This is a genomic window from Devosia sp. GW821-FHT12F11, from assembly GCF_058806655.1.
This window is the reverse complement of sequence record NZ_JBXAPX010000005.1, coordinates 385064-441706: the sequence shown is the minus strand read 5'-3', so window position 1 is coordinate 441706 and position 56643 is coordinate 385064. Positions and strand designations below refer to the sequence as shown.

Here is a 56643-nt window from a genome sequence, read left to right as displayed (position 1 = left end):
CGGCATCTTCTATGACCAGCACAATTCCGGGAACTGGGACGCCGACTTCGCCTTCACCCAGGATGTCGGCCGGGCCTTCGACCGCGTCTACCCAGCCCTGGTTCGCCGCAACTTCGAGACACCGTGGACGGAAGCCGACCGCAACGAGCAGCTGATCCGCCGCGGCCGCTATGTCGAGTTCAACCTGCTCTACGACCGCGGCACCACGTTCGGGCTGAAGACCGGCGGCAACGTCACCTCGATTCTCTCCTCCATGCCGCCGGAAGTGCGCTGGCCGTAGCCCGGAAGCAAGAGGGCTCTCCGCCTTACCAACCTTGCCGAAGCTTAGGCCGCCGGAAACTACCAAACGGCCCGCCGAGTAAGGTGGCGGGCCGCTTCTATCTGTCTGCCAGTCGGGCTAAACCTCTGCGACCTCTGAGGAGTAAAACCGGCCGATGACGCTGACCGATGTCGAGATCAAGGGTTTTCGCTCGGTCCGCAGGCTCCGCCTGCCATTGCGTCAGCTCACCGTCCTCACCGGCGGCAACGGCGTCGGCAAGACCAACCTCTATCGCTCGCTGGAGCTGCTGCACGCTGCCGCCAAGGGCACGCTGGCCGACGAAATCGCCCGCGAAGGCGGCCTTGGCTCGATCTTCTGGGCCGGCGGCAGGAACCTCTCCGCCGATGGCAGCTTCGATCCGATGTACCGCACGGACGGGTATCGCGCCCACGAGGGTGGTAACCGCCTGACGCTGGAGGCTCGGCTGGAGCTCGACGAGTTTCTTCCGACCTACCGGATCGAGCTTGGTTTCCCCACCCCCGATTCCGCCGCCTTTCCAACCGAAGCCCAGATCAAGCAAGAGACCGTCGAGCTCCGACAGGGCAAGCGCCCCGTCGCCCTGCTCGAGCGGAAGAACAACGCGATATTTGCCCGGGCGGCGGGCGGTCAGCGCGAGCTGATCGACGAGCGGGCGCTGGCCAGCGAGACGGCGCTGTCGACCGTACGCGGCGGCTACCCGGAGATCGCCGTGGTGCGACAGGAGTTGAGCAACTGGCGCTTCTTCCACGGCTTCCGCACCGATCCCGACTCGGCGCTGCGGCGGCCGTCGCGCGCCATCACTTCGCCGATGCTGGCGTCCAGCGGCGGGAACCTCGCATCAGTGCTGGCCACCCTGCGCCATGTCCGAGGCGAGACCATCGACCTCGATGCGACGATCGGCGCCGCCTTCCCCGGCGCGGAACTGGTCGTGCCACCGCCCGAAGAGTTCGCGCGCTTCGGCATGATCTTCCCCGAAACGCCCAAGCGCACCTTCTGGGCGCACGAACTCTCGGACGGCACGCTGCAGTTCCTCGCCCTGATGGGCGCCCTGCTCTCTTACCGGCTGCCGCCATTCATCGCGCTCAACGAGCCCGAAGCAAGCCTCCATCCGAGCCTCTTGCCGGCGCTGGCCCGCACCATCGTCAAGGCTGCCGAGCGCGCCCAGATCTGGGTGGTCACCCATTCGCAGCCGCTCGCCGACGCCATTGCCGAACAAAGCGGCATCGTACCGCGCGAAGTGATCCGCACCGAGGACGGCACCGCCATCCGTGGCCTCACCCCGCTCGGCGTGTTCGACGATGATTGATCAGCCGTATGGCCGGGTGACGGTGAAGCCGCGCACCACGTCGCCGAACTGCGTCGGCAGCGGTATCCCGAAACTGCCGCCGAGCATCCGCACCGCTGCATAGTCGACCTTACTGCTGATGCTCATGTCCACCAGCATACCGATCGCCTCTTGCGGCGTCCGCGTCTGCTTGTAGGGACGGGTCTCGATCAGCGCTGCGAAGATATCGCACACGGTGAGGATGCGCGTCAGCGGCCCGATCTCAGCCCCGCGCAATTGGTCCGGATAGCCGCTGCCGTCGAGCGCCTCGTGGTGGTGCCGCACCGCATCGAGCACCAGCGGCGACACGTCGCCCTGCTTGCTCAGATAGTCGAACCCGGCGCCGGGATGGAGTTTCACCGCCTCGAACTCTTCCGCGGTGAGCTTGCCCGGCTTGTCGAGGATATGGCGCGGGATCACCGCCTTGCCGACATCGTGCAGCAGCGCCGCATTCATCAGCGCCGACGCCTGCCCACCGCCGAGCTTTGCCCCCTTGGCGAACCCCGCGGCAACGCCGGTGACCAGCAGGCAATGCTGGAAGGTACCCTCGTGGTGCTTGCGCACCGAGGCGAGCCAGGCATCGGCGCCAACCGCCTTGACGCTGGCCAGGACGCCTGCCGCCGCCTGCGACACGCCTGCCATGGACATCGGCGCGTCGTTGAGCATCCCCTCGAACAGCACTTCGAGCGAACGTTCGGCCTCGGCGATCGACACGCCGCCGGGTTCGGCCCGCAATGCCGCGTCTGCCGCCGGGGTGCGGCCGGCCCGTCCGGTCACTGAATACTCGCGACGCAGTTCAGCCAGCGCGAACTTCCGCACCATGTGGCGGGTCGCCCCCAGCGCGTTGGCCTGCACCCGCAGCAGCCGCTCGCTGCCGCCGGCATCGATAAGGAAGGTCCGGGCCTTGATCGCCGGCACCCGGTCGAGCGCATGCTTCAGCCGGCCGACCGAGTTCATGTCGCGCAGGTCGACATCGACGACCACCTGCTCCGCATCCGCCAGATCACCAAGGGTCAGGTCCGCCAGCAGATGTACCGGCGCCCCAAGCTGTCCCGCCATGGCCTTGCCATGCCCTTCCCAATGGGGGTCGCACACGAACACGACCGTACCTCGGTCCCCGGGCTCTGATCTTTGCGGCACTTTGCCCATCGTCGGCGCTAATCATGGCTGGCTGCCATCATCTACGCCGCACATTCGTAGCTGTTTCATGAATCTTTGAATGCAATTGAGCGTGTATCCTCGCCGAAGCGGCGGCCCCGCCCTTGCCGCATTCCTGGCGCCTCATGTCCTGCCACCAACGATGGAGCAAGATCATGAAATCGTTCGAATGTGGCACCCTGGTTCCCGGCTGCACCTGGCACACCCAGGCCGAAGACACCGCGGAAATCGTCCGCCGCGCCGCCGAGCACCTGCGCAGCGCGCATGGCGAAGAGCTGATCCGTCCCAACATGGTCGACGAGATAAAGGCCCGCGTGCACGAAAAGGGTGAGGCGGTGCATTAAGCCTGTAGTCGGCGCCCCCCTCTCCCGCTTGCGGGGGAGGGATTCCCGACTGCCTACTAGCGCCCCACCATTGCCAGCAGCGCCGCACGGTCGAGCGCAAAACCGCTTGCAATCCAGGCCCGTTCGAGCCGCTCGAGCTCTACGCCCAGTTCTCGCCCGGGCGGCATGCCGAGGCTGATGAGGTCGTTGCCGCGGATCGGGAAATGCGGCACGTCGAGCCGCTGCAGCTGTTCGACCACGGCGAGCTTGCCGGCATCGCCCCAGTTCGACAGCGTTGCCGCAACGTCGATGCCGTCCGCCAGTGCGCCGGGATGCCGATAGGCTGCTTCGTTCAGCTTGAATTCGGCGATCAGCCGCGCCGCCGAAAGGATCGCTTCGGCAGTGCCGATGTCGTCGTTCGACAGCCGCCACATCGCCTGCAACCGCTCAGCGCCGATCTCCGACATCAGGATCGCCAGTCGCGCCGCATATTCCGGCTTCCGCGCCCGCCGCTCATAACCGTGCAGCAGCCTGGTCATCGCCTCGGGCAGCGGTAGGACCTCGGCCTCCCGCATCGCCCTCAGGGTATTGGCGATGCGCGGCAGCGCCAGCATCCGGCGCATCTCGGCGCCGACCCGCTCCGCCGCCAGCCGTCCCAACGTCCCCGCCGCCGCGGCACAGGCGGCAAGCCCCTCCTGGTCGAACTGCTCGCCGGCATGGCTCGCCGAGAAGCGGAAAAAGCGATAGACCCGCAACCGGTCCTCGGCGATCCGCTCGGCCGGCTTGCCGATGAACCGCACCTTGCGGGCGAGGCAATCCTCCACCCCGTGCAGCGGATCGAACAGCGTGCCGTCCATGCCGGCATAGAGCGCATTGAGGGTGAAATCGCGTCTCAGCGCATCCTGCCGCCAATCGGTGCCGAAGCGCACCACGGCGTGCCGTCCGTCGGTCTCGACATCTTCGCGCAGTGTCGTCACTTCGGCAGTGAGCCGATCGAGCCGCAGCGTCACCGTGCCGTGCTCGATGCCGGTCGGATAGGCTGAGAGCCGCGCCCGCTCGGCCCTGAGGATCACCTCCTCGGGCCTGAGCTCAGTGGCCATGTCGATGTCGGAATTCGCGCGCGGCAGCTCCAGCAGCGTATCGCGCACGATGCCGCCCACCACCCGGGTCCGGCCCTCGGCGCCATCGAGCAATGCCAGCATGCGCTGCGTTTCCGGCCGCATCAGCCAGTCGGCGCGCTTGAGGCGTTCGTCGATGTCCCCCAGCTTGTTCAACCGCCCTCCGGGCTCAGATCCTGCTCTGGGCTCCAATCCCCTTCAGGGCTCAGGGCCAGATCGTGGAAACGTCGCGTAAGGTTCGCTGTTATGCCCCAGATGACAAGCCCGCTATGCTCGATTTGCCAGGTCGAGTGCTCGCGGCCGCCCCGTTTGATGTGGAAGGTCGAATAGCTGCCGGGCGTCATCAGATAGTCGAGCGGCACCTCGAACACCGAGCGCACCTCGCCCGGGTTAGGAATGAAGGGCCGGGTCGGCTCCACCACCGCCACGACCGGGGTGATCAGGTAGTTGGTGCCGGTGTAGTAAAGCGGCATGAAGCCCAAGACCCTCGCTTCGCTGCGGTCGAGCTGCACCTCTTCCCAGGCCTCGCGCAGCGCCGCATCGGCCGCGTCCTTGTCGGTCGGATCCACCTTGCCGCCTGGAAAAGCGATCTGCCCCGAATGGGAGCGCAATTCGGGCGAGCGCTCGGTATAGAGGATCGACAGCCCCTCGGGGCGCCTGACCAGCGCGATCAGCACCGCCGCCGGCACCGGCGGGCGGCCGGGCGGTGTATCGGGCACCCAATCGGGCAGCATGTCGGCCGCTGCGTCGAACGCTTCCGGTTCGCGCAGCAGCCGACCGCTGATTCTGTCGATGATGTCGTCGTCCATAACCGCCTGCATGATCCGCCTGAAAGTGATGGCGGATCGGCCGGCAGGCAAGAGCTGCTAAGAGCGCTTGCCGGCGCCGAACGCCTTGATCGGGCCCGCGAGCCGCACGGCCATCGTGGGGTCGTTGGAGTAGACCAGCACCCGGCTCGGATCAACCGGCCCGGGGAACTCGATGGCGCCCAGTTGCGTCGGCACCCAGCCGAGCGGGCAATAATAGTCGCGGTCACCGACCAGCAGCACGAAGCTGCCCTTGCCACGCTCGAGCGCGATGCGGGTGACTTCCTTGGCGAGCAGCTTGCCGGCGCCGCGCTTCCTGAAATCCGGGTGCGTCGCCAGCGGGCCAAGCATATAGCCGTCAATGCCGCCGACGCTGATCGGGGTCATCCACACCGAACCGCAGGATTGCCCGTTCACCTCGGCGATGAGGCTGAGCGTCGTGTCGATCGGGAAGCGCTCGCGCACCCGGAACGCCGTACGGGCAAAGCGGCCCGGGCCGAACGCAAGCGCCTGCAGGTCCTCGACGAACTGGTCGTCGGCAGGAGTAGCGAAGCGAATGGTGGGCAGGCCAAGTTGCGGAGGCGCTGCTTCAGCAGCGACGGAGACGGAAGGCGCGATCATGTGACTGGTCCAGGAACAAACAAGACGAGGACAAACGTGCCGGCCCACTTAAGCCGGCTGCCGACCGATTACGGTCGTCGGGTCACCTGAAAAGCCTTCTCCATCCTGGACGCCTCCTGACGTCTGAAAAGCGCATTAGCATCGTGTCGGCCAACGCGTCCACGCAAAATTATGGACCTGCAGTCAAATTTCAAGACCGCCTCCTCCGATTTTGCCCGCCCGCGTCGCAACGCCTTGTAGGCGCTACCGGTTCAGCCGTTATTTAGGATCGGATTTGTGTCCCTGGTTTGGCGCTGAATGGACCATTCGAGGATCAGTTCAGGGCCCTGTGCTCACCACTTCACCAGCCAGGCGAAGGCCCGCTTGAGGAGGGCATGACCGCCCCTGGTGACTGGTGTGCCGTGCGCCATGATCACCTTGTCGGCGCGCCAGGCGAGGATGTGGCGCAGCGCCGCCCGGGCGGCGCGCTTGTCGGTGAAGGCAACGCGGAACTTCCGCGGCACCGAGGGCTCGTCCGCCAGCATCAGGTCGAGCCGCGCCACCAGCGCCCGCCAGCCCTTGAACCAGCCGGGCGGGAACTGTTGCAGGAGGTCAGTGAAGATCACGGTACCGCTCGGCCGGTGGAAGGCCACCGCCTCGGTGGTGATCCGGTTGCCGCGCACCAGCACGACCTCGATCTCGCCGGTCCAGCCAGGCACCGGCGCATTGCCGAGATCGGCGCCAAACTTGAGGTCTGCCCGTTTCTCCCTCAGCCCCGGCGCCGCCAGCACCTGGGCCACCGGAAAGGCGCGATGCCAGTCGGCAATGAAGCTGTCATGCAGCGAGTTGGGCGCGACGAGGTAACGGATATTGCCCAGCACCTCCACTTCACCGCGCAGTTGTGCCGTCAGCGCGACCGGCGACCAGATCACCAGGTCGCCGCCGCCGAGCCGGATGATGGTCATGCGGGTGGGATAGTGAAAGCCGGCCGCGGCGGTCACTACCGGCCCATCGACAATCCAGATTTCCGGACCGAAAGCTTCCCACATCTCATAGTCCCGCATCTTCACACCCGTATAAAATTACACTACTGTGTACTTATGACAACCCCGAAGCGAACCGACCGCTCCCGTGCCCTGATCCTCGAAGCCGCCGACCAGGCGTTTCGCGCGCTGGGCTTTGCCAACACCTCGATGGAGGAGATCGCCGTGCGGGCCGGCCTCACCCGCAAGACGCTCTACAACCTGTTCAGCTCCAAGGATGAGATCGCCCTGACGCTGATCGCCCGCGTCGAAGCGGCCGACGCCGGCTACCGGGCCCGCATCGCCGCCCATGAGGACGTGCTGCCGCTGCTGGTCGCCGTGTTCCTCGACAGCGCTGGCTGGTGCCTTGCCAACCCTTCGCTGGCGCGGCTGGCGCTGAGCCCCGCCGAGCGCCCGTCGGTGGCGCCGCCGCCCGATCGTCCCTCGTTCCAGCGCCTCGTCCGCGACATACTCGTGCTCGGCCAGCAGCAGGGCGTCATCCGCCCAGACGAGGATCCGGACTTCATGGCGCTCGTCCTGCTCGGCATTTACGGGCAGGCCATGCTCACTGCACTCGCCACCGGCAGGTTCAGCGAGGCGGATATCCGCCGCATCATCCGCCTCGTCGTCGAGGGCATCGGCAGCAACTAGCCTCAGACCTGCCCGCCCAGCCCGGCCCTCAGAGCATGCGACTGGCCGTCGACCGTGAGATCGCCGGTATAGCTCACGGAAACATCCAGCCCCTCGGCCAGGTCGAGGTCGAACCCCGCCTCGAGCAGTAACGAGTCCGCGGCGGCGGGGGGGCTGCGATAACGAATGGCGAGCCGCCGTTGAACCCAAGATGCGCGGTGGGCGCCTCACCAAAACCACGACGCCAGCCGATGCCACCGCTGAATGTCGCAAGACCACCCTGGCCCACCGCGAATTGATACGCGCCACGCAGACCCAGCGTGGCGAAGGATTGATTGGCCACGTCGGCCTCGCCCGACAGCGCTGCACGGGCGCCATTGCCGGTCTCTTCGAAGGCCTCGGTCGCCTCGATGGTGTGGCCAAGCCACGCAAACGAAGCGCGCGCCATTCCGGTGCTCACTGACTGATTGACCATGAATCGCCCCCTGCCCCTGTCGCGAGGCCGCGTCCCTTCATCTCATTGCGGGGCGGTCGAGTCCTGAAACCGCCCGCGTGGCATTCTGAAATTTTTCTGAAATTCATCTCTTTTGCCCACCGTGCTTGAAATCTCGAGACCGGCAAGGCATCGAGTGCGCCGGGAGTTTGGGGCATGGCGACGACCCGGTTTGCCGGATTTGAGCTGGATGACGAACGCGCTGAGCTGCGCGGTCCCGACGGTGCGCCCACAAGGCTGCGTCCCAAGACCTTCGAAATGCTTCGCCTGTTCGCCGCCAACCCCGGCCGGGTGCTGAGCAAGCAGGAACTGATGGAAGCGGTCTGGCCGAACGTCCATGTCGGCGAGGACGGACTGTTCCAGTGCATACGCGAGATCCGCGCCGCGCTCGGCGACGAGCAGCGCCAGATCATCAAGCTGGTCTCCGGTCGCGGCTACCTGTTCGTGCCCTCGGCAGAGCAAGGCTCAACGCCGACGCTTCAGCCCATCGCGCGCAGCCGGCTGTCGCGCGGCCGCCTTGCGCTGATCGCGGCCGTCGCTGCCGTCATCGGCATCGGGGGATTTGCCCTGGCGACCCTGATAGCGATGCAACCCCCGACCATTGCCGTGGTGCCGATCGTCGATGCCAGCGCCGCCGGCGACGGCGGCGCATTGGCGGCAGCGGTGACCGATGAGTTGGTCGACGGCCTCGCCCGCATCGACAACCTGCAGGTGCTGGCGCCCGGCGCCGGCACTCCCGCCCAGTTCGAGCTGCGCGGCGAACTGCTCAGGACTGCCAACTCCTGGACGCTGAAGCTCCGTGCCGTCCGCACTGCGACCGGCGTGGTCGAGTCCGTCGCCACTGCCAGCGTCGATGCTGCGCTCGAGCCCGAGTTGCAGGAGATCCGCCTGGCCGCCGGCGCTGGCGACCGCCTCGCCCGCTGGCTGAATGATCTGCTCGAGGGCGGCAGCGTCGGCGCAGCCGAGCCGCCGCCGGGCGTGCGAGTTGCCATCGAACAGGCCTCGGCCTCGATCAACCAGACTTCGCGCGAGCGCTTCGGTGTGGCGCAGCTGATGCTGAAGACCGCCCTCGCCGCGGCGCCCGATAATGTCGACCTGCAGGTGGCGCTGGCGGGGCTGCAGACCCGGGGCATCCAGATGGTCTGGTACGACGAAGCCGAAGCCGCCGCGGCGCGGGCGAACGGTGAGGCGATGCTCAAGCGCGCCGTAGCGCTGCGCCCGCGCTCCATTGCCGTACTCGAAGCGCAGTGCCGGTTCCTCGCGGCCACCAACGAGTTCGTCGAAAGCCTGATCGCCTGCGCCCGAGCCACCAGCTTCGACCCGTGGAATGGCTCGGCTCTCTATCAGGCCGGCCTCGCGCAGGTGTTTCTCGGACGCTTCGAGGATGCGCTCGCCAGCTTTGAAGAAGCGTATCGCTACGACACACCGACAGTATCGCGCTGGACCTGGCTGCTGGGCATCGGCTGGGTCAACGTGCTACTCGGCCGGGACGCCGAAGCGGTGGCTTGGCTTGAGCGCTCGATCGCCGTCACGCCCGCCTCCGGCCGCACGCACCTGATGCTCGCCGCCGCCTACCAGCGTCTCGGCCGCACCGCCGACGCCAGGGCAGCGTTCGCGGCAGGCATGCTGTTGCGGCCTGGCTCGACCGCAGCCAACGTCGAGCCGCCGGCGCGCAACGTCAGCCCGGCTTTCCTGGAGGCCTCCGCGGGGGTGATGTCCGTTCTGGTAGAGCTCGGACTGCCCGAGCGCTGAACACGTCCTACCCCTCTGTTCGGGGTGTGGCACCGCGGGTGGGTTGGCTTTGGGCGCCCTGCCCCGGTTCGTCTGGAACCGGCAGCCCCCTACCACAGCCCCGACAGATCCTCCGTTCCCGAGGCAATCTCGGCGATGCGCCGGGCGGTGCCGGGGTTTACCCCCTCGGGCAGAGCATCCATTTCGAACCAGCCGATCTCGGCGATCTCGCTGTTTGGCCGGAACGGCTTCACTTCGCGGAAGTTGCGCCCGACATAGACCGCCACGTGGTCGCGGTTGGTCGCCTCGTGTTTCTGCAGATAGAGCCCGAGCAGCCGCATCGAGCCCCCGACCCTGAGGCCGGTTTCCTCTTCGGCTTCCCGGCGCGCCGCCTGCTCGGCGGTTTCGCCCGGTTCGACGCCGCCGCCAGGAAAGTGCCAACCCGGCATGTAGGTGTGCCGGAGCAGCAGCACCCGGTCGCCATCGAGCAGCACCGCCCTGGTGCCCAGCACCATGCGCCGGCGCACCCCGACGATGAACAGGTGTGCCGAGGTTCTGACGCGCTGCCAGCGGCTCATGGTTCTGCTGGTGGTTGGGCTCATGGGGATGCTCTCGTTGACGTTCAATTGGCGCCGGAGCCATTTAGGGCATTTTCTTGCCACGCGCCGCATGGCATTACGCCGGGCAATGATCACGCTCGCCCATCTGTCCGACGTTCACCTGGCCCCGCTGCCGCCCGTCCGGGCGCGCGACCTGATGAACAAGCGGATCACTGGTTTCCTCAACTGGAAGATCAAGCGCGAGCACACCATGGCCGGCGACGGGCTGACCAAGCTGGTGCGCCACATGCGCGAGCAGAACCCGGATTTCACCGTCGTCACCGGCGACCTGGTGAACCTGGCGCTCGATGCCGAGATCAACACCGCCCATAACTGGCTCGAGACCCTCGGCCCGCCCGAGCAGGTCTGCATCTCGCCCGGCAATCACGATGCCTATCTCAAGGGCCAGTTGCAGAAGGCGATGGATCGCTGGGACGGCTACGTCATGGGCGAGACGGTCGACGACAATGCCTTTCCGTTCGTCCGCCGCGTCGGCGACGTCGCCGTGGTCTCGTGCAACAGCGCCGTGCCCACCGCCCCCTGGATCGCCGCCGGCCGCTTCGAACAAGACCAGGCGGCGCGCCTCGCCCGCTGCCTGAAGCTGCTCGGCGATGGCGGCTATTTCCGCGTCGTGCTGATCCACCATCCGCCGAACCAGGAACAGGCGCATCCGCGCCTCGGGCTCTACGGCGCCAAGTCCTTTCGCCGCGTCATTGCCGAGCACGGCGCCGAGCTGGTGCTGCACGGGCACACCCACCAATCCTCGATCTATGCCATCCCCGGCCCGCGCGGCGATGTGCCGGTGGTTGGCGTCGCGGCGGCCGGCGCCGCACAGGGCGATACCGGCGGGCACGATCCGGCCCGCTACAACCTGTTCTCGATCCAGCGCCTCGGCACCGCCTGGCAGTGCACCTTGCGCGAGTTTGGCTTTCAGCGCCTTTCGACCGATATTGTGCTGAGACTGAGCCTCAGGATCTATTGAGCGTGACCGAAGCCTTCACCATCGAGCAGCCCGCCTTCGACGCCGTGACGGGTGTGGCGGCCTTCCGCTATACGCTGGGCGAGCTGAGCTTTTCCGAAATCCTGACTTTTCCCTCTGGCAGCAATGCCAGTGTGGCGGCGACGCCGGCTTTCCTGAAACTGCTGCAGCTGACCGCGGTCGTCCTCGGCGTCAGCTACTTCAAGCTGCGCGCGCCCTATCGCATCGTCGTGCCGTTCCCGCTGACGGTGCGCGAGCACGATTTCGCCCTCGATGTCTACGAGAACGGCCTCGGCGAGTTCTACGCCCGCAACAACCTGAAGCGCTTCGGCGAGATCGAGATCGACGATCCCGAGGATCACGGCCCTGCCCCCGCCGCCCCCACGCTGCGCGACCGCGCCCTGCTGCCGATCGGCGGCGGCAAGGACTCGCTGGTCAGCGTGCAGCTGTTCGAGGCCGCGGAGCTGGATTTCACCCCCTTCGCCGTCAACCCCAAGGGTCCGATCATCGGCAGCGTCGACAAGGTCGGCCGCACCCCGCTCTATGTGGCGCGAAAACTCGACCCCGAGATGATCCGGCTCGGCAAGGAGCCCGGCTATTACAACGGCCACGTGCCCTCGACCGCCATCAACTCGATGATCGCGGCGCTTACCGCTCTGCTGTTTTCCTACAACCGGATCGTTCTCTCCAACGAGCGCTCGGCCAGCGAGGGCAATGTCGAGTTCGATGGCCGCGAGGCCAACCACCAGCATTCCAAGTCGATCGATTTCGAGAACCTGATCGCGAGAGTGCTCGAGCACGCCACTGGCGGCAGCCTCAGCTATTTCTCGCTGCTGCGCCCCTACTCCGAGGCGAAGATCGCCGCGCTGTTCGCCCGGGTGAGCCGCTTCGACCATGTGTTTTCGAGCTGCAACGAGAACTTCAAGCTCGCCGGCCACGACGGCCCGCTCTGGTGCGGCAAGTGCCCCAAGTGCCACTTCGTGTTCCTGATCTTCGCGCCGATCATGGACAAGCACCGGCTGGTCGGCATCTTCGGCCAGAACCTCCTGAGCCAGCCCAGCCACGAGCGCTCGTTCCGCGAGCTCACCGGCCTCGCCGGACAGAAGCCCTGGGAATGCGTTGGCGAAATCGAAGAGGCCGCCGCCTGCCTCTGGGCGCTGACCAAGCTGCCGGAATGGGCAGATGAGCCAATCGTTTCAATGCTCAAGCCCGACCTGTTGACTCAATATGGCAGCCAGCGCCTCGAAGACGCACTTGCCGAACTCATGATCGATAGCCCAGAACACCTCATCCCGAAGGACATCTTCGAGCGAGTCGCCCCGCATGCGCTTTGACGAACCCGTGCTGCTCTACGGCGCCGGCCGCGAGGCCCGCTCCACCCGCGCCTTCATCCGGGCCCGCTCGCCGCACACCAAGGTGTACGTCACCGTCGACAGCGGCGAAGCCGATATCGAGGACGCAACCTTCATCGCCCCCGCCGACCTGACACAGGCCATCGAAGCGCGGCTGTTTGCGACCATCGTCAAGAGCCCCGGCGTGTCGCGCTACCGCCCGGTGTTTGCCATGGCGCGCGAAGCCGGCATCGCCGTCACCTCCAACCTCAACCTCTGGGGCGAGGCCTATCGCGACGGGCGCAAGGTCATTGCCATCTCCGGCACCAAGGGCAAATCCACCACCGCCACCCTGGTGCACCTGATGCTGGTTGAATCCGGCCTCGATGCCGGGCTCGCCGGCAATGTCGGCCTCGCGCCACTGGAAATCGCCGACAAGCACCCGATCGTGGTGTTCGAGCTTTCGAGCTACCAGACCGCTGACATGGCGTTCACCCCCGATATCGCGGCGATCACCAACCTCTCGCCCGAGCACACCGACTGGCACCGCAGCGTCGAGCGCTACTACCAGGACAAGCTCAACCTGATCGACCGTGACGCGCCTTTCCCGGTGGCGCTGGGCGTCGGGGCGCTGGGCAATCCGCTGGTGATGGAAGCGCTGCGCGACCCGAAACGGCTGATCCCGCCGCTGGCGCCGTTCATCCACGACCGCATCGCCGGCGCCGCCACCCGCTCCCGCCTCAAGGGCGAGCACAACCTGAACAACGCCCTGCTCGCCACCGCCATTGCCATGAAGGCCGGCGCCGACCTCGAAGGCGTGGTCCGTGGCATCGCCAAATTCACCCCGCTGCCGCACCGGCTCGAAGAGCATCAGGTCGGCGACATCACCTTCGTCAACGATTCGATCTCGACCACGCCGGAAGCCACCAAGGCGGCACTCGCCGCCTATGAAGGCAGCCGCATCGCGCTGATCGCCGGCGGCCACGAGCGCCACCAGGATTACTCCGAGCTCTCGCAGCTCCTCGCGCCTCGGGGCGTCACCGTGCTGGTCTGCCTGCCGGTGACCGGCGACCGCCTCGCTACCCTCACCTATGCAGCCGCGCCCGAGATCGAGGTAATCGAAGCCGGGACGCTCGAGGATGCGGTCAAGGCGCTGGCCGGACGGCAGTCGAAGTTCGAGACGGTGATCCTCTCGCCCGGTGCTCCGAGCTATGGCCAGCTCGAAACCGCGGGCAAGGTGTTCAAGAATTTCGAGGAACGCGGCGCCGCCTTCGTGCGGCTCGCCGGTCAGTATTTTGGGGCCGGGGCGTGATCGCCTACGCCTATCTGGCGGTTGCCATCGTCGCCGAAGTCATTGCCACCACGGCGCTGCGCGCCGCTGACGGTTTCACCCAGCTCTGGCCGTCGCTGATCTCCATCGTCGGCTATGTCGTCGCCTTCTACTTCCTGTCGCTGACCTTGCGCAGCATGCCGGTCGGCATCGCCTACGCCATCTGGTCGGGCGTCGGCATCGTCCTGATCTCGCTCGCCGGCTGGCTGATCTACAAACAGCTGCTCGACCTGCCGGCGCTGCTCGGCATGGGCCTGATCATGGCCGGGGTGATCGTCATCAACCTGTTCTCGAAGACGGCTGTGCACTGAGCCCCTCTCCCCTCAGGGGAAAGGGTGGTGGACCTAGGACCGTCAGGTCCGTAGCGGAACTAGGGTGAGGGGTTCAGCTCCTCAGCGAGCGCTCGTTGCACCGCTTCACCCCTCAACCGGCGCTTCGCGCCACCTCCCGGCGAGGGCTATGCCCTCGTCCGGCTCCTCTCAGGAGGAGAAGGGACGAGCCGGCCTCCTCCGTGCATCCTGCACCAGCCTCAAGTCGGCGGATCGCGCGGATTCACCACCACCCGCCCGGCAATCTTCCCCTCCAGCATCAGGGCCGCCAGCCCGGGCAGATCTTCGAGCCGCGCCTCGGTCAGCATCGGCTCGAACGCCGCCGGCACGAACAGGGTCGTCAGCCGGTCCCACGCCGAACGCCGCGCTTCGAAGGGCTGCATCACCGTGTCGATGCCGCAGAGCGAAATGTTGCGCAGGATGAACGGTATGACGCTGGCATCCCAGCCGCGGCCGCCGGCATTGCCGATCGCCGCCACCGCCCCACCATAACGGATCTTCTTGAGCACTTCGCCGAGCATCGGCCCGCCGACCGAGTCGATGGCGCCCGACCATTGTTCCTTGTCGAGCACCTTGCCGGTCGGCTTCAGTACCTCATCGCGCGAGACGATCCGGCGGGCGCCGAGCTTGGTCAGGCGTTCGGCCAGTTCGGCTCGCCCGGTCACCGCGGCAACGTCATAGCCGAGCCGGCTCAATAGCAGCACGGCGACACTACCGACTCCGCCGCCGGCGCCGGTGACCAGCACCTCGCCCTCACCGGCCCTGACCCCCTCGGCCTGCAGCCGGTTGACCGCCAGCATCGCCGCGAGCCCGGCCGTGCCGATCATCATCGCGGTGCGGGTCGAAAATCGCTTCGGCAGCGGCACCAGCCAGTCGGCATTGACCCGCGCCCGCTGCGCGTAGCCGCCCCAGTAGAGTTCCCCCACCCGCCAGCCGGTGAGGATCACCGCCTGGCCGGGATGGTAGCGCGCGTCACCGCTTTCCACCACGCGACCGGCAAAATCGATGCCGGCAACATGCGGATAGGTCCGCACCAGCCCGCCCTGCCCGCTGAGGCACAGCGCATCCTTGTAGTTCAGCCCGGCCCACTCGATCGCCACAAGCACGTTTCCGGCCGGCAGCTGCTGATCGGTGATCTCCTTGAGACTGCTGCGCAATTCACCGTCAGCAAGGCGCTCGGTGACCAGGGCGCGAAAAGACATGGAAACTCCAGACTAGAGCGCCCTCAGGAAAAGCGGCAAGACCTTTCCGGCTCGAAGGCGCGACAACTCAATACTCTACCCACCACGATATCGATCAGTACGGCCCGTTGAGAGCCGCCTGATCAATGCCCGCCGCGGCCAGTTCGTTGCCGATCGCGGCACGCAGTTCCGGATCGCCCAGCCGCTGGCGAAGCACCGGCAGAATACCGAAGCGACGGAAGCGCGTCACGTCGAGCAACTGCGCAATCGACCGATTGAGCGCATCTTCCGACTTGAGCCGGTACGCCGCCGTGACGGCGATGGCCGAGGCCAGCTCCGCATCACCCACCGCCAGCGCCTCGGCCTGGATCAGCGCTTCGGCGTTGTCACCGTTGCGCAGCGCGTTGACCGCCGGCGCCTCGCGATACCAGTAGGGCGGCGTCGGCGCCCGGCGCAGGGCCTCGGCGGCCATCATCTCGCCCTTCTCCGACTTGCTCCTGAGCGACAATAGCCGCGCATATCCGGCAAAGGCATCGACGTTGGACGGGTTGAGCTGCAGCGCGGAGGTGAACGCCGCCTCGGCTTCACCGAGCCGCCCGACCTGCTCGAGGAAATAGGCATATTCCCGCCAAACCGGGCTCGAGGTCGGCGCCAACGCCAGCGCCTCTTCGATCTGTCGTTCGGCCTGGGCGATCGGCTCGGGGTCGCGCGCCGATGGCGGCTGCGTTCGGCGGGCGGCATCGAGCAGCAGCGTGCTGCTCATCGCCAGCCCGAACGGCGATTCCGACTGGATGCGCAGCAGCCCGTTTACGCAGGCCCGCGCCCGCTCGTTGTCATCCGGCCGGGCGCTCTCCCGATACCGCGCGAACAGCAGCCCGCACATATAGTCCGTCTCGTTGCCGCCAAGGTCCGCGTTGGTCGCCAGCCACTGCATCGCGTCGGTGTACAGCGGACCATCGGCGGCGCCGAGCTGGTCGGCAAAGGCCTGCGACAGCCGGTCGATGCTGTTCGGGAAATCCGCCGCCTCCACTTTCTCGGTCAGGCTCCAGACCGCAGTGTCGGTTCCCGAACGCTTCAGGCTGGCGGTGATCTGCATCTCGCCGCCCTCGGTCCTCGAAATTCCCGAAAGCTCGAAATTGGCCGCCGTGGCCGGGCGCGCCGCCTGCCCGTTGCGTTGCAGGTAGACCGCGTCGATGAACGGGAACAGCCCGAGGTCGGTGACCAGCTCCACCGCCAGCCCGGCGACGCTGGGGCTCGGCGTGGCGCCTGCCGCCACCGAGGTGAACTCACTGACCGAAACGACGGGAGGCTGCGGCACCGCAATGCGGACCTGACGCGGCGCCAGCACCTGGGTCATCACTATGGCAATGCCGAGCGCTACGAACACCAGGACGACCAGCAGCACGATGTCGTCGAGCCGCGCCAGCCACGAGCGCTCGGCGCCCATCGGGAGGTTCGGCGGACTGAAACCGGTTACAACCGATTCAGCCGTCGCCGGGGCCGGTTCGCCCTCCCGAGCGCGGAATTCGGGGATGTAACGTCCCACCGGCAGGTAAAATATGACAGGCTCGGAGGCCCCTTCTCCGGCATAGTATTCCTCGAGCACGGCGCGCAGCCGGCGGGCCTGTACGCGCACGATCGGATCGTTCTGCGGATCGAAGCTCTGGGGCCGCCCGAACACGTCGACGGCGATGGAGTAGGCCTTGATCCCTGCCTCGTTTCCATCGAGCCGCGCACTGACTATGTAGTTGAGAAACTTGGCAAGTTGCGGCGAACGCGCCAGCCCGGGCCACTCCTGGATCCGTGCCAGGGCAGCCTCGACTTCCGCTCGGGGCGGCATTGTCTGCGACAACGGTTCGCCCACGCGAGTACCTCCCCCTCCGTATCTGGGCGATTTACATGTTAATCGCAAGCCTCGTTACGGCGTTGTTACATGCCTTTGCCTATGCGCACGGTCATCGAACCATCATATCCGCCCTGTCACTGCACGACGCAGTCGCTGCGAGCATGTCTCGTGGCGGTGAGGGGACGCAACGAAGCTCCCCCGGCGCTCCGGCGCTACCGACGGGTTACCGACTACGTATAGAGTTTTCGGCCATTGCCGCGGCGACGCGGCAAGAAGGAACCATTATGGACGCGATTGGTACCGGCCAGCCCTTTATGGCACTGGTCGACGACGACTCACATTCCGCCCGGCTGATGATCCGGATGCTGCTCGCCCATGGCGCGCCTTCCGTGAGCTGGCTCAACGGCGAAGCCCTGGCGACTGCTGAGATTCAGCAACTGCTGGAGAACGAACTCGCGACCATTCCTGGTCTCGTGGTCGTCGATCTCAAAGCCTCGTCCAGTGCCACCCTGGACTTTATCGCGAAGCTCCGCGCCATGCGTGACGGCCATTCGCTGCTGATTGCCGCGATTGCCCCGACGCTCGACCGCGAGCCGCGAGAGGCGCTTCTGTCTGCCGGCGCCGACGCCGTGTTCGAGCGGCACGCCGACATCAATTCCTACCGCCGCGAAGCGGCGGCCATCGTCAGTTTCTGGGTGCGTAATCAGCACCTGGATGCGGTTGGCACGTAATCACTGCGTCCACAGGTTACGTGCCGGGCGGAGAGCGCGTTGCATTGAGGCAGGCCACTGCCGATTGCATTCCCAAATGCGCTCTCCGTCTCTTCTAACGCATGGGCCACAACTGTCCCATGACTGAGCTACCGCCCGACCGCCGATATCCCTGCGGCGACCCGGGCGGCTCTGGGCCGGAGACCCCAAGCTCCGACCCAACCCGGCGGCCCGTCGCGTTCCCTCACGCGGCGGCCGCCATACGACGACGGAAAGACGGGGCGCGACCCTCCTGACGCTGCCCCGCCTTCCCGTTCGTGGGTTGGACGCACCGCCCCTCGGTGCGTTCCGACCCTTCGGTGTGCACCCAGTTGCGGCGGGCCACTGGGGCCAGCAGGCGAAGGCGCGGTTGCGGATACTTCTCCCACCGCAACCGCGCTTCTCCTCGCAAGTCTTGACCGCCTAACCCGGATCACCGCACTCTCGCAGCTTCCCCACCGGAGGCCATCCCATGCTGAAAATGTCGATGTTTGAGGCCGCCGTGCTGGGCCTTCTCGCAACCCCGGTCCTCGCCCAGGAGGAAGCCGTCGACAGCTTCGTGCTGCCGGCCTTCAATGGTGTTGCCGTATCGCAGGCGCCGGAGGCCGGTCTCGGCGTCTGCTTCGGCCCGTTCGCTGCCGATGCCATGGATTGCGCCGTCGCGCAGTGCGTCCAGCAGAGCGGTCTCGGCCCTGAGGATTGCACGCCCAACCTCTGGTGCTATCCGCATGGCTGGGTCGCCGACATCTTCATGCAGCACAACGAAGGCCCGCACTGGCACAAGTTCGTCTGCGACCAGCAGGATCAAGCGAGCCTCGAAGCCATCGTCAAGCTCGAGTGCGCCAAGGATTTCCTGGCCAGTTGCGAGGTGGTCCGCATCTGGGACAACGAGGGCCAGCAGGTCTTCGGCGAAGGCGCTGACCCACAACTGCCGCCGCCGCCTACGGCGATCGAGTAGATCAGCGGAACTCACTGCCGGGTGGCAGTGGAACCCCACCCTTAATCCCTCCTCGAAAGGGGGAGGGAGACACAGACTGAGATCGCTGTGTTGGGGTCTCCCTCCCGGGGCAGCTCGAGCCGGCCAGGAGTTGGGCCCGGAAGCCTAATGCTTGGTCTTGCCCTTGTGCTCCGGCAGACCCTTGCGCTTCGTCTCGGCGAACTCTTCTAGCTGGCTCTCGCTCATCGATTTGTACATCGACTTGGAAGCGCCCTTGAGGTCCTTGACCCTGGTGTCGCCACGCTTGGCCGAAAGTGCCGCGCCGGCGGCCTTCTGCTGGGCTTTCGATGTTGCAGGCATTTAGGCCTCCTTGGTTGGGGAAGGATTCAACGATCCTTTTCCGGCTCCGTTCCCGCGCCCAGCTTGCCGTTGCCAGCGCTGACCACCCGATGTGAGAAAGCCCGCATCGCAGCGAGAACGATCACCGCGAACACCGCTACCACTATGGCGATGAGATAATAGCCAAGCGCCGCGCAGACCCCGACCGCCCCGGCCAGCCACATCCCGGCCCCGGTGGTCAGCCCTTGTACGCTGCCGCGCTGTTGGAAGATGGCGCCGGCACCGAGAAACGCGATGCCGGCGGTCACCGCTTCGATGGCGCGGATCGGGTCGGAATTGCTGCTGCCGCCCTCCACCGCCTCCTGGTAGATTTCGAACGCCAGGGTGGTGAACAGCGCTGCGGCCAGCGCCACAAGGATATGGGTACGCAGTCCCGCCGTGCCGGATTGCGAACCGCGCTCCCAGCCGATCAGCCCGCCCAGTACGGAAGCGATCAGCAGTCGGATGAGGATGATGTGGTGCGGCGTGTGAGTCGGCTCGTAGCCGAGGCTGGTGACGAGGTCCATGTGTTGGGGTCCTGTTGACGCTTCCCCTCAACGGCTTGCCTCATCCGCGGTTCCCGTCAGCTCCTGTAGCTTTCATTGCCCTCGCGCATCAGCCGGCGCGGGCCACTGCCCTCCTCGGCCAGGTGATCGCCGGAATTCATCAGTGGGCAGCTGATCGTCGACAGGCACCCGCAGCCGATGCAGCCGTTGAGCTCGTCGCGCATGCGCGTCATCAGCACGATTCTCCTGTCGAGCTTTTCGTGCCAGAGCTCTGACATCAAACGCCAATCTGCCGCCGAGGGGGTGTGGCCCACCGGCACGTGCCCGAGGGCCTCGGCCACTTCGGCGAGCGGGATGCCCAGTTCCGTGCCCATCCGGACGATGGCCAGCCGGCGCAGCACGTCACGATCGTAGCGCCGCTGGTTGCCGGAGGTGCGGTGGCTGCGGATCAGCCCCTTCTTTTCGTAGAAATGCAGGGCCGACACGGCAAAACCGCTGCGCTCGGCCACCTGCCCCACAGAAAGTTCGCGCGACATCGCGATTTCCTCTTTACCTGAAGTAAGGTTGAGGTTGTAGCAGTGGCGTCCCGATGCGGCCAGAGGGCTCGCAGGGCGATGAACTCGGCAGGTGACGTGATGGCGGCGACGAAGAACGGTTGGGGCGAGATTTTCAGCGGCGGCAACGCCCTGCCGGTGGTGGTGTTCGCCGGCGGCGTCGGCATGAACGCCATCGAAGTCTATATCGGCTCGACGCTGATGCCCTCGGTGGTGGCCGAAATCGGCGGGCTCGACCTGTTCGCCTGGGTGACGACGGTGTTCATCGTCGCCTCGATCGTCGCCTCGATCTTTGCCGCGGTGCGGCCGTTCGGGCTCGGCCCGCGGCAGAACTACCTGATCGCCGCCACCATGTTCGCGCTGGGCAGCCTGATCTGCGGGCTGGCGCCCTCGATGCCGATCCTGCTGCTCGGCCGCGCGCTGCAGGGTTTTGGCGGCGGTCTCCTCGCGGCGCTCACCTTCATGATGGTGCGGCTGGTGTTCCCCGAGCATCTCTGGGCCCGCGCCTTTGCGCTCGCCTCGGGCATCTGGGGCATCGCCACGCTGGTCGGCCCGTCGATCGGCGGCATCTTCGCCGAGCTCGGCATCTGGCGCTGGGCCTTCTTCATCCTCGTGCCGTTCGCCGCCCTGGTTGGCCTTCTCGCCGTCAAGGTGGTGCCGGCCAAGAGCAGCGAGGCCGGGATGACCAGCCTGCCGCTTCGGCAGATCGGGCTGATGATCGTCGCCGTGCTGGCGCTCTCCACCGCCGGTGCGCTGTCGCATGATATCGTCATCGCCGGCAGCCTGACCGCTGTCGCCATCCTGGCGCTGGTGGTGTTCGGGCTGATCGAGCGGAGCGCACCGCAGAAGCTGTTCCCGACCGGCACCTTCCGCTACGGGACGCTCCTCGCTTCGCTGTTCGGCACCATGGTGCTGCTGCAGATGGCAATCACCAGCGACATCTTCATCCCGCTGTTCATGCAGACCCTGCACGGCCTCGGCCCGCTCACCGCCGGCTACATGGTGGCGCTGGTCGCCGTTGGCTGGAGCTCGAGCTCGATGCTGACCGCCGGCTGGACCGAAGGCCGCGCCCGCATGATCATCGCCGGCGGCCCGGTGCTGGTGCTGATCGCGGCGATCGGTCTGGCGCTGTTCGTCGGCCATCAGAACCCGACTTCGAGCCTCGGCTTCATCATCCCGATCGGGCTGTCGCTGCTGATCATGGGCGTCGGCATCGGCACCGCCTGGACGCAGCTGACGCCGCGGGTGATGCAGGCGGCGCCCGATGGCGAGCACGACGTGACCTCGGCGGCGCTGAGCACTATCCAGCTGTTCGCTTCCGGCCTCGGCGCGGCGCTCGGCGGCCTGATCGTAAACCTCGCCGGCCTCGCCGCGGCAAACCCGACGCCGATTGCCGCGGCCAACTGGCTCTATGGCCTGTTCATCATCGTCGCGATCCTGGTGGTGCCGATCGGCTTCAGCATCGCCCGAACCGAGGCCCGCCTTCCCGCGGCGCAGCCGGCGGAATAAGAAATTTGCCGCGGGGCTCAGGCCCCACGGCATCCCGACTGGCCGAGGGCGCGATGCTGCCTGCGCTCCCGGTCGGACTCGCGGTGCCGGCGATCATCGCGCTGGGCGTGATCGACCGGCACCGCGAAAACTATTTGGGGGCATGGGCTTGTCCGCCCGCACAGGCCGTGTTCTCCCCTCCCCCTTGAGGGGAGGGGTTGGGGGTGGGGGTGGTGAGGGACGCTCGGTGCTGACTGCACCACCCCCACCCTCAATCCCTCCCCTCAAGGGGGAGGGAGGGGCGCGCGTCGCACGGCACCTACACCGTCTTCAACCAGCCCCCATCGACGAAATACGTCGACCCGGTCGAATAACTCGCCTTTTCCGAACACAGGAACACGAAGAAGTTCGCCATCTCCTCGGGGGTGGCGAAGCGCTTCATACCGCCGGCCTCGTCGGCGACGCTTTGGAGGTGCGCTTCGAAACCGTCTTCGCCCGCCAGTTGCTTGGCGGTCTTCACCCAGTCCGGCGTGCGCACCAGCCCCGGGTTCACCGTGTTGACGCGGATATTGTCGCCGACCACCTCGTTGGCGAGGGTCTTGGAAAACATCATCAGCGCCGCCTTGGTGGTGTTGTAGATCGGCTCGTACCACAAGGGTTGCACCGCGCAGATCGAGGCATTGTGGAGGATGGCGCCACCGCCCCGCGCCTTCATCTGCGGCACCAGCCCACGGCCCAGGCGCACCGCGGCCATCACATGCAGATCCCAGTAATACTGCCACTTGGCGTCGTCGGCTTCGGCGATGGTCTCGTTCGAGCCGGTGCCGGCATTGTTGACGAGAATATCGGCGCCGCCGAGCTGGGCCGCCGCTGCGACCACCTTGGCGCAGCCCTCGGCGGTGGCGACGTCGGCGGCCACTCCATGCGCCTCGACATGGTACTTCGCCCCGATCCGGGACGCCTCGGCATGCAGCCGTTCCGAACCACGCGCCGTGATCAGCACGTTGGCCCCCTCGGCCGCAAAGCCCTCGGCCACCGCAAGGCCGATGCCGACGCTGCCGCCGGTGATGACGGCGAGTTTGGATTTCAGACCGAGGTCCATGGCAACCCTTCCAGATGTCTGCAGTCCCTTCTCCCCTCAGGGGAGAAGGTGGCGCGAAGCGCCGGATGAGGGGTGAGCTGGTGCAACGCGCGCTCGCTGAGACGCTGAACCCCTCACCCTAGCTTTGCTGCGTCGCTAAGCTCCTGGCGACGCTACCCTCTCCCCTCCTGGGGAGCGCAATAGCGCCCCCGTGGGAGAGGGGACGCTGTGGCACTCACCGCGCCCTAAGCGTCCATCAAGATCTGCAGCTTCACATCCGTAGGCCGCGCTTCGACCGCCCGGTCGAACGCCTTGATCGAGTCCTCGAAGCTGAACGTCCCGGAGATCAGCGGCTTGAGATCCACCCGCCCCGAGGCCATCAGCGCGATGGCGCGCTCGTACTGGTGGGCGTAGCGGAACACCGAAGCGATGGTGATCTCCTTCACCGACAGCGAGGCGATGTCGAAATCGACCGGCTCGACCGGCAGGCCGACCACCACGATGGAGCCGCCGGGGCGGACCACATCGACGATGCCCTTCCAGGCGCGCGGGCTGCCCGAGCACTCGAACACCACATCGGCGCCCCAGTTCTCGGTGAGCCGGTTCACCTCGTCGAGGAGGTTTTTGTCCTTGATGTTGACGGGGATGATGCCCTGGTACTGTGCGGCAATATCGAGCTTGGGCTGCGCCAGGTCGGTGATGATCACCCGCGAACAGCCGCCGGCCAGTGCCGCCAGCGCCACCATGGTGCCGATCGGGCCGGCGCCCATGACGATGGCGGTATCGCCCGGGGTGATCTTCGCCTTGGTCGCCGCCTGCATGCCGACGGCGAACGGCTCGACCATGGCGCCTTCGGCGAAGCTCACATTGTCGGGCAGCTTGAAGGTGTAATTGGCCGGATGCACCACGAACGGGGTCAGCACGCCGTGGATCGGCGGCGTCGCCCAGAACGTCACCGCCGGATCGATATTGTACATCCCGAGCCGCGAGGCCTTGGAGTTCGGATCCGGGACGCCGGGCTCCATGCAGACGCGATCGCCCACCTTGAGGTTGGTGACTCCCGCCCCGACCTCGACAATGGTTCCCGCCGCTTCGTGCCCCAGCACCATCGGTGCGTTGACCACGAAGGGGCCGATGCGGCCATGGGTGTAGTAGTGCACGTCGGAGCCGCAGACGCCCACGGTGTGGAGCTTGATCTTCACCTCGCCCGGGCCGACCTCGGTCGGCAGCTCGATGTCACGGAGTTTCAGTTCGTGCTGCTTCTCGAGCACGAGTGCGCGCATTTTCGTCATTGGACCTGAGAGACTTCCTCGCCGACTTTATAGTGATGCGTCGGGCCGGTGGCGCCTTCGACCGGCGGCTTCATCGCCCCGGTCATGATCGCCACCGCATCCGACATCGAAAACTGCTTGGGGTTGATGATCGCGATGCGCTTACCGAGCCGGTGGATGTGGATGCGGTCGGCGACCTCGAACACATGCGGCATGTTGTGCGAGATGAGGACGATCGGCAAGCCGCGCTTTTTGACGTCGAGCATCAATTCGAGCACGCGCCGGCTCTCCTTGACCCCCAGCGCCGCAGTCGGCTCATCCATGATCACCACGCGCGAACCGAACGCGGCGGCACGCGCCACGGCCACCCCCTGGCGCTGACCGCCGGACAGGGTTTCGACCGACTGGTGGATGTTCTGGATGGTGAGCAGGCCCAACTCGTTCAGCTTTTCGCGGGCGATCTTGGCCATCTTTGTTCGGTCGAGCCGGCGGAATAGCGATCCGGTCCAGCCGGGCCTCCTCAGTTCGCGGCCGAGGAACATGTTGTCGGCGATCGACAGCGCCGGGCTGAGCGCCAGGTTCTGGTACACCGTCTCGATACCGGCATTGCGGGCGTCCATCGGCGATTTGAAATGCACCGGCTGGCCGTCGAGCAGGATCTCGCCGCCATCCGGGATCACTGCGCCGCACAAGGCCTTGATCAGCGTCGATTTGCCGGCGCCGTTATCGCCGATCACCGCCAGGATCTCGTTGCGGCGAAGATCGAAATCGGCGTTGTCGAGCGCCACCACCCGGCCATAGCGCTTGTGGAGGCCCCTGCCCTCGAGCACGATGTCTCCGGCATCGCCGGTCGGCAGGCTCATGTTGCTCAGCTCGCTCATGCCGAAATCTTCCTGATCCACTGGTCGATGGTGACGGCGACGATGATCAAGACGCCGACAGCGAAATCCTGCCACAGCAAGGCGAGCCCCGAGAGCGCAAGGCCGTTGCGGAACACGCCCACGATCAGGGCGCCGAACAGCGTGCCGATGATCGAGCCGCGTCCACCGAACAGGCTCGTGCCACCGATCACCACGGCGGTGATCGAGTCGAGGTTGGCGGTCTGCCCGGCCTGCGGGCTGACCCCGCCGATGCGGCCGATCAGTACCCAGGCCGCGATGGCGCAGATCAGCCCGGCCAGCGCATAGACCGCGAGCAGCACCCGATTGGTGTTGATGCCGGAGAGCCGCGCCGCGTCGGGGTCGTCGCCGGTGGCGTAGACATGGCGGCCGAAGGCGGTGCGCCCGAGGATGTAGCTGAGCACGATTGCGAGAACGATCATCAGCACCGAGCCATAGGTGACCACCCAGCCGCGCAGCCATGGCAGGTCGAGCCCGAAGAACAGCCCAATATCGTAGAGCTTGAACAGCTTGCCCAGCCAGAGCAGGAACGGCGCCGCCGCCTCCATGTCCTGGGAGCGGATGGTCTCGCTGTTGGAATAAAACGTGTTGAGCGCCCCGAAAATGCTCCAGGTGCCGAGCGTCACGATGAACGGCGGCAACCGTAGTGCCGTGACCAGCAGGCCATTGAGAAAGCCGCAGGCAAGCCCGGCAAGAAGGCCGAGCGGAAAGGCGATCCAGACCGGCACGCCATAGGCGACGGCTGTGCGCCCCATCACCACCGAACAGAGGATCATGATCAGCCCGACGCTGAGGTCGATGCCGGCGGTCAGGATCACCAGGGTCTGCGCCATGCCGAGGATGGCGACGATGGTCACCTGCTGCAAGACCACCGACAGGTTCAATGGCGACAGGAACTTGCCGGGCGCGGCGACGGTGAAGATCACCGTGCCGACGACGAGCACGATCAGCGGGATGAGCGTTGGGTACTCGTGCAGGATGCCCTGAATGGTCCGGACGATCCCCTTGCGGTCTTCCTCGAAGCTCGCCACGTCGCTGGCGGCGCCCTTGAGGCCAGTTTCAGCGGCCGTCGAGCCGGCGGCGTCGTCACTCATCGTGTCCCCTCTCCCCTAGGACTTTGTCGTCACCTGTCGCGTTTGCGGCGCGAGCAACGCCCGCGCCGCAAACAGTCACATCAACCCCAGCAGAGCTCTGCGCCCTTGGTGGTGTCGATCGAGTCGACGCCCGCGACCGGCTTGTCGGTGACCAGCGTCGCGCCGGTATCGAGGAAGCCCATCTTGGGATCGATGTCGGGGAGCTTACCCGAGGCGATTGCCTCGAGCGCCATCGACGCCATCTTCAGCGGATACTGCTGGCTGGTCGCGCCGATGACGCCGGCCTTGACGTTGGCGACGCCCGGGCAGCCGCCATCGACCGAGACGATCAGCACCGAACCATCATCCTTGCCCACGGCCTTCAGTGCTTCCCAGGCACCCGCCGCGGCAGGCTCGTTGATGGTGTAGACCACGTTGACGTTCGGGCACTTCTGCAGTGCGTTCTCCATCGCCGTGCGGCCCTTTTCCTGGTCGCCCTGGCTGATTTCGTGCGTGCAGATGCGCGGATCGTCTTCGTCGCCGTACTTGTTGGGGTCCTTCACGTCGATGCCGAAGCCGGCCATGAAGCCCTGGTCGCGCAGATAGTCGACGGTCGGCTGGTTGGTCGCGAGGTCAAGCAGCACGATCGAGGCATCCTTGGCCTTGTCGCCCAGCGTGCCGGCCGCCCATTTGCCGATCAGGTCGCCTGCCTTCCGGTTGTCGGTGGCGAAGGTCGCGGTCGCCGCATCCATCGGATCGAGCGGCGTATCGAGCACGATCACCATCAGGCCGGCATCCTTGGCCTTCTGGATGGTCGGTACGATCGCCTTACTATCCGACGGCACGATCGCGAAGCCCTTGGCGCCGGCCGAGATCAGGTTCTCGATCGCCGCGACCTGGGCGTCATTGTCACCGTCGAACTTGCCTGCGGCGGTGATCAGCTTGAGGCCCAGTTCCTTGGCCTTGGCTTCGGCGCCTTCGCGCATCTTCACGAAGAACGGGTTGGTTTCGGTCTTGGTGATCAGGCCGACGGTGATCTCCTGCGCCAAGACGACGCCACTCATCAGGCCGCCGGCGACGACAGCGCCGGCGAGCGCCATCTTCAGATAGCTAAGTCCCATGTAGTCCTCCCACAAGTTGTGATCCGGTCCGCCGGCGTTTCGCCGCTCCTCAGGACCGTTGGATCAGGGTCGCGGAGCCGCCATTCACGAGGCACTCCTCCCCGAACCTGAGCCGATATTCAGCGCAACCCTCGCGGCCTGTCAATAAATTAATCCACTTGATTTATTAATTGACAGCCGGTCCGCGACGGATAATCCTTTCGTTCGGGAGGGGGTGAGAACCCCATGTAATCGATTGCCGTTTTGCCTCCGGCGTGGCTTCAGTGCCGCACGACGGAGAACGGAAGAGTTGTCAATAAATGCAGGCGCGAGGTCGGGAGTAGTGGTCACCGGGCCGACAAGCAGGGAAGCCAGCCGCAAGCCGGGAGCCGCCAGCCGCGGCACCAACCAGACCGGCGTCCGGCTTTATAACGAACGCCTGGTGCTGTCGCTGATCCGCCGCCACGGCGACCTGCCAAAGGCCGATATCGCCCGCATGACCGGGCTGTCGCCGCAGACCATTTCGATCATCACCAATGCGCTCGAGGCCGACGGGCTGCTGCTGCGCGGCAAGCCGCTGCGCGGCAAGGTGGGCCAGCCGCTGGTGCCCTATTCGCTGAACCCCGAGGGCGCACTGAGCTTCGGGCTGAAGATCGGGCGGCGCAGCGTCGATCTCTACCTGATCAACTTCACCGGCCAGATCCTCAAGCTCCTGCACAAGACCTACCCCTACCCCACCCCCGATGGCATCCGCGAATTCGCCCGCGGCGGCATCGACGAGTTGCTCGCCGGAATGCCGGCGGCCCTGACGGCCCGGATCGCCGGCCTCGGCATTGCCGCGCCCTACGAGATGTGGACCTGGCACGAGGAGATCGGCGCCCCCAAGGCCGAAATCGATGCCTGGCGACAGGTCGACGTGCGGGCCATGATGGCGGAAATCTGCCCCTGGCCGGTGTATTTCGCCAACGACATCACCGCCGCCTGCGCCGCCGAACTGATGTTCGGCACCGGGGCGGATCACATCGACTATCTCTACGTCTTCATCGGCTCGTTCATCGGCGGCGGCCTGGTGCTGAACGGCCACCTGTTTCCCGGCCGCACCCAGAATGCGGCGGCACTCGGCTCGATGCCGTCACCCGATCCGGGCCATATGGTGCCGGCAGGGCGCACCCCACAGCTGATGAACGTCGCCTCGATCTACGTGCTGGAGCGCGAGCTGCTGGCCATCGGCCGCAACCCGGAGATCCTCTGGCAATCGCCCGATGATTGGGGCGATGACCTCGGCGAAGTGCTCGACCGCTGGATCGATGAGGTGGCCGAAAGCCTCGCCTATTCGATCGTCGCCGCCATCGCGGTGATCGATGTCGAGACTGTGCTGATCGACGGCGCCTTCCCGACCCATGTACGCAGCCGCATCATCGAGCGCACCGATGCGGCAGTGGCGCGGATCAACCGGCAGGGCCTGTCGCCTTTCAAGCTGCTGCCGGGCAGCATCGGCAATGCGGCGCGCGCCATGGGCGGCGCCTCGCTGCCGCTGCTCGCCAACTTCACGCAGGATCGCGAAGTGCTGTTCAAGGACAACGCCTGAACAGTAGCGACGCCAGCAGTGACTTGATCCGATCAAATCTCGCCGTCCCCCCATACGGGTAACCAGTTCGAAAAGCTTGCCGGGCACAGTGACATAGTCCCTGTCCAGCAAGATCCGATGCTCAGTACTCGCCGCGCCAAGTTCCGACGCACATTCTCGATGCTGGTGCTGGCCGCGTTCGTCGTGGTTTTCGCCATTGCCGCGATACTGCTGGGCGGCTTCCTCTTGTGGTCAGCGGGCCAGATCGACGACAACGCGATCAGCCGCCAGGCACAGCGCGTCATCCACGCCGTTCAGGCGCAGCGCACCTTCACGCCCCGCGAGCAGGAGAGCGTTGCGATCTGGGACGACGCGGTGGTGGCCGCGCGGGACCACGACAAGAGTTGGCTTGAGAGCAATATCGGCAAGTGGATGTTCGAGTATTTCGGGCACGACGAGAGCTATGTGCTCGCCCCCGATGATGCTCCGATCTATGCCGCGATCGATGGACGGACTCGCGGCACCGCCAGCTTTGACAGCCGGCGCGCCGCGCTGCTGCCGCTGGTCGATGACCTGAGGAAGCTCACCGCCGCCGGCTACCTCGATGTCCCGCCGCATGTCGCCGACTATGTGCTGGTCGACGGCCGGCCAGCCATCGCCAGCGTCATGCCGCTGGTCTCGGATTCCGGCAACCTGACGCAGCCGGCCGGTCGCGAGGCGATCCTTGTCACCATCGTCAGGCTCGACATCGATTTCGAGCTCAGGATGATCGACCGCTACATGACTGAGGTGGGCCGCTTCACCACCGTCACCTCCGCCGCCGCTGACATCGAGGCCTTCCCGGTCACCAATCGCGCCGGTCGGATCGTCGCCTTCTTCGAATGGCTGCCGTTCCGGCCCGGCCAGGAACTGTTGCAGCGCACCGCGCCGGCCCTGATTCTTGCCTTCACCTTCGTCTCGCTGCTGGTCTCGCTGCTGATCTATCGCCTGCAGCGGGCACTCAAGGCCCTCGAGTACAAGCGTATCGATGCCGAACGGCAGGCCACCGAGGATACGCTGACCGGGCTGCCCAACCGGTTGAGCTTCGATCGCCAGTTCAACGGCCGGCTCGAGACCATCAAGCTCCGCGATCCGCCGACTGCCCTGCTGATGCTCGACCTCGACCGTTTCAAGCAGGTCAACGATACGCTGGGGCACCATGCCGGCGACGAGCTGATCCGCGCCGTGGCCGACCGGTTGCGCGCCGTGCTCGGCCCCACCGATGTGCTGGCCCGGCTTGGCGGCGACGAATTCGCCATCCTCCACACCTGCTATGCCGGCACGGTCGAGGTCGCCGCGCTGGCGCAGCGCATCGTCGACACCATCGCCAAACCCTTCAGGGTACAGGGCAGCGACGCCTTCGTTGGCGTTTCCATCGGCATCGTGGTGGCCACCTCGGGCCAGCGCGACAGTCACGAGCTGAGCCGCAAGGCCGATATCGCGCTTTACGAAGCCAAATCCGCCGGACGCAACCGCGCCGCCTTCTACGAGGAGGCGATGGACGAGCAGGTGCAGAACCGGCACGTCATCGAGGCCGAGCTGCGCGAGGCGCTGCGCAGCCCCGGCCAGCTCTGGGTGGCGTTCCAGCCGCTTTGCGGCGATGCCGAGGAGATCGTCGGCGCCGAGGCCCTGCTGCGCTGGACCCACCCGCAGATCGGGGTGATTCCGCCCTCGCGCTTCATCGCCATTGCCGAGAGCACCGGGCTGATCGAGCAGCTGGGCGAGTTCGTGCTGCGCCGCGCCGCCGAGTTCGGCGCGCGCTGGCCCGGCCGCACCATCGCGGTCAACATCTCGCCGGCGCAGTTGCGCAACCCGACTTTTGCCGAGCGCGTCTTCGCGCTGCTCAAGGAAACCGGCATGCGGCCGGCCGATCTCGAGATCGAGATCACCGAAGGCATCCTGCTCGACGACGAGTCGACCGCCGCCAACACCATCCGCAGCTTCCGCGCCGCCGGCATCCGCATCGCGCTCGACGATTTCGGCACCGGCTATTCCTCGCTCAGTTACCTGAAGCGCTACCCGGTCGACCGCATCAAGATCGACCGCTCCTTCGTTGCCCAGCTGTCGACCGCCAACGCCTCCGACGCCATCGTCCAGGCCATGGTGACGCTGGCCCATGCGCTGGATATCGAGGTCACCGCCGAAGGCGTCGAGACCGTGGAGCAGTTCCGCGCGCTGCTCGGCATGGGCTGCAACACCTTCCAGGGCTACCTGTTCTCCCAGCCGCTGACGCTCGACGACATCGACGCTCGCTTCGCTGAGCCGTTGCCTCGGGTGGCGTGAGGGGGCACTTGGCCAAGAGCGCTGAAGAAGACTTCGACCACCGTCGCCTCCCTCCCCCTTGAGGGGAGGGATTGAGGGAGGGGGTGGTGCGGTGATCACCGATGGACCCCCACCCCCACCCCTCCCCTCAAGGGGGAGGGGAGCCGCTCGCGCCGAATAAAGTGCCCCTACCCCGCGGCCTCCAGCACTGCCGCCAGCCGCACCTCGCGCTGCCGGACGCCGTTTGTGCCGTCGCCGCCCGCGGCCCAGAGCTCGGCCAGCCGTCCCTTGTCGAACAGCGCGTAGAGACATGGTGCCACATAGCTTGCCCGGCTGATCGCCGGCGTGTTCTGCAGGAACGCCGCGACCTGCTTCGTCACCTCGGCCATCTGGCGCTTCCGCGCCGTCACCGACTCCCCCGGCTCGAGCTTCGCCAGTGCCTCTGCCGCCATGGCGCTGGCATGCAGAGTACGAAAGTCCTTGGCGGTCACCGACACGCCGGCCACCTCGCGCAGGTAGCGGTTGAGGTCGTCGGTGCGCAGGGCCTTCGGCTTGCCGTCCTCGTCGCGATACATCAGCAGCCTACGCCCCGGGATCGACTTCACCTTGTCGATCGCCGTCGCGATCCGTTGATCGACAAAACTGTAGCTCGCCTTCTTGCCGCTCTTGGCCGGAAACTTCACCTGCACCTCGTCACCCGCGACAACCACGTCGCGGCTATAGAGCGTGCCGGCGCCGCGCGTGCCATGCGCATCGAGGTAGCGTTCTCGCCCCACCCGCATGGCGGTCCGATCAATCAGCGCCACGCCAAGCGCCAACGCCAGTTGCTTGCTGCCGGCTTCCGCCTCGAGATCGTCACGCACCCGTCGCCGGATGCGCGGCAAGGCAGCAGTCAACAACCCGAGTTGTTCGTGCTTGTGTCTAAGCCGGCGGGCTTCCCAATCCGGGTGATAGATGTATTGCAGCCGCCCCGCGGCATCGGTGCCACAGGCCTGGATATGGGCGCGCGGGTCAGTGGCAATCCGCACCTCAGTCCAGGCCGGCGGAATGCCGAGGCTACGAGCCCGTTCAGAAATCTCTTCCTCACGGATCAGCTCGCCGTTCTCATCGACATAGCCGAAGGTGCGGCCGTGCCGGCGTCGGCGTATCGTCAGCTCATCGCGGCTGACCCGCCTCAGCCGAGCCACCCTCGCTCACACGCCCGTCGTGGTGTTGGGCGGCGGGGCCATGGCATAGAACACCAGGTAGATCAGGCCGAAGGCGAGGATGATGCCGAGCACCGACCAGATCAGCACCCGGAAATTCATCAGCCGCCCGCTCCCTTGGCGAACTTCGTTCGTCGACTTCTCGGCATCATAGGTTCGCATGGTGCTACTCGCTTGCAGATGAATGTGAAAACCAACGCCCCCGGCGCCGAGCAGTTCCGTCCCCACTTGACCGTGACCGGCTGAACGAAGACGTTGGGACATGCAGATCACGGCCGCGTCATGACCATTTCACCAGAGCTCCTCACCCGCATGATCAAGGCGGGCGCCGGCGAGGTTCCGGCCGATGTGGTGATCAAGAACGTCCGCCTCCTGGACGTCATCTCCGGTTCGGTCACCCACACCGACATCGCCATCGTCGCCGACCGCATCGTCGGCACCTACGGCTATTACAACGGCAAGACGCTGATCGAAGGCGAGAACCGCTTCGCGGTGCCCGGCTTCATCGATACGCACCTCCACATCGAATCTTCGCTGGTGACGCCGTTCGAGTTTGATCGCTGCGTGCTGCCGCACGGTGTCACTACGGTGATCTGCGACCCGCACGAGATCGCCAACGTGCTGGGCGCCGACGGCATCCGCTATTTCCTCGAGTGCGCCGAGCGCACGGTGATGGATATCCGGGTCAACCTCTCGTCCTGCGTGCCGGCAACGCCGCATGAGACCTCAGGGGCGCGGCTCGAAATCGCCGACCTCGAAAAATTCCGCCACCACCGCCAGGTCATCGGCCTTGCCGAGATGATGAATTATCCGGGAGTCCTCGCGGGCGATCCGGGGATTATCGCCAAGCTCGTGGCGTTCCAGGGGGAGCACATCGATGGCCACGCCCCGCTGGTCACCGACCTCGCGCTCAACGGCTATCTCGCCGCCGGCATCCGCACCGACCACGAGTCGACCACCGCCGTCGAAGCGCGCGAGAAACTCTCGAAGGGCATGGCAATCCTGATCCGCGAGGGGTCGGTGTCGAAGGACCTCGAGGCCTTGGCCGAAATCCTCGATGCCAACACTTCGGCCTATGTCGCGCTCTGCACCGACGACCGCAACCCGCTCGACACGCTCGAGGAAGGCCACCTCGATTCCTCGATCCGCCGGCTGATTGGCCGCGGCCGGCCGCTGCATCACGTCTATCGCGCCGCTTCGCATTCCGCCGCCCGCATCTTCGGGTTGAAGGATCGCGGCCTTGTCGCCCCCGGCTATCGCGCCGACATCGCGCTGCTCGACGATCTCGAAGGCTGCCGCGTCGCCGAGGTGATCACCGCCGGGCGGCTGGTGCGGCCCGAGCTGTTCGAAGCCCGCCAGCCGGTGCCGCCCGTCGGCCTGGCCTCGATGAAGGCTCGGCGCGTCGGCCCCTCGACCTTCATCGTGCCGCCCAACCCCAGACAGAACGAAACGCCCGTCATCGGGGTGCGGCCGGGGCTGATCCTCACCTATCGCGAGACGGCGACGCTGGAAGTTTCCGACAAGGGCACTCTGCCCGATATCGACAACGACGTGATCAAGATCGGGGTGATCGAGCGGCACGGCATCAACGGTAATGTCGCGCTGAGCTTCACCACCGGGTTCGGACTGAAACGCGGCGCCATCGCCTCGTCGGTCGGCCATGACAGCCACAACATCACCGTGGTCGGCGTCGACGACGAGGACATGGCTGTGGCGGTCAACCGGCTGATCGAGCTCGGTGGTGGCTTCGCCGTCGCCGATGGCGGCCGGGTTACCGCCGAACTGGCGCTGCCGATCGCCGGGTTGATGAGTCTGCTCAGCTTCGAGACGGTTGCCGATAAGCTGCATCACCTGCGCCAGGCCGCCTACGACCTCGGCTGCACCCTGCCCGAGCCGTTCCTGCAGGTGGCGTTCCTCGCCCTGCCGGTGATCCCGCACCTGAAGATGACCGACCGGGGGCTGTTCGACGTGGACAAGTTCGACTTCGTCCGATGAGCTTTGCCAGCCGGTTTCTTGCCGACCTCTATAAGCTGCCCAGGCGCAAGTGCGGGATCGTCCGCACCCGCAATATCCGGGTGCCGATGTATGACGGCGTGACGCTGGCGACCGAGCATTTTGCGCCCAAGCTGCCCGGCAAGCACCCGACCATCCTGATGCGCGAGCCCTATGGGCTCTCAGGCTTTGCGACCATCGGCGAAGTCTATGCCGAGCGCGGCTTTCACGTCGTGCTGCAGGCCTGCCGCGGCACCGACAAGTCGGAAGGCGAGTTCGATCCGTTCGGGCATGAGCGCGACGACGGGCTCGCAACCATCGACTGGATCAAGGCGCAGCCCTGGTTCGATGGCCGGCTCGGCACCTCGGGCCCGAGCTATCTCGGCTACGCGCAATGGGCGATCTGCGATGCGCTGCCCAAACAATCCGCCATGGCGATCAAGGTGACCAGCGCCGAGTTCCGCTCCATCGTCTTTCCCGGTGGCGGGCTGGCGGTCGGCCTGTGGCTGAGCTGGATCCAGACGGTCGAGGGCCTGCGGGGCAACCCGATGCGCACGGCGCAGCGCATGTTCACCGGCGGCATCGAACGCACGACGCTGCGCGCCACCATGAAGCTGCCGTTGCGTGATGCCGACAAGCGCGTCACCGGCCGCGAGGTGCCGTTCTGGCGGCGCTGGATGGACGAGGCCATCGGCAACGACGCCTTCTGGCAGCCTCTCGACCATACCCACCGGCTCAACACCCGGACGCCGCCGGTGAGCTTCACCTCGGGCTGGTACGATTTCATGCTCGACCAGCTATTGCGCGATTACGCGACGCTGGTGGATGCCGGCCACACCCCGCAACTCACCATCGGGCCGTGGTTCCACGTCAGCTCGGACTTGCAGATGGAAAGCGTCAAGCAGACGCTCGAATGGATGAACGCCAAGCTGCTAGGCGACGCCAGCAGCCTCAGGGCCAAGCCGGTGCGGCTCTACATCGGCGGGCTCAATGAGTGGCGTGAGTTCGACAGCTATCCGCCGGTGCAGGCGGAGAGCCAGATCTGGCACATCCACCCCGACAAGGTGCTGTCGCAGCGCCCCGTCCGCGCCTCGGCGCCCGATACCTACACCTACGACCCGGCCCTCCCGACGCCTTCGATCGGCGGCGCCATGTTCGCCTTCAACGGCGCCGGGCCGGTCGACAACGCGCCGCTCGAAAAGCGCGACGACGTGCTGGTCTATACCTCCGAGCCGCTGTTCAACCCCATCACCATCCTCGGTCAGGTGCGGATCGCGCTCCACGCGCGCTCGAGCCTCCCCAACACCGATTTCTTCGTGCGGCTCTGCGATGTCGACGAGAAGGGCCTGTCGATCAATATCTGCGACGGCATCATCCGCAAGACCTCGGCCGACCCGGCGGTGCCCGACGACATCTGGAAGCTGAACTTCCGCATGCACGCCACCGCCCACCGCTTCAACCGCAACCACCGGCTGCGCGTCATCGTCGCCAGCGGCGCCCACCCCCGCTACGCGAGAAACACCGGGACTGATGAGGCGCTGGGAGAGGCCTCGCACCTGGCGTCGGCGGATATCGAAATCTTCCACGACCCGGCGCATCCGAGCGCGATTCATCTGCCGGTGGTGGAGCTGGATAGAGTGTAGGCACCGAGCCCGCATTCGGGCCCCCTCGCCCCTGAGGGGAGAGGGTAGTGGAGCTAGGACCGAAGGTCCGTAGCGGAACTTGGGTGAGGGGTTCGGCTTCTCAGCGAGCGCGTGTTGAGCCGCTTCACCCCTCAACCGGCGCTACGCGCCACCTTCTCCCCTGAGGGGAGAAGGGAAGTGGGGAACCATCAGAGAATGGGGTTCGCCCCACCAAACTCCGACACCCACCGGCTGTCATCCCAGCGAAAGCTGGGACCCATCTCACCGCCCCGCGCCAGCCGATAGTTGGGTCCCAGCTTTCGCTGGGATGACAACGAGTGTGATGAAGCTGCGGTGGGCCATCAGCCTCTTCCCAGCGGTAGAGGTAGCCGAAGCTACACCCCCGCCTTAACCCGCTCGCGCGCCGCATGGAGGATCGGCTCGGTATACCCCGACGGCTGCACCGCGCCCTCGAGCGCCAGGTCGAGCGCTGCCTGATAGGCGATCGACGTCCCGAAATTCCCCGCCATCGGCCGGTACAGCGGATCGCCGGCATTCTGCCCGTCGACCACCGCCGCCATCTTTTCGAACGAGGCCTTTACCTCGGCTGCGCTGACCAGCCCGTGCTTCAGCCAGTTGGCCACGGCCTGCGAGGAGATGCGGCAGGTGGCGCGGTCCTCCATCAGCCCGACATTGTTGATATCGGGCACCTTGGAGCAGCCGACGCCCTGATCGACCCAGCGCACCACATAGCCGAGAATACCCTGCGCATTGTTGTCGAGTTCGCGCAGCACCGCCGCCTTGTCGAGCGTCGAGGCATCCAGCACCGGCATCGAGAACAACTCACCGAGCCCCGGCGTCGCCTGGTTGTGCCGGCGCTTCTGCGCTTCGAACACATCGATCTGGTGGTAGTGCAGTGCATGCAGCGTCGCCGCGGTCGGCGACGGCACCCAGGCGGTGTTGGCGCCGGCATTGGGATGCGCGGCCTTCGACGCCAGCATCGCTGCCATGTCGTCGGGCCGCGCCCACATGCCCTTGCCGATCTGCGCCTTGCCCGAGAAGCCCGCAGCAAGCCCGATCAGTACGTTCCGATCCTCATAGGACTGGATCCATTTCTCCGCCTTGACGTCGTCCTTGCGCAGCACCGGGCCTGCCAGCATCGAGGTGTGGATCTCGTCGCCGGTGCGATCGAGGAAGCCGGTATTGATGAAGAACACCCGCTTGCGGGCGGCATGGATGGCGGCCTTGAGGTTGGCGGAGGTGCGCCGCTCCTCATCCATGATGCCGATCTTGATGGTCTCGGGCTTCAGTCCGAGCAGCTTTTCGACCGCGGCAAAGATCTCGCAGGCGAAGGCAACCTCGTCCGGCCCGTGCATCTTGGGCTTCACCACATAGATGGCGCCAGTGGTCGAGTTGACCTTGTCCGAGAGCGCGCAGAGCGCGGTGATCGCCGCATCCATCAGCCCTTCACCGATCGGCTGTCCCTGAGGGTCGAGCACGGCCTTCGTGGTCATCAGGTGGCCGACATTGCGCACCAGCAGCAGCGCCCTGCCCTTCAGCGTGAGCGGCTGGCCGGTGGCATCCTTGTACTGCCGGTCGGCATTGAGCTTGCGGGTGAGCGGCTTGCCGCCCTTTTCAAAAGTCTCGCTCAGGGTGCCGTTCATCAGCCCGAGCCAGTTGCGATAGACCCCGACCTTATCCTCGGCATCGACCGCCGCGACCGAATCCTCGCAGTCCTGGATGGTGGTCAGGGCCGACTCGACGATCAGATCGCTGAGCCCAGCCCTGTGCGTCGCCCCGATCCGGCTTGCGGGATCGATGATCAGGATGACATGCAGGCCATTGTGGCGCAGCACCAGCTCGCCGCGCTCCTGCGTGCCGCCATAGCCGACGAACTGCGCGGGGTCCTTGAGGTTCACACGGCCGGCCGCGGTGTCGGCGACGAACACGCGACGCTCGCCATCCTTGATCACATGATAGCCGGTAACATCGCGATGGCTGCCCGAAGCCAGCGGGAACGAGGCATCGAGGAACTCCGCCGCGCGGGCGACAACGGCCTCGGCACGGGCCGGGTTCAGCCCCTTGCCGGGCGCCAGTTCGCCGTCGCGCGAGATCGCGTCGGTGCCATAGAGCGCATCGTAAAGGCTGCCCCAGCGGGCATTGGCGGCGTTCAGCGCGTAGCGCGCGTTCGACACCGGCACCACCAGCTGCGGCCCGCAGATCGAGGAAATCTCGGGGTCGAGCCCACTGGTCTCGATGGTGAAATCGGCCGGTTCGGCAACGAGGTAGCCGATCTCCTTAAGGAAGGCCTGATACTTCGCGGGATCAGCGCCGACCGGCCCATTGGCCTTGTGCCAATCGTCGATCTGCGTCTGGATCCGGTCGCGGATCGCCAGGAGCTCGCGGTTGCGCGGCGCGAAATCCCGCACCAACCCGGCGAGCCCATTCCAGAACTGCTCGGCCGATACGGCAGTGCCGGGAATAGCTTCCTGCTCGACGAAATCCACCAGCAGTCGATCGACCTTCAGGCCGGATTTCTCGATGTAGTCAGCCATGTCAGTTCCTTCGTTCATCCACCGGCGTCATTCCCGCGAAGGCGGGAACCCAGTGGGATATATCCAAGCGCCGAGCGGGTGGCGACCCCGCACTAGGTCCCGCCTTCGCGGGAATGACGGCCGTGGACATGCCCCTCTTCAGGAACGGCATCACCGTTTTTCCGACCCAGCGCAATCCCCCAAACAGCGCAATCGGCGTCACCTTCGGCTCACGCCGCGAGTGCCGATTTCATCGGCTTGCCCATCACGTAGGTTTCGACCACCGCCCGGTCGTCGCCGCAGGTCTGTAACAGGAACAGTTCCTGCTCGAGCGAGCCGCAAGTCTCCATGCGCAGCGCCATCTGCGGCGTGGCGCCGGAGTTGAGCACCACGATATCGGCTTCCTTGCCCGGCTCGAGCGAGCCGATGCGGCCCTCGAGGCTCATCGCCCGGGCATTGCCCAGCGTCATGTGGAAGAACGAGCGGAACGGGGTGAGCCGCTGCCCGCGCAACTGCATCACCTTGTAGCCCTCGTCCATGGTCCTGAGCATCGAATAGGAGCTGCCGCCGCCCACATCGGTGGCGGTGGCGATGCGCACGCCGCGCTCATGCTGGCGCTCATAGTCGAACAGGCCCGAACCGATGAACAGGTTGGAGGTCGGGCAGAACACCGCCACCGAACGCGTCTCCGAGATCACCTCGGTTTCGCGATGGCTGAGATGAATGCAGTGGCCGAGCAGGGTCTTCGGCCCGAGCAGGTGGAACTTCTCGTAGATCCCGACATAGTCGCCATAGTTCGGGTAGAGCTCGTTGGCATAGGCGATCTCGGCGAGGTTCTCCGACACATGGGTCTGGATGTGGAGGTCGGGGAATTCCCGCGCCAGCGCCTCGGCCATCGCCATCTGCTCATGCGTCGAGGTGATGGCGAAGCGCGGCGTGATGGCGTAATGCGCCCTGCCCCGCCCATGCCACTTGGCGATGCCGGCCTTGGTGTCGTCGTAGCCGGATTGCGGCGTATCGCAGAGCCCGGGCGGCGCGTTGCGGTCCATCATCACCTTGCCGCCCACCATCAGCATGTTGCGCTTTTCGGCCTCGCCGAAAAATGCATCGACCGATTGCGGGTGCACCGAGCAATAGGCGGCGGCCGTGGTGGTGCCATGCCGGACCAGTTCGTCGAAGAAGCGCGAGGCGATGCGGGTGGCATGCGCCTCGTCGCCGAAGCGCTGCTCCTCGACGAAGGTGTAGGTGTTGAGCCATTCGAGCAGCGCCGCCGCATAGGCGCCGATCACCTGCATCTGCGGGAAATGGATATGCGGATCGATGAAACCGGGCAGGATCAGGTTCGGGCGATGATCGATGATCTCGATTTTGGCGTCGGACCGCGGAGGAGGCTGGTCGTCTCGCCACTCGTCCACCATCAGGATCTCGCCACTATGGGCATCGATGACCACGAAGCCGTTCTCGATATAGCGATAGCTGCTGTGGTCATCACGTCCCTGGGGCTCACTGACAAATGTCAGCACGCGGCCGCGCAGGATACGAAAGCCCACCTCGTCAGACGGGATAATCACTGCGCGTCCCCGCGGAACCATGCCACCAGCAGCGCCCGCTCCTCGTCGGTCATGTCGGTGACGTTACCCGGCGGCATGGCGTGTGAGTAGCCGGCCTGGATCGCCACCTGCTCGGCGTGGTTGGCGATGGCGATGTCATTGTCGAGAATGACATTCCTGGGCGCCTCGGCGATGCCCTCCCACACCGGCTCGGCGGTATGGCACATGCTGCAACGGCCCTGCACCACCTCGGACGCAGCCTTGAAATGCGGCGACTGCATCAGGAGCGTTGCCTGCGGCGAGGGGGCGGTCTCGGCCCCGGTCGGCAGCTTTGGGCCGCTCGACAGCCAGGCACAGAGGAGGAAGATCACGATCACCAGCGGCCACACCCAGGTCGGGTTGCCCTTGCGGCCGTGCCTTGTGTTGAAGAAGTGCCGGATCAGCACGCCCTCGAGGAAGATCAGCGAGGCGATCAGCCAGTTCCACGGCGTGGCGAAGGCCAGCGGGTAGTGGCTACTGAGCATGAAGAAGATCACCGGCAGGGTGAGGTAGTTATTGTGCAGCGAGCGTTGCTTCGCGATCTTGCCGTACTTGGCGTCGGGCACCCTCCCCGCCTTCAGATCCGCCACCACGATCTTCTGGTTGGGGATGATGATCATCGCGACGTTCGCCGCCATGATCGTCGCGGTGAAAGCGCCCATATGCAGCATCGCAGCGCGGCCGGTGAACACCTGCGTATAGGCCCAGCTCATCGCGGTGAGGATGGCGAACAGCACCACCATCAGCCCGCCGGTCGAGTTGCCGATCGGCGATTTGCAGAGCGTGTCGTAAAGCACCCAGCCCAGCACGATCGAGCCCAGCGAGATCAGGATCGCCTGCCAGGCCTGCAGATCGAGCACATGCCGGTCGACGAGGAACAGGTCGGCGCCGAAATAGTAGACGACCACCAGCAGCATGAACCCGGAAATCCAGGTGAAATAGCTCTCCCACTTGAACCAGGTCAGGTGCTCGGGGAGGAACTCCGGCGCCACCAGGTATTTCTGGATGTGGTAGAAGCCGCCGCCATGCACCTGCCACTCCTCGCCATGGGCAAGCGGCGGCAGGCTCGGCGTCTTCCGCAACCCCAGGTCCAGCGCGATGAAGTAGAAGCTGGAACCGATCCAGGCGATGGCGGTGATCACATGCGTCCAGCGCACCGCGAAACTCAGCCATTCCCAGAAGATTGCGTAGTCGGTCATCGCTTCAGTAGCCCTAGCTTCTTGCCACACCCACCAGCGTCATTCCCGCGCAGGCGGGAACCCAGTGGGATCGTGCGACAGGCGCCGGCGGGGAGGTTAGTCCGCACGAGGTTCCCGCCTGCGCGGGAATGACGCCTGTGGTTGTATCGCGGCTGGTGCCCAGTCCGCGTGAAAAGAGGCGGACTCGCGCCCGCCCCTTCCCGATTCATAGTCTGCTTACGCGGCGCTTTCGACGCCCTTGACGAACCAGTCGATGACGGCGAGCTCGGCCATGGTCATGACCTTGCCTTCCTCGACCTTGAGGTTGCCATCCTGGTCGTAGATCGGGCCGGTGAAAATGTCGAAGCTGCCGTCCTTGTAGCCGGCCTGCACGCCATCGGCGAGCGCCACGACGTCGGCAGGAACCGCCTTGTTATAGGGCGAGATCACCACGGTGCCTTCCTTCATGCCGTCCCAGGTGTCGGCCGACGCCCAGGTGCCGTCGATGATCGCCTGCACGCGCTCGATATAGTACGGCCCCCAAATGTCCTCGATCGCGGTGAGGTGGGCGTTCGGCGCGAACGATGACATGTCGGCGCCCTGGCCGAAGCCATAGAGACCCTTCTGCTCGAGAATCTGCAGCGCTGCCGGGCTGTCGGTGTGGGTGGTGACGATATCGCAGCCGAGGTTGATCAGCGTCTCGGTGGCCGCGGCCTCCTTCGGGGGATCGAACCAGCTGTCGATGAACACCAGTTTCAGCTTGGCATCCGGGTTCTGCTTCTGCGCCGAGAGCAGGAACGAGTTCACGCCCAGCACCACTTCCGGCACCTTGTAAGAGCCGAGATAGCCGAGCGTACCCGACTTGCTCATCTTGCCCGAGATGGTGCCGAGCACGGCACGCCCTTCGTGGAACTTGGAGTTGTAGGTCGCGACGTTATCGGCGCGCTTGAAGCCCGTGCAGTGCTCGAACTTCACGTCCGGGAACTCGGCCGCGACCGCAATGGTCTGGTCCATGTAGCCGTAGGAGGTGGTGAAGATCAGCTTGCAGCCCTGCTGGGCCAGGTCGCGGATCAGCGGAATGGCCGAAGCATCCTCGGCGACGTTCTCGACATAGATCGTCTCGACCTTGTCACCGAGCGCCGCATCGACCGCCTCGCGGCCCTTGTTGTGCGCCCAGGTCCAGCCATAGTCGCCGATCGGCCCGAGGAAGATGAAGCCGATCTTGATCTTTTCCTGGGCGAAGGCGGCGCTGCCGGCGAGCGGCACGGCCGCGGCGGCCGCACCTGCGGCAGCGATGAAGTGGCGGCGATTGAGATTTGCCATGGACGTCTCCTGTTACGTTGTTGGCGTTTCTACGTTGCGGGAAGAAAGGGCTTGCCGAGGCAAGCAGGCGCGTTGAGGCCGACCCGATCCCGCATGGAGATCAGCGTCAGCACCACAACGGTCATCAGGTAGGGCATGGCCGCCCAGAATTGCGACGGGATGTACTGGGCGAACGACAGGAACGAGAGCCCGCCGGCCTTGGCGTTGAGCTCCATCCACATCAGCACGCCGAAAAAGATCGCGCCGACCAGCAGCCGCCCGGCCCGCCAACCGGCGAACACCACCAGCGCCAGCGCGATCCAGCCGCGCCCGGCGGTCATCCGCTCAGCCCACATCGGGGTGATCACCATGGAGAAATATGCCCCGCCGATCCCTGCCATGGCTCCACCGAAGGCCACCGCGGCGTAACGCACGCCGATCACCGAATAGCCGATCGAATGGGCGCTGAGGTCGTTCTCGCCGACGGCCCTGAGGATCAGCCCGGCACGCGTCGACTTGAGGAACCAGCCGACCGCGAACACCATGATCAGCGCGAAATACACCACCGGCGAATAGCCGAAGAGCACCTTGAGGATCGGGTCGCGCGCCAGCTCCGGCGGAAACACCGAGCCGAACTGCGGCACGATCCGGCCGACGAAGCTGAGCCCGATCAGCGAGCTGAGCCCGGTGCCGAAAATGGTGAGCGCCAGCCCCGTCGCCACCTGGTTCGAATTGAGCGTCAGGACGAAAAAGCCGAACAGCGACGCGGCAAGCGCGCCGGCAACGGCGGCGCCGATCACCCCCAGCCACGGGTTGCCGGTGAGCACAGTGGCGGCAAAGCCGGCGATGGCCCCGACCAGCATCATGCCTTCGACGCCGAGGTTGAGCACACCGGACTTTTCGACCACCAGCTCGCCAAGCCCGGCCAACAGGATCGGAGTGGAAATGCCGACGATGGTGATGATGGCCGCGATGAGGAAATCCATGGCCTATTCCCCCGGCGCCGGCTGCACGACGGCCTTGGCCGACCGGATGAAGCGCACGCGATAACGCACGAAAATGTCGCTCGCGAGGATGAAGAACAGCATCATCGCCTGGAAGATGCCGGCCGTGGCGTTGGGAATGTGCACCGTGGTCTGCGCCACCTGCCCGCCCACATAGGTGACGGCAAGCACGATGCCGGCGATCAGGCAGCCGATGGGATGCAGCCGGCCGAGGAACGACACGATGATGGCCGTGAAGCCGTAGCCGGAGGGAAAGCCGAGATTGATCGCCTTCAGCGCCCCCGCGAACTCCAGTGCACCGGCGAGCCCGGCCATGCCGCCGCCGATCAGCATGGCGAGCCAGACCGTCTGGTTGCCGTCGAACCCGCCATGGCGCGCGGCATTGGGCGCCGAACCGACGACGCGGATCTGGTAGCCGAACACCGAGCGCGACATCAGCAGCCAGAACACGAACGGCAGCACAACGGCGATGGCGACACCGAGATGGACCGTGGTGCCGGAAAACAGGATCGGCAACGTCTGGTCCGGTTGCAGCGGCGCGGTGGCAGGGAAATTGCGGCCATTGGGGTCCTTCCACGGGCCGCCGACCAGGTAGCTCAATACCTGCAACGCAACGTAGGTGAGCATCAGGCTCGAGAGGATCTCGTTGACCCCGAAGCGGGTCCTGAGCGCCGCCGGAACCGCAGCCCAGGCGCTGCCGCCGACCATGCCGGCAAGAATCATGATGACGATGACGATCGGCCCGCCGGCCGTTCCCGCCGCGAGACCGACACCGGCGGCGCAGAGCGCGCCGATGATGTACTGCCCTTCGGCGCCGATATTCCAGACATTGGCGCGGTTGCCGATGGAAAGGCCGAGAGCGATGATGATCAGCGGTGCGGCTTTGACCGCCACGTCCTGCCACTTGTAGGAGGCGAGCAGCGGGGTGAGGAAGATATCGATCACCGCCCGCTGGCCGTCGATGCCGAGCAGGTCGAACACCACGACGCCAACCAGCATGGTGAGCAACACCGAGGCGATCGGCGTCACCACCTGCATCAGCTTGCTCGGCTCCTGGCGCTTTTCGAGTTTAATGCGCATCGGCCAACTCCAGCTCCGCAGTCGGGGTCGCCGGCGCCTCGCCGTGGATGCCGCCCATCAACAAGCCGATCTCCTCGATATCGGCGCCGGCGACCTCTATCGGTCGCGACAGCCGCCCCTCGTTGATCACCGCCAGCGTGTCGCACAGCGACAGCAGTTCATCGAGATCCTGGCTGATCACCACCACCGCGGAACCCGCAACCGCGAGATCGACGATCGCCTGGTGGATCGCCGCCCCCGCCCCGGCATCGACGCCCCAGGTCGGCTGGCTGACCACCAGCACCGCGGGCTTCTGCAGGATTTCCCGGCCCATGATGTATTTCTGCAGGTTCCCGCCTGAGAGCGAACCCGCCGTGGCGGCCGGCCCCAGCGCCTTGACGGCAAACGCGGTGATCACCTCACCGGCATAGGTCCTCGCCGCACCGGCCTTGATCAGCCCGGCACTGACCATGCCGAGCCGGTCACGGGCGGTGAGGATGGTATTGTCGGCGAGGCTGAACTCCGGCACCGCGGCATGGCCGTTGCGCTCTTCCGGCACGCTGGCCAGCCCCTTGAGCCGCCGCGACTTTGCCTGCAGCTGGCCGACCGGCGCGCCGTCGATAGTGATGGATTCGGGGTCGCCCGACAGCACTTCGCCCGACAGCGCCAGCAGCAGGGCGTTCTGGCCGTTCCCGGCGACGCCGGCGATGCCGAAGATCTCGCCTCCCCTGACAGTGAAGGTGATGTCCTTGAGCGCGATGCCGAACGGCCCGGCGCCGGGGACCGATAGCCGGTTGACCACCAGCTTCTCCCGGCCCAGCGACCGGCCAGCCGGCTTGGTGATCTCCTTCAACCCGGCGCCGATCATCTTTTCGGCCATCGAGCGCGAGGTCTCGACCTTGGGATCGCAGGTATCGACCAGCTTGCCGCCGCGCAGGATCGTCGCCGTATCGCACAGCGCTTTGATCTCGTGCAGCTTGTGGGAAATGTAGAGGATCGAACACCCCTCCGACGCCAGTTGGCGCAGCACCACGAACAGTTGCTCCACCTCCTGCGGCGTGAGCACCGAGGTCGGCTCGTCCATGATCAGCAGCTTGGGGTTGAGCAGCAGCGCCCGCACGATTTCGATGCGCTGGCGCTCGCCCACCGACAGGGTGGAGACGGTGCGGTGCGGATCGAGCTTCAGCCCATACTGGTCCATCACCTCGCGGATCCTCGCTTCGAGGTCACGGGCGTGAATCTTGGCGTCCATGCCCAGCGCAATGTTCTCGAGCACGGTCATCGCTTCGAACAGCGAGAAATGCTGGAACACCATGCCGATGCCGAGCTTGCGAGCCGCCTTGGGGTTGCTGATGGTGAGCGCTTGGCCGTTCCAGCGGACTTCGCCCGCATCGGGCTGCATGATCCCGTAGATCATCTTGACCAGCGTCGACTTGCCGGCGCCGTTTTCGCCGAGCAGCGCGTGGATTTCGCCGGGCAGGACGGAAAACGAAACGCTGTCATTGGCGAGGACGCCGGGAAAGCGCTTGGTGATACCGGTCAATTGCAGACGCGGCGCGATGCTACTGTCCAACAGCGGCTCCCGACTTCGTTACGGTGGCCGGCCGCGCCTTCAGATCTTCGACTTCCCGCCGGCTAATGTGGACCAGAATCTCGGCTGCCGCCAGCGCCGCGATGACCTCGGGCCGCTTGTCCCCAATCCCCCGCGGAAAGGCCTGGCCGCCGATCGGCAGCACCAGCCGGTCGAGCGGCGCCGCCGGATAACCTTCACCCAGGTACCAGGAGCGGAACCGCGCCTTCTTCGTCTTCGAGCCGACCATGCCGATATAGGGCGCATCGGCGCGCTGCAGCGCCTCGGCAGCGATCAGGAAATCGAGCGCATGGTCATGCGTCAGGATGACGAAAGCGCTGCCCGCGGGGGCCGAGCGCACCACTGCTTCGGGCATCGCCACGGCGTGGGTTTCGACGTTCTCGGGCAGGTTGGTGAGCTCGCCCGGCCTGGTATCGACCACGTGCACCTTGAGCGGCAGCGCCGAAAGCGCACGGGCCAGGGCATGCCCGACATGGCCGGAGCCGAACAGATAGACATGCGGCCGCGCCGCCGCCTCGGCCTCGAGCTTTTCAACCATCCGCCGCGTCTCGGCCGGTGTCACCCGCTTCAGCGCCACATCCACCCGCCCGCCGCAGCACTGGCCGATCTCGGGCCCGAGCGGAATATCGAGGCTGTCCTCATGCTCACCGGCCCGCAGCACCTGCCGCGCCCGGTCGATCACCATATACTCGAGCGCCCCGCCCCCGATGGTCCCAACCTGCGCGTCCTCGGAGATCAGCATGAACGTGCCGGCTTCGCGGGGGGACGAGCCGCGCACGGCGGTGAGCTCGGCGACGATGGTCGCGGGGTGGGCGGCGAGGAAGGATGTTAGGGTGGCGGCAGAGAGAGTCATCGTGTGGCCTCCCCCTCATCCGCCCGTTGGGCACCTTCTCCCACAAGGGGAGAAGGGTCCTCCACCAGCATCTCAGTCGGGCCTTCTCCCTTGATGGGAGAAGGTGCCCGAAGGGCGGATGAGGGTGGGGCAGCACGCTCCGCCAGCAAATTCAAGATCGCTTCCAGCACGCCATCGCGGTTGTCGCTGAGTTCGCTGTTCCAGACCCGCAGTACCTCGAAGCCACGACGGCGCAACTCCTCGTCGCGACGCACGTCCCGTGCGCTTTCGAAATGCTGGCTGCCATCGAGCTCAACGACGAGACGTCCCTCGTAGCAGGCAAAATCCGCGAAGTACGGGCCAATCGGGACCTGCCGCCTGAACTTGAAACCAACCAGCCGGCGATCCCTCAGCAGATGCCAAAGCCTTGCCTCAGCTTGCGTCTCGTTCCGACGCAAAGACCGGGCTCGATTTGTGGTAGCCCCCAAAGCCTCAGTCGGGCCTTCTCCCCTTGTGGTCAGCGGACGAGGCGTAGCCTCGCCGCGAGGTGGCCGAAGGCCGGATGAGGGGGGAGCCACCCGCACCGTCATCACCCCTGCCTCGCCCGCCGCATCCGCTCGACCCCCATCAGCACCCGCTCGGGCGTTGCCGGCATGTCCAACTGCGGGGCGACCTTGTAATCCGCCACCGAGGCCACCGCCATCGACAGCGCCTCGACCACCGAATAGCCGAGCACCAGCGGCGGCTCGCCGACGGCCTTCGACCGCCCGATGGCCGGTTCCTTGTTGATGCTCCATTCGGCCAGCCGCACGTTGAAGATGCGCGGTACGTCCGAGGCGAGCGGGATCTTGTAGGTCGAGGGCGCGTGGGTGCGGAGCTGGCCCTTTTGGTCCCACCACAATTCCTCGGTGGTGAGCCAGCCCATGCCCTGGATGAAGCCGCCTTCCACCTGGCCGATATCGATCGCCGGGTTGAGCGAGCGGCCGACATCCTCGAGCACGTCGGAGCGATCGACCTGATACTCGCCGGTCAGCGTGTCGATGGTCACTTCCGACGCCGCCGCGCCATAGGCAAAATAATAGAACGGGTGGCCGCGCCCGGTGCTGCGATCCCAGTGGATTTTCGGCGTCTTGTAGAACCCGGCGGCAGAGAGTTGGACCCGGTTCATCCAACACGACGTCGCCAACTCATCGAACGGCACGAACTGCTGGCCGGCGCGGATCCCGCCGAACTCCCACTGCACGTCCTTGGGTTCGACCTCGTAGATGAACGCCGCATGCGCCGCCATCCGCGCCTTGATCTGGTTGGCCGCGTCGAGCGCCGCCATGCCGTTGAGATCGGTGCCGGAGGAGGCCGCGGTCGCCGAGGTGTTGGGCACCTTGCCGGTATTGCTGGCAGTGATCTGCACCCGCTCGACCGGCACGCCGAAGGCGTCCGCCACCACCTGCATCACCTTGATGTGCAGCCCCTGCCCCATCTCGGTGCCGCCATGGCTCAGGTGGATCGAGCCGTCGCGATAGACATGCACCAGCGCCCCGGCCTGGTTGTGCCAGGTGGCGGTGAACGAGATCCCGAACTTCACCGGCACCATGGCGATGCCCTTCTTCAAGACCTTGCTGGTCTTGTTGAATTCGAGAATGGCAGCGCGCCGCGCCTGGTAGTCCGAGCTCTCTTCGAGATCCTCGATCACCCGGTGGATGACATTGTCTTCCACCACCTGGTGGTAGGGCGTCACGTTGTTGCTGTCGGTGCCGTAGAAATTGGCCTTGCGGATCTCGAGCGGGTCCTTGCCCAGCGCATAGGCGATGTCCTCGATCCAGCGCTCGGCCGCGATGATCCCCTGCGGGCCGCCAAAGCCGCGGAAGGCGGTGTTCGACACGGTATTGGTGAACAGCGGCAGCGAGTTCACCTTAACTGTCGGGTACCAATAGGCGTTGTCGCAGTGGAACAGCGCCCGGTCGGTCACCGGGCCGGAGAGGTCGGCCGAGTAGCCCGAGCGCGCTGCATAGGTGGCGGTCACCGCCTGGATCTTGCCGTCGCTATTGTAGCCGACATCGTAGTCGACGACGAAATCGTGGCGCTTGCCGGTAATCTGGAAATCGTCGTCGCGGTCGGGGCGGATCTTCACCGCCTTGTTGAACTTCTTCGCCGCGACGGCCGCCACCACGGCGAACAGGTTGCCCTGGGTTTCCTTGCCGCCGAAGCCGCCGCCCATGCGGCGCATGTTCACCGTCACCGCGGCATGCGGCACGCCGAGCACCTGCGCCACCATCACCTGGATTTCGGTCGGGTGCTGGCTCGAGACCTGCAGCGTGATCTCGTCGTCCTCGCCCGGAATGGCGAGCGACGCCTGGCTTTCGAGGTAAAAATGCTCCTGCCCGCCGATCCGCACCCGGCCTCTCGCCCGGTGCTGCGAAGCGGCAAAGCCGGCCTCGACATCGCCGCGCTCGAGCTTCAGCGGCTCGGTAACGAGCTTGCCGCCGGCCGCCACCGCCGCATCGACGTCAGTGACATGCGGCAGCTCGCGATACTCGATCTTGGCGAGCTTGGCCGCTCGCCGCGCTGCTTCACGCGTCTGAGCGATCACTGCGAACAGCGGCTGGCCCCAGGTGACCACCCGGGTGGTGGCAAACACCGGCTCGTCATGCTTGTGCACCGAGCTCACGTCGTTCTCGGCCGGAATGTCCTCGGCCGTCAGCACCCCGACGACACCAGGCGCCGCCCGCACCGCATCAAGGTTCATCGACGCGATATCGGCATGCGCCTTGTTCGACAGGCCCAGATAGGCGTGCAGCGTGCCCTCGGGCTCGACCAGGTCATCGATGTAGTCGGCGCGGCCGGCCACCTGCTTGATGGCGGAGTCATGCTTGACCGAAACGTGCAACGGCGAGGTGGTGATGGGGGATTGCTTGTTCATGGCAAGCTCCGGTGCGTGGGCACCCCCCTCCCAGCCTCCCCCACAAGGGGGGAGGGGAAGAGTCGAGCGTGTGGCTGGATGGTGCCAAATCCTCCGGCGGGCACCTCCCCCCTTGTGGGGGAGGCTGGGAGGGGGGCGCCGCAGACATAGTAGCCGCGCATCATGCCACCTCCCTCGTCAGCCGCTCGCCCTCGCCCGTCGTCTCGAGGAAGAACCGCCGCAGGAGGTTCTGCGCCGCCAGCAGCCGGTACTCGGCCGAGGCGCGCATATCGGTGAGCGGCTGGTAATCCTCGGCGAACACCGGGATCGCCGCCTCGACCGTCGCGACGTTCCAGACCTTGCCCAACAGCGCCGCTTCCACCGCCTTGGCCCGCTTCGGCGTCGCCGCCATGCCGCCATAGGCGATGGTGATCGCGGCCACCTTGTCGCCTTCGAGCTTCAGCCGGAACGCCCCGCACAGCGCCGAGATGTCCTCGTCCTTGCGCTTGGTGATCTTGTAGCAGGCGAACTGTTCGCCTTCAGGCAGCGACGGGATGGTGACGCTCTCGACGAACTCGCCGGGCTGCCGATCCTGCTTGCCATAGGCAATGAAGAAATCCTCGAGCTTCACCTCGCGGCGCGTCTCGCCTTTCCTCAGTGTGATCGAAGCGCCGAGCGCTAGCAGCGGCGGCGGCGTGTCGCCGATCGGCGAGCCGTTGGCGATATTGGCGCCGATGGTGCCCATGTTGCGCACCTGCTGGCCGCCGATGCGCATCCAGAGTTCGCTCAGTTGCGGGAAGCGCCCGGTCACCGCCGCGGTGGCGTCCGAATAGGTCACCCCTGCCCCGAGCTTCAGTGCATCGCCGGTTTCTTCGATGCCGTGCAGCTCGGCGATATCGCCGATGAAGATCATCGGCCCGATATCGCGCATGAACTTGGTGACCCAAAGGCCGACATCGGTAGCGCCGGAGACCAGCGTGGCCCCGGGGTTGGCAGAGTAGACTTCAGCCAGATCGTCGGCCGAGGCCGGCACGATCACCCGGTCCTTGCCTTCGCCCAGCTCCACCCGCCGCCCGTCGCGCATCGCCTCGAGCCGCGCCTTGATGCGCTGCCGCTCGCTGACCAGCGGGTCGGCCACGACCTTGCCATAGGCCGAGATCGACCGGCCGGCCTTGATGATGGGGGTGTAGCCGGTGCAGCGGCAGAGGTTCCCCTGCAGCGCCACCTCGATGTCGTTCACCGAGGGGTCGGGGTTCCGCATCCACATGCCGTAGAGCGACATCACGATGCCCGGGGTGCAGAAGCCGCACTGGCTGCCGTGATGCTCGACCATCGCCTGCTGCACCGGGTGCAGCGGACCATTGGCGGCCGACAGGTGCTCGACCGTCACCACATGCGTCGCATCAAGCGAGCCGACGAAACAGATGCAGGCATTGACGGATTCGTAGACCAGCTCGCCCGAAGTCACTCGTCCCACAAGCACCGTGCAGGCGCCGCAATCTCCCTCGGCGCAGCCTTCCTTCGAGCCGGTCATGCGCCGATCAAGGCGGAGGAAATCGAGCAGTGTACGGGTCGCCGAAATCTCTTCCAGCACAACGTCCTGGTCGTTGAGGATGAACCGCAGCTGGTTGCGAACCTCAGTCACCGAAACTCTCCACTCACACCGGCGTCATTCCCGCGCAGGCGGGAAACTAGTGGGATAGCGCCTCCGACATTGAGTACGAGGCTCGCCCGGCACTGGGTTCCCGCCTTCGCGGGAATGACGCCGGTGGAACGTCGCTGAACCGTGGCTGTGCTCATCATCAGCTTCCCCGGTAGGTCGAGTATCCGTACGGCGAGACGAGCAGCGGCACGTGGTAATGCGCCGCCTCGCTCATCGTGAACCGCACCGGCACCGTGTCGAGGAACGGGTTTTCGAGTTCCACGCCAATCCGCTCGAAATACTGCCCCACATGGAAGATCAGCTCATAGCTGCCCAGGTGGAAGCGGTCGCCTTCCAGCAGCGGTTGGTCCACCCGCCCGTCGGCATTGGTGTGTCCGGACCATATATGGTGCGTATGGTCGCCATGTACCATGAGCAAGTCGAGCCGCATGCCGGCTGCCGGCTTGCCATGTGTGGTATCGAGTACGTGCGTCGTCAGGCGTGCTGAACCCGCCATAGTCTAAGTCCCTTCGCCCTGCCCGCCGGATCGCCCCCACGGCTACCGCTTGCCGTTAAGGCACAACCTCAAGATTGCCCGACTATTGAGCATATTCGCCTCCGTTCCAAGGGGGTGCGCGGCAGTTTTTTACCAACTGGTCCACTTTTGCCGGCCTTGCGTACCGGCGCAGGGCTCGTGATAAATCGGTGACCAACTATGAGGTGCCCACGATGCGTTATCCCCGGAACTTGCAGGGCTACGGCCCGAATCCGCCGGATGCGCAATGGCCCGGTGGCGCGCATATCGCGGTGCAGTTCGTCCTCAACTACGAGGAAGGCGGCGAGAACAATGTGCTGCATGGCGACGCGGCGTCCGAGGCCTTCCTCGTCGACGTGATCGGCGCCGTGCCGTGGCCCGGCAAGCGCCACTGGAATGTCGAGTCGATGTACGAGTACGGGGCCCGCGCCGGCTTCTGGCGCCTGCACCGGCTGTTCACCGGCTTGAACCTGCCGGTCACCGTCTATGGCGTCGCCACCGCACTGCAGCGCTCGCCCGAGCAGGTCAAGGCCATGCTCGATGCCGACTGGGAGATCGCCAGCCACGGGCTCAAGTGGATCGACTACAGGGATTACGACATCGAGCACGAGCGCGAGGACCTCCACGCCGCGATCAGGATGCATGCCGAAGTCACCGGCAGCCGCCCCACCGGCTGGTATTGCGGCCGCACCTCGGTGAACACCGTCGATCTCGCCAGCGAGGAAGGCGGCTTCACCTATGTCTCGGACACCTATGACGACGACCTGCCCTACTACCGCGAGCATTTCGGCAGCCCGCAGCTGATCATCCCCTATTCGCTCGCCACCAACGACATGCGCTTCACCACCGCCTCGGGCTTCGCCAATGGCGAGGAGTATTTCCAGCTGCTCAAGGACACATTCGACGTGCTCTACGAGGAGGGTAAGGCCGGCGCACCCAAGATGATGTCGCTGGGGCTGCACTGCCGGCTCGTCGGCATGCCCGGGCGCTTTGCCGGGTTGAAGCGCTTCGTCGATTACATCATGCAGAAGGAGAAGGTCTGGATCGCCAAGCGGATCGATATCGCCGAGCACTGGCTGAAGACGCACCCCTATGTGAAGCCGGAGATCGTCCCGTCGGAGCTGGCGCTCGACGATTTCACCCAGCTGTTCGGCAATGTGTTCGAGCACTCCGAGTGGGTGGCCGAGCGCGCCCACAAGCGCGAAATGGGCCCGGCTCACGATACCGCGACGGGCCTGCATGCCCTGATGAGCCAGGTGTTCCGCGCCGCCACGGATGCCGAGCGGCTGGCCGTGCTCAATGCCCACCCCGATCTCGCCGGCAAGCTTGCGGCGGCGAAGCGCCTCACCTCGGAATCGGAGTCCGAGCAGGCCTCGGCCGGGCTCGATGCGCTGACCGATGCCGAGCGCACGAGCTTCGGCGAAATGAACGCCGCCTATGTCGAGAAGTTCGGCTTCCCCTTCATCATCGCGGTGCGCGACAACACCAAAGCCCAGATCATGGCAGCGTTCGAAAAGCGCCTCGCCAATGACCGCGACACCGAATTCGCCACGGCCTGCCGGCAGGTGGAGCGGATCGCGGAACTGCGCATTGGGCAGATTCTGGGCGGCTAAGCCCAAGCAGACGGCCCCCTCCCATCCTCCCCCATGAAGGGGGAGGTGCCCCGCCGGTGTATTTGGCACGATCGAAGACAGAGCCTCGACTCTTCACCTCCCCCTTCATGGGGGAGGCCGGGAGGGGGCCGTCTCTATCAGTGTGCCCCCTCTGCACACCCCGCTTGACATCCCGCACAACATCAACCATAACCATATCGTTATATAGCGCACAGGTTATGAAATGCCCGCGACCCAGACCCAGCTCGATCTCACCTTTGCCGCCCTCGCCGATCCGACCCGGCGGGCGATCCTGGCGCGGCTGGCCGAGGGCGAGGCGTCGGTGAATGAGCTGGCGGCGCCGTTCGAGATGAGCCAGCCGGCCATTTCCAAGCACATCAAGGTGCTGGAGAACGCAGGCCTCGTCTCCCGCGGCAAGGATGCGCAGCGTCGCCCGGTGAAGATCGAGGCGCTGCCGCTGGCCGATGCGGTGGGTTGGCTCGAGAACTACCGCAAGTTCTGGGAACAGAGCTACCAGCGCCTCGACAACCTGCTCGACGAGTTGCAGCGCTTCGCCCCCAAGGGCGACAAGAAGAACTGATCGACAAGAAGACCAGAGGAGACGCCCATGCAGCCGCCTTTGACCATCACCCTGCCTTCGGACCGCGAGATCGTCGTCACCCGCACCTTCAGGGCGTCGGCCGACCTGGTGTTCGACTGCTGGACCGTCCCGGCGCTGATCCGCCGCTGGCTCGGGCCGGCCGACTGGGTGTTCGTCACCTGCGAGTTCGATGCGCGCGTCGGCGGCAAGTGGCGCTTCGTCACCAAGGGACCCGGCGGTTTCGAGATGGGTTCGTCCGGCGAGGTGCTGGAGATCAACCGCCCCGACTGGATCAAGACCAACGAGATCTACGACATGGATTGGACCGGCGGGCAGACCATCGTCACCAACCGCATCACCGAAGCCAATGGCATCGCCACCTCGGTGGTGACCATCCTCTACGCCAACAAGGAAGCGCGCGACGGCGCCCGGGCCACCCCGATGGCCGAGGGCATGGAGATGGGCTTCAAGCGCCTGGAAGAATTGCTGGCCGACATGCCGGCCTACTAGACGCCCGGGGCGCCGACCGCCCAAGGCCAGACCGACTTTCACTGCGACCACCCTGCCGCTGAAGCGTTCCGCTTCACGGACCGGGAGAACTCAACCCAAACGAGGAGACTGAAATGCCCAAGATCATGCCCTGCCTGTGGATCGACGACCGCATCGAAGAGATGGTCAACTTCTACATCGCGACCTTCAAGGACGGCGAAATCCACAAGGTCGACCACTATCCGGACGGCCGCATCATCACCATCACCTTCCGCCTCAAGGACCAGGAGTTCATGGCGCTCAACGGCGGCCCCGAGTTCAAGTTCACCGAGGCGATCTCCTTCACCGTCGATTGCGATGGCCAGCAGGAGGTCGACCATTACTGGAACACGCTGACCGCCGATGGCGGCGAGGAGAGCCAGTGCGGCTGGCTGAAGGACAAGTTCGGCCTCAGCTGGCAGATCGTCCCCAAGCAGTTGGGCGAAGCGCTGGCGGGCAGCGATCGCGCCGGCGCCGGCCGCGCCATGCAGGCCATGCTGCAGATGAAGAAGATCATCGTGGCCGACATCCAGAAGGCCTACGCCGGCAGCTAAGCCGGAGACCTCCCACCCTCACATCGCAAGGCCTTCCCCCGTGCGCCACCGGCGCGCGGCCGGGAGCGGCTTGCCGCAAACCTGGAGATCGCAAATGCGCCGCCGAACCTTCCTCCTCACCGTCAGTTCGCTGGTGCTGGCCTCGGCCCTACCGGCCATCAGCCAGCAACCGACCTTCGACCCCGCCGCCCTCGCCACGCTCAAGGGCAAGATCGAAGCCTCGATCGCCAAGGGCGACATGCCCGGCGCCGTCTGGCTGCTCGCCAAGGGCGACGAGGTGATCGTCGATACCGCGGGGAATACCGCCTATGAGGGCGGCGTGCCGATGCGCCGCGACACGATCTTCCGCATCGCCTCGGTCGGCAAGGCCGTCGGCACCGCGGCAGTAATGATGCTGGTCGAGGACAAGAAGCTCAGCCTCGACGAACCGGTCGATCGGCTGCTGCCCGAACTCGCCAACCGCCAGGTGCTGAAGGACCTGAAGGGCCCGATCACCGACACGGTGCCTTCAAGCCGCCCGATCCTGGTGCGCGACCTGATGAATTTCACGCTCGGCTTCGGCGTGCTGTTCGATCCGACTTTGCCGATCCAGCAGGCGATCGACGAGCGCCAGCTGGTCAACGGCCAGCCCGTGCCGGCGACGCCGTGGACGCCGGACGAGTGGATGGCCAAGTTCGCCGAACTGCCGCTGATGCACCAGCCGGGCGAGACCTGGATGTACAATACCGGTTCGCTCCTGCTCGGCGTGCTGATCGCCCGCGCCTCCGGCATGCCGCTCGAAGACTTCCTCGAGAGCCGCATCTTCGCCCCACTCGGCATGGTCGATACCGGCTTCTTCGTGCCGGCAGAAAAGCTCGACCGCTTCCAGCCGGCCTATTCGGTGAACTTCGCCACCAACGAGCAGTTTCTCGAGGACCCCGTCGAGGGCATCTGGAGCAAGCCGCCGAGCTTTCCCTCTGCGGCCGGCGGGCTGGTCTCGACGCTCGACGACTATCTCGCCTTCGCCCGCATGCTGCTCAACCGGGGCGAGTACAAGGGCACCCGCCTCCTGAGCGAAGCTTCGGTGGCCGAGATGACCCGTAACCAGCTGACGTCGGAGCAGAAGGAAGGCGCCGGCTTCGTCCCCGGCTTCTTCGACAAGGTCGGCTGGGGCTATGGCGTTCTGACCTACGATACGCCCGATGACATCACGCCCACGCCCGGCCGCTATGGCTGGGATGGCGGCTACGGCACCAGTTGGGCCAACGACCCGGCCACTGGACTGATCGGGCTGATGTTCACCCAGTCGGTGCAGTACTACATCGCTTCCAACCAGTTCCGCGACTTCTGGCGCGGCGCGTTCACCGCCATCGGCGCCGAAACCAAGGGAGTGTCCGACGTGCCCG

General features: G+C 65.8%; 52 protein-coding genes (2 of these 52 only partly in view). 21 read left to right on the top strand and 31 right to left on the bottom strand.

Annotation, left to right across the window (positions count from 1 at the left end):
• A protein-coding gene (gene hemF, locus AC1ROK_RS17595) for an oxygen-dependent coproporphyrinogen oxidase (protein WP_492849233.1) crosses the window boundary here: on the top strand, nucleotides 1–280 show its 3' end. The gene continues 590 nt to the left of window position 1, outside the view; the window shows 280 of its 870 coding nt (coding positions 591–870); the start codon falls outside the window, past its left edge; its stop codon occupies nucleotides 278–280.
• Nucleotides 281–434: 154 nt separating this feature from the next.
• Nucleotides 435–1604, top strand: a complete 1170-nt coding sequence (locus tag AC1ROK_RS17590) for an AAA family ATPase (RefSeq protein ID WP_492849231.1) — start codon at nucleotides 435–437, stop codon at nucleotides 1602–1604.
• Here the strand turns inward: AC1ROK_RS17590 and AC1ROK_RS17585 are convergent, their stop codons facing one another.
• Nucleotides 1605–2681 (bottom strand): HD-GYP domain-containing protein, encoded by a 1077-nt coding sequence (locus AC1ROK_RS17585; protein ID WP_492849229.1) that lies wholly within the window; start codon nucleotides 2679–2681, stop codon nucleotides 1605–1607. It lies immediately after the preceding gene.
• Nucleotides 2682–2935: 254 nt separating this feature from the next.
• Here AC1ROK_RS17585 and AC1ROK_RS17580 point away from each other — a divergent pair, with 254 nt between their 5' ends.
• Nucleotides 2936–3124: a DUF1059 domain-containing protein gene (locus AC1ROK_RS17580; RefSeq protein ID WP_055880795.1), complete on the top strand. Its 189-nt coding sequence runs from the start codon at nucleotides 2936–2938 to the stop codon at nucleotides 3122–3124.
• A gap of 56 nt (nucleotides 3125–3180) precedes the next feature.
• Here the strand turns inward: AC1ROK_RS17580 and AC1ROK_RS17575 are convergent, their stop codons facing one another.
• From AC1ROK_RS17575 to AC1ROK_RS17560, 4 genes are all read right to left on the bottom strand, one after another.
• Entirely contained in the window at nucleotides 3181–4377 is a 1197-nt protein-coding gene (locus AC1ROK_RS17575) for a CCA tRNA nucleotidyltransferase (RefSeq protein ID WP_492849227.1), read from the bottom strand.
• Nucleotides 4374–5030 carry a CoA pyrophosphatase gene (locus tag AC1ROK_RS17570; RefSeq protein ID WP_492849225.1) on the bottom strand — a complete coding sequence of 219 codons (657 nt, stop codon included), beginning with the start codon at nucleotides 5028–5030 and terminating at the stop codon, nucleotides 4374–4376. Before AC1ROK_RS17570 ends, AC1ROK_RS17575 begins: the two co-directional genes overlap by 4 nt.
• Before the next feature lie 57 nt (nucleotides 5031–5087).
• On the bottom strand, nucleotides 5088–5648 hold the full coding sequence (locus tag AC1ROK_RS17565) for a GNAT family N-acetyltransferase (RefSeq protein WP_492849223.1): 561 nt from the start codon (nucleotides 5646–5648) through the stop codon (nucleotides 5088–5090).
• Nucleotides 5649–5980: 332 nt separating this feature from the next.
• Nucleotides 5981–6691: a DUF4336 domain-containing protein gene (locus AC1ROK_RS17560; RefSeq protein ID WP_492849221.1), complete on the bottom strand. Its 711-nt coding sequence runs from the start codon at nucleotides 6689–6691 to the stop codon at nucleotides 5981–5983.
• Between the two features lie 36 nt (nucleotides 6692–6727).
• On the opposite strand from AC1ROK_RS17560, the gene AC1ROK_RS17555 reads away from it, so the two are divergent.
• The gene (locus tag AC1ROK_RS17555; RefSeq protein ID WP_492849219.1) at nucleotides 6728–7300 is read left to right on the top strand and encodes a TetR/AcrR family transcriptional regulator; all 573 of its coding nucleotides are present in this window, start codon (nucleotides 6728–6730) and stop codon (nucleotides 7298–7300) included.
• A 73-nt stretch (nucleotides 7301–7373) separates the two neighbouring features.
• On the opposite strand, the gene AC1ROK_RS17550 is transcribed toward AC1ROK_RS17555, so the two are convergent.
• Nucleotides 7374–7754, bottom strand: a complete 381-nt coding sequence (locus AC1ROK_RS17550; protein ID WP_492849217.1) for an autotransporter domain-containing protein — start codon at nucleotides 7752–7754, stop codon at nucleotides 7374–7376.
• Nucleotides 7755–7928: 174 nt separating this feature from the next.
• On the opposite strand from AC1ROK_RS17550, the gene AC1ROK_RS17545 reads away from it, so the two are divergent.
• Entirely contained in the window at nucleotides 7929–9524 is a 1596-nt protein-coding gene (locus tag AC1ROK_RS17545) for a winged helix-turn-helix domain-containing protein (RefSeq protein ID WP_492849215.1), read from the top strand.
• Between the two features lie 89 nt (nucleotides 9525–9613).
• Here AC1ROK_RS17545 and AC1ROK_RS17540 read toward each other — a convergent pair whose 3' ends face one another.
• Nucleotides 9614–10105 (bottom strand): NUDIX domain-containing protein, encoded by a 492-nt coding sequence (locus AC1ROK_RS17540; protein ID WP_492849213.1) that lies wholly within the window; start codon nucleotides 10103–10105, stop codon nucleotides 9614–9616.
• A gap of 85 nt (nucleotides 10106–10190) precedes the next feature.
• Here AC1ROK_RS17540 and AC1ROK_RS17535 point away from each other — a divergent pair, with 85 nt between their 5' ends.
• From AC1ROK_RS17535 to AC1ROK_RS17520, 4 genes are read left to right on the top strand one after another with little or no spacing between them, the layout of a single operon-like run.
• On the top strand, nucleotides 10191–11084 hold the full coding sequence (locus tag AC1ROK_RS17535) for a metallophosphoesterase family protein (RefSeq protein WP_492849211.1): 894 nt from the start codon (nucleotides 10191–10193) through the stop codon (nucleotides 11082–11084).
• Nucleotides 11085–11086: 2 nt separating this feature from the next.
• Entirely contained in the window at nucleotides 11087–12415 is a 1329-nt protein-coding gene (locus AC1ROK_RS17530) for a MurL-like N-terminal domain-containing (RefSeq protein WP_492849209.1), read from the top strand.
• A complete protein-coding gene (locus AC1ROK_RS17525; protein WP_492849207.1) occupies nucleotides 12405–13724 on the top strand; it encodes a Mur ligase family protein in 1320 nt (439 codons plus the stop codon). The genes AC1ROK_RS17530 and AC1ROK_RS17525 overlap by 11 nt, the downstream gene beginning before the upstream one ends.
• Nucleotides 13721–14053 carry an SMR family transporter gene (locus tag AC1ROK_RS17520; RefSeq protein WP_492849205.1) on the top strand — a complete coding sequence of 111 codons (333 nt, stop codon included), beginning with the start codon at nucleotides 13721–13723 and terminating at the stop codon, nucleotides 14051–14053. Before AC1ROK_RS17525 ends, AC1ROK_RS17520 begins: the two co-directional genes overlap by 4 nt.
• Before the next feature lie 218 nt (nucleotides 14054–14271).
• Here AC1ROK_RS17520 and AC1ROK_RS17515 read toward each other — a convergent pair whose 3' ends face one another.
• A complete protein-coding gene (locus tag AC1ROK_RS17515) occupies nucleotides 14272–15273 on the bottom strand; it encodes an acrylyl-CoA reductase family protein (protein ID WP_492849203.1) in 1002 nt (333 codons plus the stop codon).
• A 94-nt stretch (nucleotides 15274–15367) separates the two neighbouring features.
• The gene (locus AC1ROK_RS17510; protein ID WP_492849201.1) at nucleotides 15368–17116 is read right to left on the bottom strand and encodes a tetratricopeptide repeat protein; all 1749 of its coding nucleotides are present in this window, start codon (nucleotides 17114–17116) and stop codon (nucleotides 15368–15370) included.
• Between the two features lie 266 nt (nucleotides 17117–17382).
• On the opposite strand from AC1ROK_RS17510, the gene AC1ROK_RS17505 reads away from it, so the two are divergent.
• Nucleotides 17383–17829 carry a hypothetical protein gene (locus AC1ROK_RS17505; RefSeq protein ID WP_492849199.1) on the top strand — a complete coding sequence of 149 codons (447 nt, stop codon included), beginning with the start codon at nucleotides 17383–17385 and terminating at the stop codon, nucleotides 17827–17829.
• 490 nt (nucleotides 17830–18319) lie between these two features.
• Nucleotides 18320–18805: a hypothetical protein gene (locus AC1ROK_RS17500; RefSeq protein ID WP_492849197.1), complete on the top strand. Its 486-nt coding sequence runs from the start codon at nucleotides 18320–18322 to the stop codon at nucleotides 18803–18805.
• 144 nt (nucleotides 18806–18949) lie between these two features.
• On the opposite strand, the gene AC1ROK_RS17495 is transcribed toward AC1ROK_RS17500, so the two are convergent.
• From AC1ROK_RS17495 to soxR, 3 genes are read right to left on the bottom strand one after another with little or no spacing between them, the layout of a single operon-like run.
• A complete protein-coding gene (locus AC1ROK_RS17495; RefSeq protein WP_492849195.1) occupies nucleotides 18950–19144 on the bottom strand; it encodes a DUF3008 family protein in 195 nt (64 codons plus the stop codon).
• Nucleotides 19145–19170: 26 nt separating this feature from the next.
• Nucleotides 19171–19689, bottom strand: a complete 519-nt coding sequence (locus AC1ROK_RS17490; RefSeq protein ID WP_492849193.1) for an MgtC/SapB family protein — start codon at nucleotides 19687–19689, stop codon at nucleotides 19171–19173.
• A 56-nt stretch (nucleotides 19690–19745) separates the two neighbouring features.
• Nucleotides 19746–20210, bottom strand: coding sequence for a redox-sensitive transcriptional activator SoxR (gene soxR, locus AC1ROK_RS17485; RefSeq protein WP_492849262.1), 465 nt, complete (start codon nucleotides 20208–20210; stop codon nucleotides 19746–19748).
• A gap of 72 nt (nucleotides 20211–20282) precedes the next feature.
• Between soxR and AC1ROK_RS17480 the strand changes: the two genes are divergently transcribed.
• Nucleotides 20283–21731, top strand: coding sequence for an MFS transporter (locus AC1ROK_RS17480; protein WP_492849191.1), 1449 nt, complete (start codon nucleotides 20283–20285; stop codon nucleotides 21729–21731).
• Nucleotides 21732–22029: 298 nt separating this feature from the next.
• Here AC1ROK_RS17480 and AC1ROK_RS17475 read toward each other — a convergent pair whose 3' ends face one another.
• The 5 genes from AC1ROK_RS17475 to AC1ROK_RS17455 all read right to left on the bottom strand — a co-directional run bounded on the left by AC1ROK_RS17475 (nucleotide 22030) and on the right by AC1ROK_RS17455 (nucleotide 27155).
• Entirely contained in the window at nucleotides 22030–22812 is a 783-nt protein-coding gene (locus tag AC1ROK_RS17475; RefSeq protein WP_492849189.1) for an SDR family NAD(P)-dependent oxidoreductase, read from the bottom strand.
• 224 nt (nucleotides 22813–23036) lie between these two features.
• Nucleotides 23037–24083 (bottom strand): NAD(P)-dependent alcohol dehydrogenase, encoded by a 1047-nt coding sequence (locus AC1ROK_RS17470; protein WP_492849187.1) that lies wholly within the window; start codon nucleotides 24081–24083, stop codon nucleotides 23037–23039.
• Nucleotides 24080–24943 carry an ATP-binding cassette domain-containing protein gene (locus AC1ROK_RS17465; RefSeq protein ID WP_492849185.1) on the bottom strand — a complete coding sequence of 288 codons (864 nt, stop codon included), beginning with the start codon at nucleotides 24941–24943 and terminating at the stop codon, nucleotides 24080–24082. Before AC1ROK_RS17465 ends, AC1ROK_RS17470 begins: the two co-directional genes overlap by 4 nt.
• Nucleotides 24940–26055 (bottom strand): ABC transporter permease, encoded by a 1116-nt coding sequence (locus tag AC1ROK_RS17460; protein ID WP_492849183.1) that lies wholly within the window; start codon nucleotides 26053–26055, stop codon nucleotides 24940–24942. The genes AC1ROK_RS17465 and AC1ROK_RS17460 overlap by 4 nt, the downstream gene beginning before the upstream one ends.
• A gap of 80 nt (nucleotides 26056–26135) precedes the next feature.
• On the bottom strand, nucleotides 26136–27155 hold the full coding sequence (locus AC1ROK_RS17455; RefSeq protein ID WP_492849181.1) for a substrate-binding domain-containing protein: 1020 nt from the start codon (nucleotides 27153–27155) through the stop codon (nucleotides 26136–26138).
• A gap of 322 nt (nucleotides 27156–27477) precedes the next feature.
• On the opposite strand from AC1ROK_RS17455, the gene AC1ROK_RS17450 reads away from it, so the two are divergent.
• Both AC1ROK_RS17450 and AC1ROK_RS17445 read left to right on the top strand, forming a co-directional pair.
• Complete coding sequence (locus AC1ROK_RS17450; RefSeq protein ID WP_492849179.1) at nucleotides 27478–28722, top strand: ROK family protein; 1245 nt, start codon at nucleotides 27478–27480, stop codon at nucleotides 28720–28722.
• 117 nt (nucleotides 28723–28839) lie between these two features.
• On the top strand, nucleotides 28840–31023 hold the full coding sequence (locus tag AC1ROK_RS17445) for a putative bifunctional diguanylate cyclase/phosphodiesterase (protein WP_492849177.1): 2184 nt from the start codon (nucleotides 28840–28842) through the stop codon (nucleotides 31021–31023).
• A 167-nt stretch (nucleotides 31024–31190) separates the two neighbouring features.
• Here the strand turns inward: AC1ROK_RS17445 and AC1ROK_RS17440 are convergent, their stop codons facing one another.
• Both AC1ROK_RS17440 and AC1ROK_RS17435 read right to left on the bottom strand, forming a co-directional pair.
• Entirely contained in the window at nucleotides 31191–32189 is a 999-nt protein-coding gene (locus tag AC1ROK_RS17440; protein WP_492849175.1) for a DNA topoisomerase IB, read from the bottom strand.
• Between the two features lie 6 nt (nucleotides 32190–32195).
• On the bottom strand, nucleotides 32196–32369 hold the full coding sequence (locus tag AC1ROK_RS17435) for a hypothetical protein (RefSeq protein WP_492849173.1): 174 nt from the start codon (nucleotides 32367–32369) through the stop codon (nucleotides 32196–32198).
• Between the two features lie 120 nt (nucleotides 32370–32489).
• Here AC1ROK_RS17435 and ade point away from each other — a divergent pair, with 120 nt between their 5' ends.
• Both ade and AC1ROK_RS17425 read left to right on the top strand, forming a co-directional pair.
• Entirely contained in the window at nucleotides 32490–34202 is a 1713-nt protein-coding gene (gene ade, locus AC1ROK_RS17430) for an adenine deaminase (RefSeq protein WP_492849171.1), read from the top strand.
• Nucleotides 34199–35842 (top strand): CocE/NonD family hydrolase, encoded by a 1644-nt coding sequence (locus AC1ROK_RS17425; RefSeq protein WP_492849169.1) that lies wholly within the window; start codon nucleotides 34199–34201, stop codon nucleotides 35840–35842. The genes ade and AC1ROK_RS17425 overlap by 4 nt, the downstream gene beginning before the upstream one ends.
• Nucleotides 35843–36216: 374 nt before the next feature.
• Here the strand turns inward: AC1ROK_RS17425 and AC1ROK_RS17420 are convergent, their stop codons facing one another.
• From AC1ROK_RS17420 to uraH, 12 genes are all read right to left on the bottom strand, one after another.
• Nucleotides 36217–38376, bottom strand: coding sequence for a malate synthase G (locus AC1ROK_RS17420; protein WP_492849167.1), 2160 nt, complete (start codon nucleotides 38374–38376; stop codon nucleotides 36217–36219).
• A gap of 209 nt (nucleotides 38377–38585) precedes the next feature.
• Nucleotides 38586–39905, bottom strand: coding sequence for a guanine deaminase (gene guaD / locus AC1ROK_RS17415; RefSeq protein ID WP_492849260.1), 1320 nt, complete (start codon nucleotides 39903–39905; stop codon nucleotides 38586–38588).
• Nucleotides 39906–39922: 17 nt separating this feature from the next.
• Nucleotides 39923–41143, bottom strand: coding sequence for a urate hydroxylase PuuD (locus AC1ROK_RS17410; RefSeq protein WP_492849165.1), 1221 nt, complete (start codon nucleotides 41141–41143; stop codon nucleotides 39923–39925).
• 216 nt (nucleotides 41144–41359) lie between these two features.
• A complete protein-coding gene (locus AC1ROK_RS17405) occupies nucleotides 41360–42445 on the bottom strand; it encodes a BMP family ABC transporter substrate-binding protein (RefSeq protein WP_492849163.1) in 1086 nt (361 codons plus the stop codon).
• Between the two features lie 29 nt (nucleotides 42446–42474).
• Nucleotides 42475–43410, bottom strand: a complete 936-nt coding sequence (locus AC1ROK_RS17400; RefSeq protein ID WP_492849162.1) for an ABC transporter permease — start codon at nucleotides 43408–43410, stop codon at nucleotides 42475–42477.
• Nucleotides 43411–43413: 3 nt separating this feature from the next.
• The gene (locus AC1ROK_RS17395) at nucleotides 43414–44508 is read right to left on the bottom strand and encodes an ABC transporter permease (protein ID WP_492849159.1); all 1095 of its coding nucleotides are present in this window, start codon (nucleotides 44506–44508) and stop codon (nucleotides 43414–43416) included.
• Nucleotides 44498–46063, bottom strand: coding sequence for an ABC transporter ATP-binding protein (locus AC1ROK_RS17390; RefSeq protein ID WP_492849258.1), 1566 nt, complete (start codon nucleotides 46061–46063; stop codon nucleotides 44498–44500). Before AC1ROK_RS17390 ends, AC1ROK_RS17395 begins: the two co-directional genes overlap by 11 nt.
• Entirely contained in the window at nucleotides 46050–46931 is an 882-nt protein-coding gene (gene xdhC / locus AC1ROK_RS17385) for a xanthine dehydrogenase accessory protein XdhC (RefSeq protein ID WP_492849156.1), read from the bottom strand. The genes AC1ROK_RS17390 and xdhC overlap by 14 nt, the downstream gene beginning before the upstream one ends.
• A complete protein-coding gene (locus AC1ROK_RS17380) occupies nucleotides 46928–47398 on the bottom strand; it encodes an endonuclease domain-containing protein (protein ID WP_492849154.1) in 471 nt (156 codons plus the stop codon). Before AC1ROK_RS17380 ends, xdhC begins: the two co-directional genes overlap by 4 nt.
• A gap of 101 nt (nucleotides 47399–47499) precedes the next feature.
• Complete coding sequence (gene xdhB / locus AC1ROK_RS17375) at nucleotides 47500–49827, bottom strand: xanthine dehydrogenase molybdopterin binding subunit (RefSeq protein WP_492849152.1); 2328 nt, start codon at nucleotides 49825–49827, stop codon at nucleotides 47500–47502.
• A gap of 160 nt (nucleotides 49828–49987) precedes the next feature.
• A complete protein-coding gene (xdhA, locus tag AC1ROK_RS17370) occupies nucleotides 49988–51451 on the bottom strand; it encodes a xanthine dehydrogenase small subunit (protein WP_492849150.1) in 1464 nt (487 codons plus the stop codon).
• A gap of 157 nt (nucleotides 51452–51608) precedes the next feature.
• Nucleotides 51609–51965 (bottom strand): hydroxyisourate hydrolase, encoded by a 357-nt coding sequence (gene uraH / locus AC1ROK_RS17365; protein ID WP_055045445.1) that lies wholly within the window; start codon nucleotides 51963–51965, stop codon nucleotides 51609–51611.
• Between the two features lie 212 nt (nucleotides 51966–52177).
• Here uraH and puuE point away from each other — a divergent pair, with 212 nt between their 5' ends.
• The 5 genes from puuE to AC1ROK_RS17340 all read left to right on the top strand — a co-directional run.
• Entirely contained in the window at nucleotides 52178–53596 is a 1419-nt protein-coding gene (gene puuE, locus AC1ROK_RS17360) for an allantoinase PuuE (RefSeq protein ID WP_492849148.1), read from the top strand.
• Between the two features lie 223 nt (nucleotides 53597–53819).
• A complete protein-coding gene (locus AC1ROK_RS17355; protein ID WP_492849146.1) occupies nucleotides 53820–54176 on the top strand; it encodes an ArsR/SmtB family transcription factor in 357 nt (118 codons plus the stop codon).
• A 27-nt stretch (nucleotides 54177–54203) separates the two neighbouring features.
• Complete coding sequence (locus tag AC1ROK_RS17350) at nucleotides 54204–54686, top strand: SRPBCC domain-containing protein (RefSeq protein ID WP_492849144.1); 483 nt, start codon at nucleotides 54204–54206, stop codon at nucleotides 54684–54686.
• A gap of 113 nt (nucleotides 54687–54799) precedes the next feature.
• Nucleotides 54800–55258, top strand: a complete 459-nt coding sequence (locus tag AC1ROK_RS17345; protein ID WP_492849142.1) for a VOC family protein — start codon at nucleotides 54800–54802, stop codon at nucleotides 55256–55258.
• A gap of 94 nt (nucleotides 55259–55352) precedes the next feature.
• Nucleotides 55353–56643: the 5' portion of a serine hydrolase gene (locus AC1ROK_RS17340; RefSeq protein WP_492849140.1), read on the top strand. Its footprint extends 470 nt past the window's final position; the window shows 1291 of its 1761 coding nt (coding positions 1–1291); the start codon lies at nucleotides 55353–55355; its stop codon lies beyond the right edge, outside the window.

Coding starts and splice junctions, on each gene's coding strand:
- AC1ROK_RS17590 (WP_492849231.1), top strand. CDS start 435: ATGACGCTGACCGATGTCGAGATCAAGGGTTTTCGCTCGGTCCGCAGG.
- AC1ROK_RS17585 (WP_492849229.1), bottom strand. CDS start 2,681: ATGGCGGGACAGCTTGGGGCGCCGGTACATCTGCTGGCGGACCTGACC.
- AC1ROK_RS17580 (WP_055880795.1), top strand. CDS start 2,936: ATGAAATCGTTCGAATGTGGCACCCTGGTTCCCGGCTGCACCTGGCAC.
- AC1ROK_RS17570 (WP_492849225.1), bottom strand. CDS start 5,030: ATGGACGACGACATCATCGACAGAATCAGCGGTCGGCTGCTGCGCGAA.
- AC1ROK_RS17565 (WP_492849223.1), bottom strand. CDS start 5,648: ATGATCGCGCCTTCCGTCTCCGTCGCTGCTGAAGCAGCGCCTCCGCAA.
- AC1ROK_RS17560 (WP_492849221.1), bottom strand. CDS start 6,691: ATGCGGGACTATGAGATGTGGGAAGCTTTCGGTCCGGAAATCTGGATT.
- AC1ROK_RS17555 (WP_492849219.1), top strand. CDS start 6,728: ATGACAACCCCGAAGCGAACCGACCGCTCCCGTGCCCTGATCCTCGAA.
- AC1ROK_RS17550 (WP_492849217.1), bottom strand. CDS start 7,754: ATGGTCAATCAGTCAGTGAGCACCGGAATGGCGCGCGCTTCGTTTGCG.
- AC1ROK_RS17545 (WP_492849215.1), top strand. CDS start 7,929: ATGGCGACGACCCGGTTTGCCGGATTTGAGCTGGATGACGAACGCGCT.
- AC1ROK_RS17540 (WP_492849213.1), bottom strand. CDS start 10,105: ATGAGCCCAACCACCAGCAGAACCATGAGCCGCTGGCAGCGCGTCAGA.
- AC1ROK_RS17535 (WP_492849211.1), top strand. CDS start 10,191: ATGATCACGCTCGCCCATCTGTCCGACGTTCACCTGGCCCCGCTGCCG.
- AC1ROK_RS17525 (WP_492849207.1), top strand. CDS start 12,405: ATGCGCTTTGACGAACCCGTGCTGCTCTACGGCGCCGGCCGCGAGGCC.
- AC1ROK_RS17515 (WP_492849203.1), bottom strand. CDS start 15,273: ATGTCTTTTCGCGCCCTGGTCACCGAGCGCCTTGCTGACGGTGAATTG.
- AC1ROK_RS17505 (WP_492849199.1), top strand. CDS start 17,383: ATGGACGCGATTGGTACCGGCCAGCCCTTTATGGCACTGGTCGACGAC.
- AC1ROK_RS17500 (WP_492849197.1), top strand. CDS start 18,320: ATGCTGAAAATGTCGATGTTTGAGGCCGCCGTGCTGGGCCTTCTCGCA.
- AC1ROK_RS17495 (WP_492849195.1), bottom strand. CDS start 19,144: ATGCCTGCAACATCGAAAGCCCAGCAGAAGGCCGCCGGCGCGGCACTT.
- AC1ROK_RS17490 (WP_492849193.1), bottom strand. CDS start 19,689: ATGGACCTCGTCACCAGCCTCGGCTACGAGCCGACTCACACGCCGCAC.
- AC1ROK_RS17480 (WP_492849191.1), top strand. CDS start 20,283: ATGAACTCGGCAGGTGACGTGATGGCGGCGACGAAGAACGGTTGGGGC.
- AC1ROK_RS17475 (WP_492849189.1), bottom strand. CDS start 22,812: ATGGACCTCGGTCTGAAATCCAAACTCGCCGTCATCACCGGCGGCAGC.
- AC1ROK_RS17470 (WP_492849187.1), bottom strand. CDS start 24,083: ATGACGAAAATGCGCGCACTCGTGCTCGAGAAGCAGCACGAACTGAAA.
- AC1ROK_RS17465 (WP_492849185.1), bottom strand. CDS start 24,943: ATGAGCGAGCTGAGCAACATGAGCCTGCCGACCGGCGATGCCGGAGAC.
- AC1ROK_RS17460 (WP_492849183.1), bottom strand. CDS start 26,055: ATGAGTGACGACGCCGCCGGCTCGACGGCCGCTGAAACTGGCCTCAAG.
- AC1ROK_RS17455 (WP_492849181.1), bottom strand. CDS start 27,155: ATGGGACTTAGCTATCTGAAGATGGCGCTCGCCGGCGCTGTCGTCGCC.
- AC1ROK_RS17445 (WP_492849177.1), top strand. CDS start 28,840: ATGCTCAGTACTCGCCGCGCCAAGTTCCGACGCACATTCTCGATGCTG.
- AC1ROK_RS17435 (WP_492849173.1), bottom strand. CDS start 32,369: ATGCGAACCTATGATGCCGAGAAGTCGACGAACGAAGTTCGCCAAGGG.
- ade (WP_492849171.1), top strand. CDS start 32,490: ATGACCATTTCACCAGAGCTCCTCACCCGCATGATCAAGGCGGGCGCC.
- AC1ROK_RS17425 (WP_492849169.1), top strand. CDS start 34,199: ATGAGCTTTGCCAGCCGGTTTCTTGCCGACCTCTATAAGCTGCCCAGG.
- AC1ROK_RS17420 (WP_492849167.1), bottom strand. CDS start 38,376: ATGGCTGACTACATCGAGAAATCCGGCCTGAAGGTCGATCGACTGCTG.
- AC1ROK_RS17410 (WP_492849165.1), bottom strand. CDS start 41,143: ATGACCGACTACGCAATCTTCTGGGAATGGCTGAGTTTCGCGGTGCGC.
- AC1ROK_RS17405 (WP_492849163.1), bottom strand. CDS start 42,445: ATGGCAAATCTCAATCGCCGCCACTTCATCGCTGCCGCAGGTGCGGCC.
- AC1ROK_RS17400 (WP_492849162.1), bottom strand. CDS start 43,410: ATGGATTTCCTCATCGCGGCCATCATCACCATCGTCGGCATTTCCACT.
- AC1ROK_RS17395 (WP_492849159.1), bottom strand. CDS start 44,508: ATGCGCATTAAACTCGAAAAGCGCCAGGAGCCGAGCAAGCTGATGCAG.
- xdhC (WP_492849156.1), bottom strand. CDS start 46,931: ATGACTCTCTCTGCCGCCACCCTAACATCCTTCCTCGCCGCCCACCCC.
- xdhB (WP_492849152.1), bottom strand. CDS start 49,827: ATGAACAAGCAATCCCCCATCACCACCTCGCCGTTGCACGTTTCGGTC.
- uraH (WP_055045445.1), bottom strand. CDS start 51,965: ATGGCGGGTTCAGCACGCCTGACGACGCACGTACTCGATACCACACAT.
- puuE (WP_492849148.1), top strand. CDS start 52,178: ATGCGTTATCCCCGGAACTTGCAGGGCTACGGCCCGAATCCGCCGGAT.
- AC1ROK_RS17355 (WP_492849146.1), top strand. CDS start 53,820: ATGCCCGCGACCCAGACCCAGCTCGATCTCACCTTTGCCGCCCTCGCC.
- AC1ROK_RS17350 (WP_492849144.1), top strand. CDS start 54,204: ATGCAGCCGCCTTTGACCATCACCCTGCCTTCGGACCGCGAGATCGTC.
- AC1ROK_RS17345 (WP_492849142.1), top strand. CDS start 54,800: ATGCCCAAGATCATGCCCTGCCTGTGGATCGACGACCGCATCGAAGAG.